The sequence below is a fragment of the Lamprobacter sp. genome, from assembly GCF_034860625.1.
Classification (GTDB): domain Bacteria; phylum Pseudomonadota; class Gammaproteobacteria; order Chromatiales; family Chromatiaceae; genus Lamprobacter.
The window spans coordinates 57672-98392 of sequence record NZ_JAYESN010000006.1; the positions used below are offsets into that span (position 1 = coordinate 57672).

The 40721-nt window shown below is 62.9% G+C and carries 44 protein-coding genes (1 of these 44 only partly in view); 12 read left to right on the forward strand and 32 right to left on the reverse strand.

Features of this window, described 5'->3' with window-relative positions; genetic code table 11:
* The 7 genes in view from VBE63_RS02870 to VBE63_RS02900 are tightly spaced (at most 16 nt apart) and all read right to left on the reverse strand, a layout consistent with a single transcriptional unit that may run on beyond the window.
* Positions 1-1117, reverse strand: the 5' portion of a protein-coding gene (locus tag VBE63_RS02870; RefSeq protein WP_323681486.1) for a complex I subunit 5 family protein. It extends 407 nt beyond the left edge of the window; only the first 1117 of its 1524 coding nucleotides appear in the window; its start codon is at positions 1115-1117; its stop codon lies off the left edge, out of view.
* Positions 1114-2589 carry a complex I subunit 5 family protein gene (locus VBE63_RS02875; RefSeq protein WP_323681487.1) on the reverse strand — a complete coding sequence of 492 codons (1476 nt, stop codon included), beginning with the start codon at positions 2587-2589 and terminating at the stop codon, positions 1114-1116. Before VBE63_RS02875 ends, VBE63_RS02870 begins: the two co-directional genes overlap by 4 nt.
* 4 nt (positions 2590-2593) lie before the next feature.
* Positions 2594-2902, reverse strand: coding sequence for an NADH-quinone oxidoreductase subunit K (locus tag VBE63_RS02880; RefSeq protein ID WP_323681488.1), 309 nt, complete (start codon positions 2900-2902; stop codon positions 2594-2596).
* Positions 2899-3906, reverse strand: a complete 1008-nt coding sequence (locus VBE63_RS02885) for a hydrogenase subunit MbhD domain-containing protein (protein WP_323681489.1) — start codon at positions 3904-3906, stop codon at positions 2899-2901. The genes VBE63_RS02880 and VBE63_RS02885 overlap by 4 nt, the downstream gene beginning before the upstream one ends.
* The gene (gene mnhG, locus VBE63_RS02890; protein WP_323681490.1) at positions 3894-4187 is read right to left on the reverse strand and encodes a monovalent cation/H(+) antiporter subunit G; all 294 of its coding nucleotides are present in this window, start codon (positions 4185-4187) and stop codon (positions 3894-3896) included. Before mnhG ends, VBE63_RS02885 begins: the two co-directional genes overlap by 13 nt.
* Positions 4177-4587 (reverse strand): monovalent cation/H+ antiporter complex subunit F, encoded by a 411-nt coding sequence (locus VBE63_RS02895; protein ID WP_323681491.1) that lies wholly within the window; start codon positions 4585-4587, stop codon positions 4177-4179. The genes mnhG and VBE63_RS02895 overlap by 11 nt, the downstream gene beginning before the upstream one ends.
* A 16-nt stretch (positions 4588-4603) precedes the next feature.
* The gene (locus VBE63_RS02900) at positions 4604-5113 is read right to left on the reverse strand and encodes a Na+/H+ antiporter subunit E (RefSeq protein ID WP_323681492.1); all 510 of its coding nucleotides are present in this window, start codon (positions 5111-5113) and stop codon (positions 4604-4606) included.
* A 189-nt stretch (positions 5114-5302) separates the two neighbouring features.
* Here VBE63_RS02900 and VBE63_RS02905 point away from each other — a divergent pair, with 189 nt between their 5' ends.
* From VBE63_RS02905 to VBE63_RS02920, 4 genes are all read left to right on the forward strand, one after another.
* Positions 5303-6568 (forward strand): hypothetical protein, encoded by a 1266-nt coding sequence (locus tag VBE63_RS02905; protein WP_323681493.1) that lies wholly within the window; start codon positions 5303-5305, stop codon positions 6566-6568.
* 48 nt (positions 6569-6616) lie between these two features.
* Complete coding sequence (locus VBE63_RS02910; protein ID WP_323681494.1) at positions 6617-7552, forward strand: GNAT family N-acetyltransferase; 936 nt, start codon at positions 6617-6619, stop codon at positions 7550-7552.
* 17 nt (positions 7553-7569) lie between these two features.
* A complete protein-coding gene (cls, locus tag VBE63_RS02915) occupies positions 7570-9090 on the forward strand; it encodes a cardiolipin synthase (protein WP_323681495.1) in 1521 nt (506 codons plus the stop codon).
* Between the two features lie 104 nt (positions 9091-9194).
* Positions 9195-9482: an HU family DNA-binding protein gene (locus VBE63_RS02920; RefSeq protein WP_323681496.1), complete on the forward strand. Its 288-nt coding sequence runs from the start codon at positions 9195-9197 to the stop codon at positions 9480-9482.
* A gap of 85 nt (positions 9483-9567) precedes the next feature.
* Here VBE63_RS02920 and VBE63_RS02925 read toward each other — a convergent pair whose 3' ends face one another.
* Positions 9568-10968: a hypothetical protein gene (locus VBE63_RS02925; protein WP_323681497.1), complete on the reverse strand. Its 1401-nt coding sequence runs from the start codon at positions 10966-10968 to the stop codon at positions 9568-9570.
* 256 nt (positions 10969-11224) lie between these two features.
* On the opposite strand from VBE63_RS02925, the gene VBE63_RS02930 reads away from it, so the two are divergent.
* Complete coding sequence (locus tag VBE63_RS02930; protein WP_323681498.1) at positions 11225-11869, forward strand: cell wall hydrolase; 645 nt, start codon at positions 11225-11227, stop codon at positions 11867-11869.
* Positions 11870-11998: 129 nt separating this feature from the next.
* Here the strand turns inward: VBE63_RS02930 and VBE63_RS02935 are convergent, their stop codons facing one another.
* Positions 11999-12430, reverse strand: a complete 432-nt coding sequence (locus VBE63_RS02935; RefSeq protein WP_323681499.1) for a PilZ domain-containing protein — start codon at positions 12428-12430, stop codon at positions 11999-12001.
* 189 nt (positions 12431-12619) lie between these two features.
* Complete coding sequence (locus tag VBE63_RS02940) at positions 12620-12973, reverse strand: HMA2 domain-containing protein (RefSeq protein WP_323681500.1); 354 nt, start codon at positions 12971-12973, stop codon at positions 12620-12622.
* A 166-nt stretch (positions 12974-13139) separates the two neighbouring features.
* On the opposite strand from VBE63_RS02940, the gene VBE63_RS02945 reads away from it, so the two are divergent.
* From VBE63_RS02945 to VBE63_RS02955, 3 genes are all read left to right on the forward strand, one after another.
* Positions 13140-13487 carry a cupin domain-containing protein gene (locus VBE63_RS02945; protein WP_323681501.1) on the forward strand — a complete coding sequence of 116 codons (348 nt, stop codon included), beginning with the start codon at positions 13140-13142 and terminating at the stop codon, positions 13485-13487.
* Positions 13487-14470, forward strand: a complete 984-nt coding sequence (gene dmeF, locus VBE63_RS02950; protein WP_323681502.1) for a CDF family Co(II)/Ni(II) efflux transporter DmeF — start codon at positions 13487-13489, stop codon at positions 14468-14470. The genes VBE63_RS02945 and dmeF overlap by 1 nt, the downstream gene beginning before the upstream one ends.
* Before the next feature lie 274 nt (positions 14471-14744).
* Complete coding sequence (locus tag VBE63_RS02955; protein WP_323681503.1) at positions 14745-16010, forward strand: LbtU family siderophore porin; 1266 nt, start codon at positions 14745-14747, stop codon at positions 16008-16010.
* A gap of 197 nt (positions 16011-16207) precedes the next feature.
* On the opposite strand, the gene VBE63_RS02960 is transcribed toward VBE63_RS02955, so the two are convergent.
* The 18 genes from VBE63_RS02960 to VBE63_RS03045 all read right to left on the reverse strand — a co-directional run bounded on the left by VBE63_RS02960 (position 16208) and on the right by VBE63_RS03045 (position 32326).
* Positions 16208-16441, reverse strand: a complete 234-nt coding sequence (locus VBE63_RS02960) for a Uma2 family endonuclease (protein ID WP_323681530.1) — start codon at positions 16439-16441, stop codon at positions 16208-16210.
* 9 nt (positions 16442-16450) lie between these two features.
* Complete coding sequence (locus VBE63_RS02965) at positions 16451-18616, reverse strand: heavy metal translocating P-type ATPase (protein WP_323681504.1); 2166 nt, start codon at positions 18614-18616, stop codon at positions 16451-16453.
* A gap of 102 nt (positions 18617-18718) precedes the next feature.
* A complete protein-coding gene (locus tag VBE63_RS02970) occupies positions 18719-19132 on the reverse strand; it encodes a hypothetical protein (RefSeq protein WP_323681505.1) in 414 nt (137 codons plus the stop codon).
* Between the two features lie 323 nt (positions 19133-19455).
* Positions 19456-19875, reverse strand: coding sequence for a hypothetical protein (locus tag VBE63_RS02975; protein WP_323681506.1), 420 nt, complete (start codon positions 19873-19875; stop codon positions 19456-19458).
* Positions 19859-20122 (reverse strand): hypothetical protein, encoded by a 264-nt coding sequence (locus VBE63_RS02980; RefSeq protein WP_323681507.1) that lies wholly within the window; start codon positions 20120-20122, stop codon positions 19859-19861. The genes VBE63_RS02975 and VBE63_RS02980 overlap by 17 nt, the downstream gene beginning before the upstream one ends.
* Positions 20119-20463: a hypothetical protein gene (locus VBE63_RS02985; protein ID WP_323681508.1), complete on the reverse strand. Its 345-nt coding sequence runs from the start codon at positions 20461-20463 to the stop codon at positions 20119-20121. Before VBE63_RS02985 ends, VBE63_RS02980 begins: the two co-directional genes overlap by 4 nt.
* Positions 20460-20780 carry a hypothetical protein gene (locus VBE63_RS02990; protein ID WP_323681509.1) on the reverse strand — a complete coding sequence of 107 codons (321 nt, stop codon included), beginning with the start codon at positions 20778-20780 and terminating at the stop codon, positions 20460-20462. Before VBE63_RS02990 ends, VBE63_RS02985 begins: the two co-directional genes overlap by 4 nt.
* A gap of 634 nt (positions 20781-21414) precedes the next feature.
* A complete protein-coding gene (locus tag VBE63_RS02995) occupies positions 21415-21549 on the reverse strand; it encodes a hypothetical protein (RefSeq protein ID WP_323681510.1) in 135 nt (44 codons plus the stop codon).
* 238 nt (positions 21550-21787) lie between these two features.
* The gene (locus tag VBE63_RS03000) at positions 21788-23248 is read right to left on the reverse strand and encodes a DUF2325 domain-containing protein (RefSeq protein ID WP_323681511.1); all 1461 of its coding nucleotides are present in this window, start codon (positions 23246-23248) and stop codon (positions 21788-21790) included.
* Between the two features lie 10 nt (positions 23249-23258).
* Positions 23259-24431: a hypothetical protein gene (locus tag VBE63_RS03005; RefSeq protein ID WP_323681512.1), complete on the reverse strand. Its 1173-nt coding sequence runs from the start codon at positions 24429-24431 to the stop codon at positions 23259-23261.
* The gene (locus VBE63_RS03010) at positions 24431-24742 is read right to left on the reverse strand and encodes an ATP dependent RNA helicase (protein ID WP_323681513.1); all 312 of its coding nucleotides are present in this window, start codon (positions 24740-24742) and stop codon (positions 24431-24433) included. Before VBE63_RS03010 ends, VBE63_RS03005 begins: the two co-directional genes overlap by 1 nt.
* Positions 24743-25371: 629 nt before the next feature.
* Complete coding sequence (locus tag VBE63_RS03015; protein ID WP_323681514.1) at positions 25372-26055, reverse strand: hypothetical protein; 684 nt, start codon at positions 26053-26055, stop codon at positions 25372-25374.
* Between the two features lie 18 nt (positions 26056-26073).
* Positions 26074-27405, reverse strand: coding sequence for a DUF4857 domain-containing protein (locus tag VBE63_RS03020; protein ID WP_323681515.1), 1332 nt, complete (start codon positions 27403-27405; stop codon positions 26074-26076).
* 17 nt (positions 27406-27422) lie between these two features.
* Positions 27423-28100, reverse strand: a complete 678-nt coding sequence (locus VBE63_RS03025; RefSeq protein WP_323681516.1) for a hypothetical protein — start codon at positions 28098-28100, stop codon at positions 27423-27425.
* A gap of 15 nt (positions 28101-28115) precedes the next feature.
* On the reverse strand, positions 28116-29000 hold the full coding sequence (locus VBE63_RS03030; RefSeq protein ID WP_323681517.1) for an ABC transporter ATP-binding protein: 885 nt from the start codon (positions 28998-29000) through the stop codon (positions 28116-28118).
* Complete coding sequence (locus VBE63_RS03035) at positions 28997-29245, reverse strand: FeoB-associated Cys-rich membrane protein (protein ID WP_323681518.1); 249 nt, start codon at positions 29243-29245, stop codon at positions 28997-28999. Before VBE63_RS03035 ends, VBE63_RS03030 begins: the two co-directional genes overlap by 4 nt.
* A gap of 274 nt (positions 29246-29519) precedes the next feature.
* Positions 29520-32039 (reverse strand): ferrous iron transport protein B, encoded by a 2520-nt coding sequence (gene feoB / locus VBE63_RS03040; RefSeq protein ID WP_323681519.1) that lies wholly within the window; start codon positions 32037-32039, stop codon positions 29520-29522.
* Positions 32036-32326 (reverse strand): FeoA family protein, encoded by a 291-nt coding sequence (locus tag VBE63_RS03045; RefSeq protein WP_323681520.1) that lies wholly within the window; start codon positions 32324-32326, stop codon positions 32036-32038. Before VBE63_RS03045 ends, feoB begins: the two co-directional genes overlap by 4 nt.
* A 205-nt stretch (positions 32327-32531) precedes the next feature.
* Between VBE63_RS03045 and VBE63_RS03050 the strand changes: the two genes are divergently transcribed.
* The 4 genes from VBE63_RS03050 to VBE63_RS03065 all read left to right on the forward strand — a co-directional run bounded on the left by VBE63_RS03050 (position 32532) and on the right by VBE63_RS03065 (position 36900).
* Positions 32532-32939 carry a hypothetical protein gene (locus VBE63_RS03050; protein ID WP_323681521.1) on the forward strand — a complete coding sequence of 136 codons (408 nt, stop codon included), beginning with the start codon at positions 32532-32534 and terminating at the stop codon, positions 32937-32939.
* Between the two features lie 90 nt (positions 32940-33029).
* Positions 33030-33833: a DUF4198 domain-containing protein gene (locus VBE63_RS03055; protein ID WP_323681522.1), complete on the forward strand. Its 804-nt coding sequence runs from the start codon at positions 33030-33032 to the stop codon at positions 33831-33833.
* Positions 33834-34089: 256 nt separating this feature from the next.
* The gene (locus VBE63_RS03060) at positions 34090-36348 is read left to right on the forward strand and encodes a TonB-dependent receptor (RefSeq protein WP_323681523.1); all 2259 of its coding nucleotides are present in this window, start codon (positions 34090-34092) and stop codon (positions 36346-36348) included.
* Positions 36349-36426: 78 nt separating this feature from the next.
* Positions 36427-36900, forward strand: a complete 474-nt coding sequence (locus VBE63_RS03065; RefSeq protein ID WP_323681524.1) for a hypothetical protein — start codon at positions 36427-36429, stop codon at positions 36898-36900.
* Between the two features lie 148 nt (positions 36901-37048).
* Here VBE63_RS03065 and VBE63_RS03070 read toward each other — a convergent pair whose 3' ends face one another.
* From VBE63_RS03070 to VBE63_RS03085, 4 genes are all read right to left on the reverse strand, one after another.
* Complete coding sequence (locus VBE63_RS03070; RefSeq protein WP_323681525.1) at positions 37049-37897, reverse strand: ABC transporter ATP-binding protein; 849 nt, start codon at positions 37895-37897, stop codon at positions 37049-37051.
* Positions 37897-39012, reverse strand: coding sequence for an iron ABC transporter permease (locus VBE63_RS03075; RefSeq protein ID WP_323681526.1), 1116 nt, complete (start codon positions 39010-39012; stop codon positions 37897-37899). Before VBE63_RS03075 ends, VBE63_RS03070 begins: the two co-directional genes overlap by 1 nt.
* Positions 39013-39067: 55 nt before the next feature.
* Entirely contained in the window at positions 39068-40222 is a 1155-nt protein-coding gene (locus VBE63_RS03080) for an ABC transporter substrate-binding protein (RefSeq protein WP_323681527.1), read from the reverse strand.
* An 88-nt stretch (positions 40223-40310) separates the two neighbouring features.
* Complete coding sequence (locus tag VBE63_RS03085) at positions 40311-40583, reverse strand: hypothetical protein (protein WP_323681528.1); 273 nt, start codon at positions 40581-40583, stop codon at positions 40311-40313.
* Positions 40584-40721: the final 138 nt, after the last annotated feature.

Genomic DNA, 40721 nt, shown 5'->3' on the forward strand with positions numbered 1-40721 from the left:
CGCTGACCTGATGGATGCCCAGGGTCTCAGCGAGGTTGCCGGCGCAGAAAAACAGTGTGATCTTCATCACCCCCTGATGCACCAGATGCACCAGACCACCGACCGTTGCCAAGGGGCCAACAATGGCAACCCCGAGCACGATATAGGAGACTTGACTAATGGTTGAGAAAGCCAACCGCCGTTTGAGGTTGTCCTGAAACAGCGCGCGTAGCGAGCCGTAGAGGATGGTGAACGCCGCCACCAGCGCCAGCGGCTTGGTCACGCCCAGTTCGGCCGCAACTTCGACGCCAAAGACATCGTAGACGATCAGCACGATGCCAAAGGCACCCGCCTTCACCACCGCCACCGCATGCAGGAGCGCGCTGACCGGCGCTGGCGCCACCATCGCCCGCGGCAGCCAGCTGTGCAAAGGCACCAGCGCTGCCTTGACGCCAACACCGATGATCAGCAGCACGAAGATGGCGATCAGCGACCAACGATGGCTCTCGACCAGATCGGCGACGAAGCCACGGGTGGTGAACGTCAGGGTGCCGGCGAGTGTGTACAGCCAGACGGTACCTGCCAGCAACAGCGCGCCAGCAATCAGAGTATGAGCGAGATAGATCTGCCCCGCGCGGCGCGCCTCCTCCGTGCCCCGATGCACCACCAGCGGATAGGTGGTCAGCGTCAGCAGCTCGAAAAAGAGCAGGAAGGTCAGCAGATTGCCGGCCATCGCCACGCCAACGGTCGCAGTAACGCAAAGGCTGAAGAAGCCAAAAAAACGGCTGCGATTCGGCGAGCCTTCCAGGTAGCCAATCGCATAGAGCGTCGTCAGCAGCCAGAGTCCAGCGGAAAGCGCCAAGAACAGCAGTGACAGCGGCCGCACCCGCAGCACCAGATCCAACCCCGGTAGCAAGGGTAGACTGGCCGCGTACTGTTGTTGATGAAACACCCCCCAGAGCATCGCGCTGACCAGCATCAGCTTGAGCAAGGAGCCGCTCAGATTGAGCAGCGTGCGGGTCCAATAGTGGCGCTCAGCAAGGAAGAAGATGATCAGCCCAGGGATCAGCGAGCTGGCCAGCACCAGCAGCGGTAGCCAGGCATTGGGCGGCAGGGCGGCGTCGAGGGTTGGCATCATTGCGCGCCAACCTCGAGCAAAGGCCAAACCCAGGGCGCGGCAAAGCCGAGCAGGATGGCGCCAAAGGCGAGCAGCAAGGCGCTCCATTGCATCGCTGCCGGTACTGACTCCCCTTCTTGAGCAATCTTGGTCGGGGTAAAGGCGTAGCCGACCACTTTGAATACATAACCAGCCGCCAGTACGCCGCCCAAGAGCACGACTAGCGCCAGTCCCCAGCGGCCTTGGCTGAAGGCGGCTTCGAGCAGCAGCCACTTGCCGATGAAGCCGCCGCTCGGCGGCAGCCCCATGATACTGATGCCGCCAAGCACGAAGGCGGTCAGGGTCAAGGGCAGCCGCTGCACCGCGCGATCAAGATCGGCGATGCGGTCATGACCAGCGAAGCGCAGCAGACTGCCGGTGCTGAGGAACATGGCGGCCTTGGCGAGGCCGTGCGCCAAGGCCAGGTACAGCGCGGCTTGCCAGGCGACTTTGGTCATGGCCGAGGTCCTGTCTATGGCGTCACCCGCGAGCGGAAAGGCCAGGAACAGATAGCCAATCTGTGCCACCGTCGAATAGGCAATCAGCCATTTCAACTGGCGCTGGCGCAATGCCTGCACCGAGCCCCAGAGCACGGCCGCGACGCCGAGCAGCCCCAGCAGCTCGGGCAACAACAGCGATACTGGCCCAGCGAGCCCACTGAACAGTTCAAGCCACAAGCGCAACAGCAAGTAGAACGACGCCTTGATCACCAAGGCCGAGAGCAAGGCACTCACCGGCGCCGGGGCGCTTCCATGTGCAGGTGGCAGCCAGAAGTGAAACGGAAACAATGCCGTTTTCAGCAACAAACCCGTTGCCATCGCCAAGGCTGCGCTGTAGACGAGCGTACCGGCTTCGATGCGCTCACCAAGTAAGGCGATGTCAAGGGTTCCCTCGCCGTGGTAGAGCAAAGTCACCCCGAGCAGATAGGCCGCGGAGCCGAGCAGGCTCACAAACAGATAACGCATGGCTGCATTGAGCGCTGTCGCGCTGCCGCTGAGCGCGGTCAGCGCCGCTGCCGACAGCCCCAGCACCTCGAGCATGACGTAGAGGTTGAATAGATCCGCCGACAGATAAAGTCCGTTCAACGCGGTCCACAGCAGCAGCCAGAGCGGCCAGAACCAGCGACGCTGCTCTGGATGCTCGGCAAAGTACGCCAAGGCATAGACGCTAACACCAAGCCCCACGAGCGCGGTCATCAACAGCAGCGCCGCGCTCAGCCCATCGGCCCAGAGATCGATGCCCAGTGGCGCCCCCCAGCCACCAATCGCCAGCCGTAGCGGCCCATCGCTGAGCAGACTCTGCACCAAGCCCAGGGTTGCAAGCAGGATCAAGGCTGCGGCCAAGCAGCCTAGCCAGTTTGCAGAACGGGGTAGGAGAAAGCTGACCAAGGCCGCCAGCAGCGGCACAAACACCAGTGCGGCGGCCCAATCGGCGCCGCTTAACAGCATCGGCATTGCGCTAGTCCTCGCCGCTATCGTCGAGTCGGGTACGGCCGGTTGCTGAGCGCAATGCCTGAATCATGGCCAACGCGAGCGCAGTCGCTGCCACCGCCACCACGATCCCGGTCAACACCATCGCCTGCGGCACCGGGTCCGGCTCGACACCTGGCGTACGTCGAGCCAGCCCAGCCAAGAGCAAGAAAATGCCACTACTGATGACGTTAAAGGCCAAAACCTTCCGCAGCAGATGCCGCTGGACCAAGAGCGCATAGAGTCCGAGCAGGATCAGCACAACCCCGGTTAGCGCAAACACCAGCACCGAGCTCATGGCCGCCCCCCGATGAACAAGGCCGCCAGAATCGCGCCGATAGAGAGGGTTGCCGCCAGCTCGATGCTGAGAATCGCGGTCTTCGCCCACTCTGGAGGATAGCCCAGCAGCGGTTGACCAACAGTCATCACAGCAAGTCCGATCAATGCAAACACCGCCACGCCGAGTACCAACACCAACCGCAATGGCCAGCCAGTCGCGCTTGTGGACACCCGCCAACCGCTCAGACGCAGCAGAACGCCAGCAGCTCCGAGAACGGAGCCAGCCTGAAAGGCCCCACCGGGCGCATGGGCGCCAACCCAGACCAGATAGGCGGCAACCAGGATCATCAGCGGTGCCAGGAGGCGACTGAGCGACGCGAGGGCCGGGTCTGAGTCATCCGCCCCTAAGTGCGGCGCGGTCGATAACGACCAGACCCCGATCAGCGCCAGCAGCAGGACCGCCAGCTCAAACAGGGTGTCGTAGCCGCGAAAGTTGAGCAGCACGGCAGTGACTGCATAGCTGACGCCAGATTCGTCAAGCCGGGCGTCAACCAGATCGGCAAGCCCAGGCGCCGGGACCCAGAGCTCCCAGACCAGGATACTGAGCCCGATCAAGGGCAGGAGCAGCAACAGTGCGAGCAGCAACCGCCAGGCGATCGGCGCCACATCGCGCGCTTCGTCGACTGTCGCACTCTGGGCACTCTGGCTATTCCCCCTGCCGCTCGGGTCCGAAGCACCCTGTCTCCTGAGCGTTTCGGCGGTCTCAGCATCGGTAGCCTGGAGCTTCGCCAAGGCGGCCAGCAGCAAGGCACCGGTCACCCCGGCGCCGAGGGCGATCTCGGCAAGCGCAATGTCAATCGCATCTAGCCGGACCCAAACCAGCCCCAGCACCAGCCCGAGGGCGATGAACAGCACCACGGCGCGAAACAGCTCTGGGCTGGTGAGGGAGCGCCAGGCCAGCCATAGCAGCGTCAGCGCCAGCACCAAATCGATGGCCAGTGGCAGCAGACTCAACCCCGCCATGGCTCAATCCCCTTGCCTTGCGCCCATCTTGCGACCAGTTGACTGGCGGTCGCCGAGGCCGCGAGCAACAACAGCCAGATAAACAGCAGCTTGCCGGCTGCAGCCAGGGATTCGGCTTGCAGCATGAGCCCCATCACCATCAGCCCTAGCCCCAGATTATCGGCCTTGGTCAAGGCATGCAGCCGCGTGTAGACATCCGGGAAGCGCAACAGGCCCAGGGTTCCGGCCAGGAAAAAAACCGCGCCGACCAGCAGGAAAAAGACCGACAGGCTATCCAGCATGCCCGTCTCCCGCAGGCTTCGCGCCCACCCTGGCATCGCGCTCCCCTGCCTCGACTTCAGCGACGGCGCATCCACCGGCCTCGCATCCACTGGTCGAAGCACCTTGCGCAAACCCATCTGAGGCTGTTTCGGTGGCGATCCGAGCGGCCACCATGCGCGAGCGACGCGTGAAGGCCGTTACCGTGATGGCCGCCAGCAGCGCCAATACCAAGGCCAAATCGCGCAGCGCTGGTTGTGCGGAGGCTTCGGACAGCAAGAGTAGGATCGCCGTTGCAGTGGTGCCGAACAGCTGTGCCGCGAGCATGCGATCTGCCGCGGTTGGCCCGCGACGGATACGCCATAGCCCCGCTACCAGCGTCAGCAGCAAGAACAGGATCAGTGCGTAATAGAGGGTCTGCATCAAGCGCTTGGTTGACTCAAAAACCGGGGATTCGGTAGAGCGCAGCAATGCGCTGCTCGAGCCGCTCGAGGTCCTGATGCCAATGGCCACAGCGGTCGAGCACATGCACTCGAAGGTGCCCCTGACAGATCACCGCGAGCGTGCCCGGCATCAGGCTGACCAGGCCGGACATCAGCACGGTTGCCGGTCCCGCGGGCAGGCGCAGCGGATAGTCGATCAGATCCGGCTGCAACGGCAAGGGGCGCCTGAAGGCCCGCACCGCGACATCGACCCCACCCAGTAGCGAATGCCAGAGGAAGAAGCCGATCAGCTGCAGCAGAGCCAGTGGCGCCACTGACTGCGCTACAGCGGTGCTCAGCGGTGCGCGAAACCGAGCCAGGGTGCTGAGGAGTGCAGCAATGATGACAAAGGGCACGCCAAACAGCAGGGCGGCCTGCTGCCCTGTAGTCAACAACCACCAGAGCAAGGCAAAAACGAGCAATCGCCACACGAGTGATGCGGCGAAAGCCGCCGCTGGGAAGGACATGACTTCTCCTGACGACAACAGCTACCAAGTCCGGCATCAAGCCAGACGATCGACCCCAAACAACAGGGTCTTTAAGGTTCTCACAGATGCGCCCGCGGCGGAACTAGAGGCGTCGATAACATGGACAACAGGACAGCGCAGGCATGACGGGTATAGCATTCATCACACCAAAAGCGATGACGAGACCCGATGAGCGAAACAGCGCTACTCCAGATCAAACGCCGCTTTAGCGACGCCTATCGCGCCCGCGACTATGCGGCGTGCATCCGTCAAGCGAGCGAAGGCCTCCAACTCGCCGAGGCCAGCCAGGACGTCGCCAGCCAGACCTTGATGCTGGTATGGCTGGGCGAGAGCCACTGGCAGCGCAAGGAGACCGAACCGGCCGTCACGGCACTGAGGCGAGCGGCGGCGGCTGAGCCACCGGCCGATCCAGGCGATGTCTTCAATGCCATCTCGACACTGCTGAGTATTGCCATCCTGGAGCGCCCGCTGGCCGAAGCCAAGGCGCTCATCGCGCAAGGGCTAGCGCATCTGGAGCGTTATGACCAGCAGCGCTCGCGTCACATGCTCGACCTCAGTGAAGGCGATCTTGCCGCTCGCCGCGGTGACTGGCAGGCGGCACTGACGCACTATCGCGAGGCCTACAAGCATCAACAAGGCGATACCGGCTCACCACGCTTCACCCTCGCCTCCTATCAGATCAAGTTGGCCGAAGCCAGCTTCATGCTCGGCGATGCTGAGGCGCTGAGCCGATGGTGCAGCGAGATCAATGCGGCACCCAAGCTGGTCGAAGGCGATCGTCTGCGCGCCGAGCAGGCACGATTGCTCTGCTATCGTGCCGGCATCGGCGAGCCGGCTGGTGCGCGCGGCGGCCCAGCGGCCACGGCCCGCCGCGTCCTCTGTTGGCTGGAGGAGATCGACGGCCATCAGGCCGACTATGCCCGCGACGCCATGCAGGTGCTGTTGCGCGAGGCTGACTGGCTCAGCGTAGAGACCTGGCTCGACTACCCTGGCATCGGCGACACTCCGCTACTGCATGGCGATCTGTATCTCGCCCGTGCGCGGTACGCGCTCGGCTTGCCGGTGCACGACCCGGCATGGGCAACAGCGACACCCAGCGCCGAAGTGGTCGCTCATCCAGCGGCCAGCCGCCAGGCGAGCGCGTCCGCCAGCCGCCAAGCGGGCACGGCCAGTGCGCCCAGTAACAGCCTGGTCGAGAAGACAGCGCCGAAAGCCTGCATCAAGCCATGGATGAAAATCGGCATGAAAACGCGCCCAAACAGGCCCAAGACCGTCAATCATGTCGCCAAGGCGCGAGATCACCTCGAGGCTGCCCGAGCCCATTATCTGGATCAGCAAAGCTGGGCTGTGCGTGAGGATCAGCGTCTGGAAACCGATCACCATCGGCGACTCCTTGATGCGCGGCTAGAACAGGTCGACGCGCTGCACGACTGACCGGATGCCGGGCAACCTTATCCCACAGCAAGAAGAGGAGATCTCGCCATGACCACCACTGAGCTGAACATCCGCCAGATGACCCACGCCGAAGTCAATGAGCTGGTCCATTGGGCCGAACACGAAGGCTGGAACCCAGGCTTGCACGATGCCGAACTGTTCTGGACCACCGATCCCGACGCCTTCATTGCCGCTGAGCTCGACGGCGAGCTGATCGGCGGCGGCGCGATGACCTCCTATGCCGGCGAATTCGGCTTCATGGGCTTCTTCATCGTCCGGCCTGAATGTCGTGGCCGCGGCCTCGGCGATCAGCTCTGGCACGCCCGTCGCGATCGCCTGCTTGCACGCTTGCAGCCCGGCGCGAGCATCGGGCTCGATGGCGTCTTCAACATGCAGGACTACTATGCCCGCGGCGGTTTCGTCTTCTCACATCGCCATATCCGTTTTCGTGGCGAATCGGGCCACTTGCTCGGCGACAGCATTGGCAACGAACACCAGAGTGGCCCCTTTGTGCCCAAAGCGGCGGGCGCTGGCCAGGCCGATTCCCACAGCAGCGTCTTGATGCCACTGACCGAACTGCCCTTCGACAGCCTCGTCGCCTACGATCGCCGCTGCTTCCCGGCACCGCGACCGGGCTTCCTGAAGGGCTGGATCACCCAGCAGCATGCCCTCGCCCTCGGCCTGCTCCGCGATGGAGCGCTGAGCGGCTATGGCGTTGTGCGCCGCTGCATCCAGGGCTACAAGATTGGCCCTTTGTTCGCCGACGACGCCGCGGCTGCGCAAACCCTGTTCACACCGCTGACCGCCTACGCTGGCGCTGAGCCTGTTTTCATCGATGCCCCCGAGAACAACCCTGCCGCGCTCGCGCTGGTGCAGCGCCAGGGCATGGTCGAGGTCTTCGGCTGCGCGCGCATGTACCTGGGGTCGGTCCCGAATATCGCGCATCAACAGGTCTTTGGTGTCACGAGCTTTGAACTCGGCTGAGGGCTGAGTACGCACTCATGAACCAATCGGCACTCCTCACCGCAGCCATCGTCGCGCTGCACACACTGATTCAGCTCGGGCTGATCGTGCGCGTGCTGCTCAAGCCACACCGAGATCCCAGTGCACGCCTGACCTGGATCGTTGTTGTCATCGCACTCCCCATGGGGGGCATCATCGCCTACCTGCTGCTTGGTGAGACCAACATCGGCCGCAAGCGTGCCGAGCGCATGCACTGCGTCCTCGAGCAGATGCCACCAGTCAGCGCCGCAGCCGGCATCGAGGCGCCCAGTCTCAAGCCATCGATTCCCGCGCGCCATGCCCATCTGTTCCAGGTCGGGCAGTCGATCAGTGGCTTCCAGCCGATCGGCGGCAACCGCGCCAGCATCCCGCCAGACTCCAATGCCGTTATCGAGGCCTTGGTTGCTGACATCGATGCCGCCCAGGATCACGTCCACGTCTTGTTCTACATCTGGCTACAGGACAACAACGGCCTCAAGGTGGCGCAGGCCCTGAGGCGCGCCGCCCAGCGCGGCGTCACTTGCCGCGCCATGGCGGACGACCTCGGCTCGCGCGGCATGATCCACTCCGAGCACTGGAAAGCCATGCAAACCGCTGGCGTCAAGCTCGCCCGCGCGCTGCCCATTGGCAACCCGATCCTGCGTGTGCTCGGCGGTCGCATCGACCTCCGCAATCATCGCAAGATCGTCGTCATCGACAACTGGATCACCTACTGCGGTAGCCAAAACTGCGCCGACCCCGAGTTCCGGATCAAGGCCAGTTTTGCCCCCTGGGTCGATCTGATGATCCGCTTTGAGGGTCCCATTGCCCGCCAAAACCAGCACCTTTTCGCCGCTGACTGGATGGCCCATGTCGATGATGAGATTGATCTGCTCCTGCAGCGCCCGATTCCCCAGGTCACCGGCACCCCATCCAGTTCCCGCTCCAGCCCCAATTCCCGCAACACTGGCAACCCATCTGGCACTGAAGCGGCGATCTGCGCCCAAGCGGTTGGCACCGGCCCTACCGTTCGCTACTCTGCAATGCCCGAACTCTTCGAGACCCTGATCTACAGTGCCCGCAAGACGCTCGTCATCACCACTCCCTATTACGTGCCCGACGAATCCATGCAGGCTGCGCTCTGCGCCAGTGCTCGCCGGGGTGTCGAGACTCTCATCGTCTTTCCACAGCGCAATGACAGTCACATCGTCGCTGCTGCCAGCCGCAGCTACTACGCTGAACTACTATCCGCCGGTGTTCGCATCTACGAATATGTTGGTGGCCTGCTACACACCAAATCCCTCACCCTTGATGGCGAGATCAGCCTCATTGGCTCCGCAAACATGGACCGCCGTAGTTTCGACTTGAACTACGAGAACAACATCCTCCTCTACGACCCGGACCTGACCCAGCAGATTCGCCAACGCCAGCAGCGCTACCTGGAGAGCGCACAGCTCGTTGACCTCGAGCAGGTTGCCCAATGGCCCCGACACCGCCGCTTGATCAACAACAGCGTTGCCATATTAGGCCCCGTGTTGTAAGGAGCTCATCAGGAAAAAATGTGAACGCGTTCAAGGATTTTCATCAGTATGATGCCTAACCTAGACATGCTTCGCTCATACACTATCGTCATCCTCTATCCCTTATGATCCTCTCCGAACTGACCGCATCCATCGCCCGCAAGCAGACCGACCTGAAAGCCCAGGACACAACGCTGGCTGTGAAAACCTTGATCACGCTGATGAGGGAAACCCTGGCGTCGGGAGAGCGCATTGAGGTGCGAGGGTTCGGCAGCTTCGAGCTGCGTCAGTACGAAGCACGAGTGGCGCGCAATCCAAGGACGGGCGAGGTCGTCGATCTGCCTGAACGCCATCGGGTGTATTTCAAACCGGGCAAGGAGCTACGCCAAAGGGTAAATGCCGGCATGCAATAGGATTGACGATGGCGGAGGTCTAATGCGGACGCCCATCCAGGACGTCCGCAAGGCTGATCAGCAGTTGTACCGCCTTATGCGGCCCTTATGCAGCTTCAGGCTGCGTCTCGCCTGACGCCTCGTTCTCCTCAGCCTTCGCTGCTTTCTTACCCTTTCTGGGCTTCTTTGCCTTGGCTGGCTTTGGTGCCGCCTCTAACCGAGGTGCAGTGATGAGGTATAGCGGGGTGAGGGCCATCACAAACAAGAGCGGCATCAACGGTGTTGCGTACTGCGGTTCAGCAACGCCGAAGACCTTGGCGAGCGTCGCATAGATCAGCACGAGACTGATACTGCGCAGACCGATACGCTGGCTAGGCGTTAACCGGCGCCCAGCAATCGGCAACCAGACCAGGATGAGGCCCAGCGCGCCAATCAGCACCATTGGTCCGTGCAGCAGTTTCATGAATTCATCGCTGGTCAGAAAGATCGGATTTTCATTGTAGGGCGATTCTGAGACCGGGTAGACCAGGCTCTGCTCAACCCCCGCGGGCTCGCCTAAGGACCAAAGCGCTTTAGGCTTTTCAACGAAGTACCACTTCAGAAACGCACGTGGATCATCGAGGAAGCGACCACCCAGCTGGCCGATCGCGGCACCGGTACTGGTCTCCCCCTCCGGCACAGCAGCAGCATCCGCTTGCGCAGGCGGCATCCCTTGCTGAATGCTGGCCGTGATCGGGGCCGTGTCGATCGGGGTATGGATGGCTTCCTGATTGCGCACTACGATGGGGCCAAAGACCAGCGTAAAGCCAAGGATCGCTGCGACGGGCGTGAAGAACTTTGAAGCGCCCTTGCTGGACAGTAACAACAGCAGCAGCCAGGGCAGGATGAGGAATTCGTAAGTTGGATCGACCCAGGTCACGATGCCGAGTAAAGCGGCGGCCATAAAGGTGCGGATCATGGCCCAGCGATCGCTGATCTTAGCCGCTGTCACCAGGTACAGGAGCAGCGTGACCAGCAGCAGCGTAGCGCTCACCAAGTAGAGACTGATATTGACGAGAAAGGGACTCAAGGCAGTCAGGAATGCAGCCGTGAGACCCCAGTGCGGGTCCATCAGCCGACTGGTGAGCATGAACACCAGCAGGATCGCTAAGGCGCTGAGCACCAGCTGCGCAATGATGGCGGCGTTGATGTTGCCTGGCTCTGTTTCCGGGGCCGCAAACAGCGACAGGAACAACGGATAGCCAAGGCTGCCAAAGGTTTGTGTTGAATCCACCTCAGAGCCAGCATCGACGGGCGTGGTGAGGACCTTATACGCACCTTGACTGCTCAGTGTTTGCGCCAAGGCATAGGCGTCGGCTGAGTCTTCTTGAAGGGGTTCGACGACTTCCGTGCCTAGATAGGCTTGTCCGCGCAGAAAAACGCCAACGGCAATGATGACCGCCAGCATGAACAGGACGGTCAGTGAGACGGACCGACCGTCTCGACGCTTCGATTTCACAGGGCTCACAACAAATCTCTCCTAGCTGTTACGCCAGACCGATGGCCAGCGCAGCTTTCAGGGTGGGTACAGCTTGACAAAAACTTCATTAGCATACCCTGAAATTCCACAGGGATGCGAGTGCTTGATCGAGGTGGCCAGTTCGTGACGCCGACAACAGCGGTTCGGGCGTGACGAAACATTAGGGATTTCCCTTATGCCAAAGATTCGAATATCATAAGGCCCTAATGTCGCCAGCCGATCAAGAATAATCAGGTAGAAGTCCATGCGAACCCTCTCTATCACTGCCTTTGTTGCCACCCTTTTTCCCTCCGTGCTCCTGTCTCCGGCATTTGAGCCGCGCGAGACGCTACGGTTGAACCCCACCGAAATTAAGCTCGAGCCGGTCTCCGAGACCGCTCCGCCCCATGTTGTCCTGGCTGCCAAATCAACGGCGCCGGTTGCATCAGCGATCCCGCCAAGGGCGCCGACTGCGCGAGCAATCGACCCGAACGACCATGTCGACGAGGAACTGCACTGCCTGGCGCTCAATATCTATCACGAGGCTCGCTCCGAGCCGCTGTCGGGTCAACTTGCGGTGGCGAAGGTCACCCTGAACCGGGTCAGGTCGACGTCTTTTCCTGAATCGATCTGCGGGGTTGTAAAGCAGGGCAGTCAAAAGCGCAACCGCTGCCAGTTCTCTTGGTGGTGCGACGGCAAGTCGGACGAGCCGACGGAGTTGAAGGCCTGGCAGAAGTCGCTCGAATTAGGTCGCCGCGTCTTGGCAGGCGAAGTCGCAGATCCCACTCAGGGCGCACTCTATTACCACGCGACCTACGTGTCCCCAAAATGGTCACGCTCATTCCAGCGCACGACTCAGATCGGCCGTCATCTGTTCTATCGGCCAACAGCAAGTACGAGCCAAAGTTGAGCGAAGACGTTGAGCGAATCGCTGCTGCTGAAGGCTAAGGAAGTATCCATCATTTGCTTCCCGAAGCTGCCGCAACCGGTCGCTCCGAAATCGGGGAGTAATTTCTGGACAGTCTCTAAGTGCAGAGGGCTAATGCCCGAGGTCTGCTCGGCGCCGTTGAGCCACCAGCTGTTGTAGCTGTGCCCGCGCTAAACCGCTTCGCTCCTCGAACTCAACGCCCAGCTGATAACGCTCCTGAATGTCTTCACGGGACACCCAGATGACCCGGCCAACCACAGCAATCGGCTCGCTTACCTCACAGACGCTGATCCAGATCAATAAGCGGGAGTGCACTGGAAACAGTTCTGGGGAGCTCAGCATCACCCCGGTTTCGCTGAGGTCTTGACCAATCATGGCCCAAAGCCCTGAAGCCTCAGCCGCGATTGGCCGCACCTGAACCGGATCAGAGTAGATGACGCGCTGATGCCGACGTTGGTCGCCCAAGCCGCCGGAGCTGTCGTCGGAGCCATAGCGGCCAACAGGCTCGGCGAGCGCATGAGATTGATCAAAGCTTAAACCCATCAACGGCAGCATCTCCGAAAAGGCGCGCACTGCACCGAGATGGCAGTCTGCGCGCGAATCACTGAAGCCCAAGCCCAAAGTCTAGAGTCCGAAGTCTAGCCCTTCAGAACGATCTGGACATGCGCTCTAAGCCTCCGTGCTAGGCATCGCTGCTGGAGATGATCCTCTATCTGGGCTCCAGATGCGCCTTTATACTAGCGCAACGACCAGGCTACGGGCCGATTGCTCGACCACCTTCTGCACCATCGCACCGACCAGCGCCTTACCGAAGGTCTCACCCAACTTGTTGGCATGGGTTGTATCGCGCCGCACAGCGGCCATGCAGCCTAAGTCTTCAAGGGCGGCGAAGAGCTCGCCACGGCTGAGCAGATCGGGCTCGTACTGAACCACAATACTCGATGCGCGTTGATTGATCTGGACCGAACGCACCCCCTTCATGGCCATCAGCTTGGCCTCAGCCTTGCTCGCACGCTCTCCATAGCAACGAAAGGCCTTTGAACGAACACGAATGCGACCCGGGACATGATGGATGTACTGGCTCATCTTGGCAGGGACTCCAACATCGGTAGAACGAGGTTGCAAGGAAAATTCGCAACGGGAACGGTTCGCATTGTATCCTAACAACGATGGCTGATGCAAATCATTCTCATCAGATTTAGACCCTATAAACTGAACCTGCACTCTTTGCAACACATCAGGAATCCAACCGATGAGCAATCCCAACTGGCTGGTCTTCCAGCTTCCTGAACTGATGGCCAACCTTGACGTGGGAGCAACGCGCTTTCAGGAGCTTCTGCGAACGCCCTCGCTGAGTTGCTCGCTGTACCACATCCCGGCTGGCTCCAAGGAGATGCAGAGCGCGCATGAAGAAGACGAGCTGTATCTGGTCCTTGAAGGGCGGGCTCGGCTACGCGTTGAGGATCAGGATCATCGGGTCGAGAAAGGCACCATGATGTATGTGCGCACCGCCTGCGATCATGCCTTCTTCGACATCGAGGAAGATCTTAGTGTCCTCGCCTTTTTTGGCGCGCCAGTGCGCCATCTGCCGGATTATTGATGATCCATCCGCACTGTCTCGAAGCCTGGCAACACCAGCACGATTTCAGCACCAGTGCCGAGGTCAAGGCCAAGCAGCGCACAGGTTGGGTGGTCTATCTGACGCTGGTGACCATGGTGGTCGAGCTGACCGCCGGTTGGCTCACCGGCTCCATGGCCCTGCTGGCCGATGGCTGGCATATGGGCAGCCATGCCGCGGCGCTTGGTTTGACTCTGTTTGCCTATGGCTTGGCGCGGCGCTGGGCGAACGACCCGCGCTTCACCTTCGGCACCGGCAAGATCCCTACCCTGGCCGGCTACAGCAGCGCACTGCTGCTTGGGCTAGGTGCAGTCTGGATGCTGGTCGAATCCATCAGTCGGCTGCTTCAGCCCATCGAGATCCGCTATGCCGATGCGATGCTCGTCGCCTGCCTCGGCCTGTTGGTGAATCTGGTCAGTGCTTGGATCTTGACGCAGGGGGGTGGCCACCACCACCACCATCATGAGCATGGACATCCTCACGGGCAGCCGCACGACCATGATTCTGGGGCGGAGCACAAGGACCACAATCTACGCGCTGCTTACTTCCATGTACTTGCCGACGCCATGACCTCCTTGTTAGCGATCGTCGCCCTTGGGGCCGGCATGCTGCTGGGCTGGCGCTTTCTCGATCCGGTGATGGGCCTGGTCGGTGCTGCCTTGATCGGCAGCTGGGCTTGGGGGCTGGCACGCGACAGCGCTCGTTCCCTGCTCGACGCCGAGGATCACAGCGAGATCGCCGCACGCATTCGCACCGAGATTGAAGCAGACCCGGATATCGCGATCGCAGATCTGCATCTCTGGCGCATTGGCGCGGCCAGCCGCGCTTGCATCCTCTCGCTCGTCACGCATGATCCGCGCTCGACCGATGCCTACAAGGAGCGCCTAAGGGCAATACCAGGTCTGGATCACTTGAGTGTCGAGGTCCATCAGTGTCGCGACGAACGCTGCCTGACCGCTGCCTAAACACCACCTGAACACTGTCCCGCCGCTATGCACGGCGGGACACTGAGGGTCAGGCATGCCGGGTAACCAACGTCTTCAGTTGGTTTATTGCTAATAAAAACACTTCTTGTTTGTAATATTGTTAGTTAAAATAGTCGCAGGTGATTTACCCTGGCGCTTTGTAATACTTTTTATATAAAAGTATGATCATGGCGCATGATCAACACCTCCCCGGCCCGCAGCTGCCGGTGAAAACCACGACCCCGTTGACCCCACAATCGGAGCGCGACAACGCATGAAAACCAGACGACTGAGTTGGGCCATTGCCATGGTCCTGGGTGCCGGCACCGCAGGCCATGCAGCGGCACAGACCCTAGAAGAGCGCGTCCGACGCCTCGAGCAAGAGCATCGTGAGCAGGCCACCGCGATCGATCAGCAGCAGCGCACCATCGCCGAGCAAAAACAGCAGCTCGAAGGGTCGCCGCAACGGGTCGAGCGCCTGGAACAGACCTTAGAGACGAAGCGCGACGCCAGCGCCGGCCTCGGTGGCTGGTTCGAGAACATCGAGATCGGCGGCCTGATCGAGGTCGAAGGCGTCTATGTCGACCCCTACGAGGGCTCAAGCGAATCGGATCTGGTGCTCGCGACCTTCGAGCTCGGCATCGCCGCTCAGGTCACGGATTGGGTCGAGGCCATGGCCTCCCTGCTCTATGAAGAGGACGACACCGATCTCGAGGTGGATCTGGCAATGATCACCATCGCCAACCCAGACGTGACGCCGGTGTTCTTCACCGCGGGTCAGTTCTACCTGCCCTTCGGCGCTTATCAGACCAACCTGGTCTCCGATCCGCTCACGCTCGAGATCGGCGAGAGCCGTGAGACCGCAGCCCAGCTCGGCTTTGTCTATCAAGGCTTCAGCGGCAGTGTCTACGCGTTCAATGGCGACAACAAGGTCAAGGGTGACAATCACATCGATAGTTGGGGCGCGAACCTGGCCTTCGCCCAGGAGCGCGAAGACCTGGTCTGGACAGTCGGCGTTGGCTATATCAACGATCTTGGTGACTCCGATACCTTGCAGGATAGCGTCGCCGATAACCGCGCCGCGCGTCAGCTCGAGATCGCGGAGCTGCGCCCCGACGAGGCGGAGCAATTCAGCCTGGACCCAACCGAGCGCACCGGCGGCTGGACCGCGAACCTCGCGATCGTCTATCGCGACTTCAACCTGATCGGCGAGTACCTCTCGGCCACTGAGCGTTTCGACCCGGACAGCCTGAGCTTCAAGGACAAGGGCGCCGAGCCCGCGGCCTGGAATATCGAGCTGGGCTACAGCTTTGAGGTCTTCGGCAAGGAGTCAGTCGCCGCCGTCGCCTATCAGGGCAGCAGCGAAGCGGTCAATCTCGAGCTACCAGAGACGCGCTGGGCGTTGGGTTGGTCGATCGGCATCTTCGATAACACGGCACTGTCCTTTGAATACGCGCATGACAAGGACTACAGCACTCGCGATGGCGGCACCGGCAACAATTCCAACGCCTTCGTTGCTCAGCTTGCGGTGGAGTTCTGAGCCAGTGTTTTTGAACCGCAGATGAGGCGTCTTGCTTGTCTGCGGTTTAACCTCATTTAATTTGCCCCATCTGCAGAGTGGCGATGCGCCATCCGCGTTAGACTGCATTGAACAGGATGCCCATCAGGGTCGATCCGTTGTGGAGCGGCGCGCTGGCGATCGGCGGCAGCTAGCCAGTCTCTCGGTCCGCTTCGGCGTTAGCTCCAGAGGTTGCCGAGGTCGAGGGTCAGCGCATCGAAGGGGGCAACCGCGATGGCCTCGTTCCCGGACGCCTCCGCGAGCAGCCGCCAATCACCATCTTCCAGCGCGTAGGCTTCGAGACTCCGGCGCTTGGGATCGACGAGCCAGGCGTAGGCCACGCCATAATGGGCGTAGATGGGCATCTTGATGTGACGGTCTTTGCTTTCGTCGGTGACCGGACGAGGCTCCAGTAGCTAGACTCAGTCGACCTTGTGCGTGAGTGCTAAGCGTCGCGGTTGCGTCGCATGTCGCCCTTGCGGCATCGCATCCTGTCCTTGCGACTCAGCCTCCAGCGAGACCCCCTTGAGCGCATTGACCAGGATGCCGATGGTCGAGCCATTGTGCAGCAGCGCGCTGGCCACCGGCGACAGCCAACCCATCACAGCGCCGCCGAGCACCGCCGTGTTGATGCCAACCGCGGCGGTGAAGTTGTGCTGGATCAGGCGCATGGTCTTGGCGGCGATCTCGCGGGCATCGGCCACCGCCTGCAGCCGATCGTCCATCAGCACCACATCGGCGGTGGCGCGCGCGATGTCGGCGCCGCGCGGCATGGCGATGCCGACATCGGCCACCGCTAGCGCCGGCCCATCGTTCACCCCATCGCCGACGAAGCCGACCTTGTGACCATCCCGTTGCAGGCCTTCGATCACGCTGGCTTTGTCTTCAGGCGCCATCTCGGCATACACCGCATCGAGCCCCAGCTCAGCGGCTAGCGCCTCGCCCTTCTCGCGCCGATCGCCGGTGATCATGATCAACTGTTTGATACCGAGCGCACGCAGCCGCGCCAGCGCCGCTGGGGCCTCCTCGCGCAAGGTGTCGCGCAGCGCGATCAGACCCACCGCGCCCTCGGCGTTGCCGACGAACAGCAGCGTCTTGCCCTCGGCTTGCAGCGCGTCGATCTGCTCCTGATGGGCTTGGAAGTCGATCGCCATGTGCGCTTGCAGATAATGCCGGCTGCCGACCACGATGCGCCCCCCATCAACCTCGGCCTGCAGGCCATGGGCGACCATGTAGTCGACCTCGCCGTGGGAGATATGCGCCAGATCGCGCTCGCGCGCGGCCTCGACCACGGCCTGGGCGATCGGATGGCTGGCATGCTCCTCGACCGAGGCTACCATCGCCAGCAACTCGGTCTCGGTGCAGGCGCAGCTGCCCGGCAGCACCACGACATCGGTGACCAGCAGATCGCTGTGGGTCAGGGTGCCGGTCTTATCGAACACCAGGGTATCGATCTCGGCCAGGGTCTCGATCGCCTCGCCGCCCTTCATCAGCACGCCATGCTCGGCCGCGCGCGACATCCCGGACTTGAACGCGACCGGTGTACCGAGCTTCAGCGCACAGGAATAATCGACTAGGAACACCGACTGCAGCCGCGCCAGATCGCGCGTTAGCGCATAGACGGCGGCACCGGTGCCGAGGGTCAGATAGACGCGCTTATCGGCGAGCTCATCGGCCAGGCGTTGGGTTGCCGCCTGCTCGGCCAAGGACGCTTGGATGAAGCGCGACACCCGCGCCGTGGTGGTGTCCTCGCCGACGCGAGTGGCTTCGAGCCGCAGCCGCCCTTCCACCAGCACCGAGCCGGCGATGACCCGCGCTGGGGCCTCCTTGCGCACCGGCACATCCTCGCCGGTGACCCCGGCCTGATTGACCAGCGCCAAGCCGTCGATGACATGGCCATCAACGGGCACCGTCTCGCCAACGCCGACCACCACCGTCTCGCCGGCGCGCACCTCATCGCCCGAGACCTGCACCAGCTCGCCGTCACGCTCGACCCAGGCCATCGCCGGATCGGGTCGCAACAGGCGGCGCAGCAGCCGATCGGACTGGCGCTGGGTGCGACGCTCGAGGAAGGAGCCCAGATCGAGCAGCAGATCGGTCAAGTTGGCGGTGAACAGCTTGCCGTTGGCCGCCGCCAGCCCCACCGCCAGGGCATCCAGCACCTCGACCTTGATGCCCTCATGGATCAGGGTGTCGGCGCCCTTGGCGAGGGTAGAGCCGACATTGGCGAAGGTGAGCACGACCCGCATCGGCGGGGTCAGGAACGGCAGCGCTGCCAGCGTGAACAGGGTCGTGATCATCGGGGCCACTTCGGCCTCGTGGACATCGCCCTCGCTATAGCCTGGGATCGGCTCGGTCGAGAAGCGCTCGAGCCGGCGCAGCAGTAATTGCCGCGCTTCGTCTCCACCGCAATAGTGGATGATCAGGGTACGAGCAGCGCGATTGGCGCGGACCTCCTCGGTCGGTGACGCCGCATCGATCCAATCCTCGAGCGCCCCGGCCTCGCAGCCGGGCTCGCCCATGGCCGGGATGCGCAGGCGCAGGCGGCCCGGCACCTCATGGATGATTCGGTAGTTGGTGAGCGCCACGGATGCAATCAGAGCATCTTTAAGTCGGTGTTCGGCTTTGGATCGGCTTGGAGGCCAGATGCGCAGTCAGCACTAGGTCAGCACTTAGGCTTGAGCACCGGCTCAGGCGTCCTTATGCGACTCCGAGGCCTGAATCTCGGCCTCGGCATCGTGGAACCGCTCTTTGATCTCCTCGACGCCACCCTGGAGACCACCCCAGAGCTTGACCACACCCTTGATCGCGGTGCGCTGGACACTCTCATTGGTGAGCAAATAAGCGGCCGCAGCACCAATCAACAAGCCCTTGAGGAAGCGGTCGTTGCCGAGGTTCAAGAACGAGGAGGATGCGCTCTGTGCTGAATAACCGCTGCCCGGCATGGCACCTGCCCCCGCCGGCGCGGCCATCGGGGCACCGGGAACAGCCATGGGCATCTGCTGATACGCCGGTTGATGGACGGCGTAATAGCCGCCGGCCGGCATCATGCCAGGCTGCTGGGGTGCATAGGCCTGATGCATCGCCTGTTGGCCTGCGCTCATCGGAGCGCCTTGCATGGGTGCGCCTAGCATCGATGGCTGGGAGCGATAAGGATGAGAGGGAGCTTGCGCTGACGGCTGACCGGGCGGAACAGGTCCTTGCGGATTGGCGTAATTGCTCATGATCTGATGCTCATATAGGAGATTAAAACAGCGTCTCGCGGATGGCGTTCGATTGCCGGAAAAGCGAGTACCGAATTGCGTAGAATTTTCGTTTGCCTTCAAGAAGCCTTGTCGAGAGCATAGCCGGGCTATGTGACCGACAAGGTGACGCAGAAGGCGAGCGAAAAGACAAGCAAGGCGGTATGAGATTTGACAGAAATCGCCTAAGTAGCCTCGGCATCGGTCTCATTGCCCGGCACATCAGGAGCCTGGTCAGGCTTCGACGGCGCCGGGGCATTCAGCGCATACATCGCCGCCGTGCCGGTGACCAAGGTGGCGGCGATCGCTAAGGTCGGGCTGCGAAACTGACTGGCCACTAGGGTTGCCGCCGCGGTTGCCAACCCAGAGGCAACGCCGGTGCGTAGCGTGTTGAGCGCCGCCTCGCTGGGGGCCAGCTCGCCCTGCTGGTAGCGATGCAGATTCATGGCGCCGGCACCGGTAAGCCCGATCAGAGTGCCGAGCTTGGCCATCTGGAACGCCGCGCTCGGACTGTAAGGCGTTGAATTGCAAGACACGGAGTAGGCTGGCGTCCCTTGGCCACTGGCCATGGGCGGATACCAGGATCGGTCATCGTACTGGCTCATTCGCGTCGCTCCCGGATGAGTGTGAGGCCTGGGGGTCGGTGGTTGCGGGCGCGGATCGATCGGCGCGCCCGGTCTTGGCATCGGCATCGGTGTGATCGGTGGTCAAGGCGTCCTTGCGGCGACGCTTGAGCCATTGGCTGGTCAGCACCACCAGCGCGGCGCCAACGATCAGGCCGCCGATGCCTTCGGCAAGGTTCTTGGCCACCCCATGGCGCTGGCGCTGCATGCCATGCTCAGCCCGGCTCATGGCTCGGCACCTTGCTCGAGGTAGCGCTGGATGCCATACATCACCGCCGTGCCACTGGCAAAGAGCACGCCGAGCCGCAATAGACCCTGCTGGCGCACGGCGCTCGCCGCAGCGCCGGCGACCGCGCTGGCAGCCGCGCTGGCCAAGGCCGCTCGACCAATGTCGGCCAAGGCGCCGGCGGCATCCGTCTCCTGCTGTTGCAGTCGACGAATATTGGCGCCGGCGGCGGCCGAGCCACCGATCAGGGCGCCGAGTAGCGCAAGCTGAGCGATCGCCGAGCAGCCATCGGTTGACGCCAGGGCCGTGCTCGGAAACCCGCGGTTGGTAAGGTCATCGCTCATGCATCACCCACTTTCTCGGATGCGGTCGACATGCGCTCTTTCACTTTGTCAGCGCCGCTCTTCACCGCACCCTTGGCCTTGGCGCCCGTCTTGAACAGCGCATCCTGGACCTGGTCGTTGGTCAGTAGCAGCACCGCGGCCGCACCGACCAAGGCCCCCTTCCAGAACTCGGTGTCGTCGAGACTGAGCATCCGCGTCAGGGTGTTGAGCCCATTGCCGCCCTCGGCCAGCTCCTCGAACAGTTGCTGCATGCCCGCTTGCGGGCCGGGACCTGGCCCCTGCCCTGCACCGGCCATCCCGGCTGCGTGCGCTCCCATGGGCGCCCCCTGGTGAGCGGGCGCTCCCTGGTGAGGCATCGCCGCACCCGCTGAATCGCTCTGATATCCCGCTGGCGGATACCCCGCGGCCTGATGGGCAGCATCAGCTCCTGCATAGGCCGGGGCGCCCATGGCTGGCCCTGGATACGGATAGCCATAGCCGCGTTGTGCATATGCCTGCTGGGGATGGTACTGAGGCTGATAGCCTGGTTGATGTCCAGGCGGATCATATTGAGGCTGAAACTGGGGCTGATCGTGAGGCTGCGGCTGGAACTGGGGCTGTGTCTGAGGCTGAAATGGGTGCTGGACATAGGCCTGATGCTGGGCCGCATAGCCAGGCGCCCCTTGCGCTTGGTAAGCTCTAAAGGAGTCGTCACTGGCAACAGTCCCCACCGGGCTTGGAGCCTGCTGCGCGGCCCCTCGTGCCGCTGATTGCGGTGAAGGCCCAGGGTTCGCCTGTTGCTCGGGCGAGCTCCCGGTCTCTGCTCCACCGCCCGTATGCCGGGACCCACCCGCGCCTGCTGACTCACGCTCCGCTTCGCTCATCATGTCGCTCCTGATCGGCGCTCTGAATACTGAAGCGTTATGATAACCGCTTGCATTCCGGCCTGACAATCCCTGACCCGCTTTCCGCTCAGCGATCCGCCGGCGAGCCCAGATGCGATGGCATTGTCAGCGACGGCAAGGTCGATCGAGCGCCGACCTCCTGTGATGGCAAGGCCCAGAGCATCAGACCAAGTGCCAGCCCGACGATCAGCACGGCTGGCATCAATCCGACGGCTCCAGGCTGGCCTGCACTCATCGCGCGAGCCACCTGGCAAGCCTTCCTCCATCCATGCCGGACGGATGTTCGGATTGATATCCGAACGGATGTCCGCAGGGTCGTCAACGGATCATTGCTTGGTGTCCGCATTGCGGTCTCCCTCCCTTTTTTGGGAATTTCAAGCATCTTGAATCAATTGTCTGAAGGAGATGCGCATCAAGCCGACCAGGTCAGGTCGCTCATCTCAGGCTGCCTGACGCGCGCGCAGCACCCGTTCATGGTCAAGGCTGAACGGACCCTGCGGCGCCTGCTGGTCGGGAGGATCGGCAAGCGCCGTCAGGGCCTGAGCAAAGGCACCCAGGCTGGAGCGCGGCACCAGCACACAGGGCTTGCCCATCTGCTTGCAGAAGCGTTTGGTGCGCGAGTAGGCGTTGTGGCTGACGGCATCGGCCGGACAGATCACCGCATCGGCACTGGCCAGCACCGCTTCCAAGCGCTGCTGGCTGTCCTCCAGGCCGCCATCGTGGCGGATCAGCTCGCCGTTGCAGCGCTGCACCAGATCGCGGTAGCGCGGCGCCAGATCGCTGCGTCCGCCGACACAGAGAATGCGACGCCCTGCCAGATCCAGGTCCAGGATGCGATCGTGACTCTCAGCGCAGGTCTCGCAGTCTTGGGCGCTGCAGCGGACACCCTCATTGTCAATCCCGACAAGGCGCTCGAGGGCCTCACAGGCGCTGACCTGCTCGCTCAATTGCGCCGTTAGATCGACGATCTCAGATTCAGCCGCCCCCAGCCCGGTCTCCAAGGCGTTTGCTCGCAGCTCGGCATCGGCCAATCGGCGGCCCTGACGCTCATGGTCCTGCTCCAGCGTCGCGACCTGTACTCTTAAGGCCCGCAGCTCACGACCGTCCTCAAGCTCGCGCAGTCGCTCTCGCGTCGCTTCATAGGCCTGCTCGATGCCTTTCAATTGCGCGACGCGCTCGCGCAATTGCACGATCTCGGTGATTTTGGCCTGCAGCCGCCGCGCCTGCCGCTTGGCCTCGCTCTCGCTGTCATGGCGCAACCGCGCGAGATCCCTGCGCGCCTTGGTCAGCGCAGCCAAGTCCGCGCGCAGACCGGCGCCGATCTGATGCGAGAGCATGTGCACGTCCTCGAACGCGCGCGTGCGGACCTCGACATCGGCAAGCCCATGCGTCATCACCGCCCAGAACGCGCCCTGCACCTCGCCTTCGGCCAGTGCCTGCTGCCACAGCTCGAGCAGCGCCGCACTGGATGTGGCCGCCGCAAAGCGTTTCAGGCTGCGCGCATAGCGTCGCTCCAACTCCTTCTGGACCGCAATCGAGAGCGGGTTCTTCTCATCCGCCGCGGCGACGAAGCTGACGTGCACCTCGAAGTCGCTCTGCGCATCCTTCAGCAGCCTGATACCGGCCTTCAACGCCAAGCGGCGCAGATCGTCGACCTCGAGACAGGTGCCAATGATCGGACAGTGATACTTATGCCAAATCTCCCACAGGCGACGGCGTCTCCGGATGCCGCCACGCGACTCGGCCAGCGGCTCCAAGGTCTGTTCGGATGCCTGTTCAGACGCCTGTTCGGGTATCGCCTGAGCGAGCGCCTCGACCGGCCCGAGGTCGGCGCTAGGCAGCGCTGTCCGCGAGATCGCTTGGCGCAGCTTAGAATTTAATCGTTGACACTGTTGACACATCAGGTGGCACTCAACTGGTCAAGGCGTTCATTAAGGTGGTCCAGAGTCTTGTCTCGTCTCGGCGGAATCGGGTACGCCCCTGAGACCACAACGGGGAATTCACTGCGGACCAAGGTTCGGCCCTGTTGGCCAACTCAGTGCTCCACGCGTCTGCGCAGTGGTCGCGGTCGGCAGCGGTCGCGGAGGCGATGATTGCCATGGCTCGGCCATCCTCGTCATAGAGCCGAAGCGAGCGCCGATCGATCTCGCCCGCGCGTTCTCCGACAACCCAAGCAGTGTCGATCGCGCGCACATCGAGCTCGAGTCGCGCATGGTCACCGCGCAGGGAGAGCTGACCATCGACATAGGCGTGGCCATAGAACTGCTGGATCGAACGGCTGACCCAACCGCTGCTTCCACTGCTCAGCGCCAGCGGATGTACCTGATCGACGAGCGTCTCGAGCGCACAGGGCACCAACGATGGATCAACCGCGATCGCAGGCTCATCACCGCGCGCTGCAGCCCGCCTCCAGGGCACCGGATTCAGACTCAGCCGCCCGCTCAGCTCGGCCAGATCGCGGAAGCCCAGCCCATGACGTTCCGGCTCTGGCTCTAAGGCCTGACAATCGCGCTGCAAGCGGTGGATGGCATGCTGCTCGAGTGCCGCCATCTGCCGCTCATCCTGCTGCGGTGGCACTGGCATCACGCGGCGCCCATTCGCCCCAAAACTGGATAAGAGCAGACGCAACGGCAACGGATGCGTTCCTGTCTCCAGTTGAACCCTCACCAGCGGCTGCTGAGTCGCGTCTTCGATCACCAAGCTCTGTTGATCGTCTTGGGAGGCCAGTGCATAGCACTGATCGAGCAGGACTCGTAGTTGATACTCAGTCCTGTCCAGATGACCCAGCATGCCCTGCACACGCAGTCCACCGAGCCGTTGACGCTGGGCGATGCGAAGACCGGGCTGCTCGGTCTCGATCCAAACGCGCCCGAGCAGCTCCAGATCCGCCAAAAGATCCGGCCAATGCCCGAGGTAGCAAACCTGCTCGGAAGGCTGCAGCGGCATGGGCATGGACCCTAGCACCTGCCCCGGGCCATGCGCCTGCTGCTGCCTGGATAGCGGCTTCTGCCCAGCAACCTGCTGCGGTTCGGCGTTTAAGTTAGCGAGCCCGGCGCTAAAATCGGTCAGGTATGGGCTTGCCATTAGTTGGCTCCTGCTGGAACGCGCCCAGCGCAGTGGCTCACAGAACGCTCGCCAATCGCGGCCAGTCCACGCCAATGGCGCGCACCACGGCAATAGGCAGCGCGCTGATCCAGATCGGCCGCGAGCTGCGGGTGCAGAGAGAGCGCCTGAAAATGGCGCACCACCGCTTCCGCTACGGCTGCGGCGCCCTGACTGACCGAGGCCCGGATCAGGCCCGCGAGACGCGCCTTGAGCTGTTCAGGCGGCAGATGCAGCGGGAGGGTATCAAGGGCGAGGATGGGGTCAGTGGTGCCATTAGAAAGCTGTTGCATGCCAGTGTCTCCGTCATGGGGCCTCAAGGCCCAAGTGGTCTTGAACAGATCCGGCTGGCCGTCGATCTCGACGTCGGGGCTGGCTGGAGGACCGCTCTAATTTGAGAACGATTCTCACTTAGGTTAGCACCTCTTAGCTGCGCGTCAACCCCAAACCTGACGAAATAACCATCGATTCTCTAATTTTAATGCGAGTAATTTGTATTTTTTATCCGCTGTGATAGGTTTGTTCATCGGGCAACAGGAGAGACTAAGGCGATGCCGAACAGAAACCCTCGCAACCCCATCATGGCTGAAGGGATTGATGCACTCGCACCGCAGGCTGCGGATGCGACAACCTGGATTCGGAGGCCGGAGCCTGCTCAGCGTTCATCCACTAGACAAACAAGGGATAGACAAACAAGGCTGCGCGGCTGGCTGCGCGATGCCTTTTTATCCTGTCCGACCTCACGGCGCTGCCGGCGCTGGGAGGTATTGCGGGCGCTGCGTCGCGAACTGGATGAGTGAGCGCACAACCTTAGAAACTGTCCATCAACTGCTTCCCGATTTGAGCACCACTGGAGGGCGATCATCGGGAAGTAGAATTGAGACAGCGACTTAGATTGCGCCCAACTTGAGTGGTCTGAGACTCAGCCCGGGTCCATCGTTCGCTGCACCGACAGCGCACAGTCACTGACGGCCTCGATCACGGCCGCAGCCAAGCGCACCTCGGCTAGGGTTCCACGGGAGGATGATGCACAGGAGGACGAGGCCAGATAGACCTCGACGCCAACATAGATTGGGCGCCGACGGTTCCAAATCGCCTCTGGCAACACAGGACTGACCCAGGGCCAAGATGCGGCCTGCGCGCGTTCTCCAGGACTGGGCACGGCATCGCGATCGGACGCCACCAGCCGCACCGCGCGCATGCCACCGCCGCCTGCTGCACCGGGCTCCGTCGCCTTGTGCTCGATACAGCGCAGCAGCGCCGGTTCGCCACAGAGCACGTCGGCTGAGCACAGGCGCTCATCGAAGCCAGTGTGCAGATCGATCAGAACCCGCTGCTCTGGCTGAACATGCTCCAGGATCTGCCGATAGAGCTCGGCATGGCGCTGGCGATACCCCTCAAGCGCGTCCGGACCGGGCCGCTGCCCCGAGATCCCGACCGGGATGCGCAGCAGGTCGAGGCGCTGGCGATCGAGCTGGGCGGCAACGGCCTCGCCAAAGCTCAGCTCTTCGCGGTGGGCGCCGATCACCAGCAGCACCGGCGGACGCCCTGGGGCGCGCGCCTCGGCTCGGCGAAACGGCAGCAGATGATTGAGCAGCGCTGACATCTGCAAGCACGCAATCGCTCAGGTGGCGCCTGGCAGTTTTTGCTCCATCGCCGTCCGCCCGAGATCAGCGACGCCGGCGACGGCTCGGTCCGAAGGCTCGGGCTGGATCAGCCCGACCGCAATCAGTCCATAGACGCCGGTGACGGCCACCAGCAGCAAGCTCGGCGTCATGGCAACAAAGCGCAAGCCTCGTCGCCACAGCAGCAGCCAGGCGAGCAGGAGCGCGATGGCACTGGCCGGCAGCGCCGCGAGGCCGTGGACATCCAGGCTGAGCCGGAGATAGCGCCCGTTGGGGTCGCGCAGATCCAGGCTGAACGGCACCAAGGCCTCCCAGACCCGATCGACCAGGCGCGGCTCGGCCATCGCCATGAGGCGCTCATAGTGCGCAATCGGCTCGAAGGCGTGATTCATCGCGACGGCCTTGATCTGGCGTTGGTCGGAGTAGATCGCGGTGCGATACAGGGGATTGAACAGGATCTTCAGCGCCATGGTCTCCGGATCGTAGCCGGGAAGCGCGAGTGGGGTCAGCCCGGCCGCGGTCCGACGGCCACCATCCTGACCGAGCAGGAAGAGTTGACCGTCCTTGCCCAGGATCAGACCAAGAGAGTCGCCGCGCTTGTTCTCGGCCACCTTGACATGACGGACCTCAAGCCCGTCGGGCAACGGCACCGGCGTGATCTCGGGTAGGCCATTGACGCGACGTAGCTGGAACAGATCACCTGCACGATCGAGCAGGAAGAAACCGGCATCGAACGCCTTGAGGATCGAGACCCGGCCGAAGGTCGCCTGCACCGGCCAGACGAAGCTAGCCTCGCTCAATGCCTCAGTAAAGCGCGCGCTCAGCTCGGGGTCGATCCGGTTGTGATCACTGTTGATGAAGGTCAGCCGCTCGCCGGGACGCAGGATGTCTTCCGGAAAGCGCAGCCGGGCGCGGCCGGGATTGGCCTCGAGCAGCGGAAACAGCTGGATGCGCGGGGCATGCCCCGGCAGCTCGCCCGGTTTCAGCTCCAGTACCTGGCGCGCGGCCTGGATCTGGGCCTTATCGAAGCTCTGGCCAGCGAGCTGCAACGGCAGCTTTCCCCACAGCTCCATGTTCTTGTAGTAGATGAACGGGATCAGGGTCTCGAAGGTCTGGCGATCATAGTCGTTACCGTCCTGGTCGCGATAGATGAACTGATGGCCCTCGCCGAGCAGCTCCTTGTAGACGAAGCGCTCGAGCACCGGGCTGTAGAAAAGATCGGTCTTGCCGTAGCGGTACTCGAACAGCAGGTCCTTGAGCAGCGGCCACCAGAGCGCGAGCAGGACGATGGTCAGCAGCAACAAGGACCAGCGGGCAATCCTGGCAGTCATGATGCGTCAGCTCCGGGTCAGCGCTGGTGACGATAGCGATGGGCGGGCAGGATCACCGCCGGGATGAGCAGCAGCGCGAGCGCGATCAGCACCGGCAGCACCTGGTCGTATTCCTGATAGCCGCGATGTTGATAGAGCAAGGCCAGGAAGGCCGCGCTCAGCCCCAGATAGATCAGGCGACGCGGCGCGGCTGGCTCCAACAGCGCCAGGGTTGCGCCGAAATAGCCGATCCAACCGCCCAGCAGCCAGGGCAAGGCCGTGCGCAAGGCGCTGACGGCCGCCTCATGGGGAAACCAGCTGGCGATGATCCAATACAGGGCGGCGGCATCCAACAACGCCAGCAAGGCCCCCATCAGCGCGCCGAAGCCGACCCAGCTCCAGACCAGCAGGTCAGCACGCAGCGGCAGGTGGAGGGACAAACGAAAGCGCCCGCCGAGCATCTCCGGGCCAAACTGCGCGATGGCGATCAGCACCCCGGTGAGCAGCGGCAGGTATTGGATCGGCTCATACAACAGCCGACGCAGCTCGAAGGCCCAGTACCAGATCATCTCAGAGTGCTCGACCCGGAACTGATGGCGGATGCCGAGGAGAAGGTACACCAACATGCCAACATGCAACACCAGCAGCCCGAGCCAGACCCAGCGGACCTTGAGCCACTCCTTCAGAAAGATGGCCGACAGCATGGTCGCTCGCATGGCCGATCACTCCTCTCAATACTTCCCGGTCAGGCCGATGAAGGCATCCTCGAGCGACAGCGGCTGTTCGTCGCCAAGTCGGACCTGCGGCCAATGCGTCGCCAGGTGGGCCTCGAGTGGCTCGCGGTCGGCGAAGGTGAAGAGCACAGGCTCGCGGCCGTGCAGGTCGACGTTCTCGATCAGGCCGTCCGGCTGTGGTGCCGAGCCGCCCTCGACCCGGAAACCGAAGCACTGGAAATCGCGCCGGAAATCGGCCAAGGGCAGCTGTCGCAGTGCCCCAGCCCGCTGCAGGAAGATCACCTCATCGACCAGCGACTCCATATCCTGGACCACGTGCGAGGTGACGAACACGGTCTTGCCGCCCTCGTCGAGGAAGCGCAGCAGATAATCCAGGAACAGCCGCCGATAGCCCGCATCGAGCCCCATCGAATAGTCGTCGAGGATCATCAGGTCCGGGTCCTGGGCGAAGATCAGCCCCAGCACCACCTGCGAGCGTTGGCCGCAGGACATGTTGCCGATACGATGGTCATGGGGCAGGCCGAGGCGATCGACCAGATCGAAGTACAGCTCGCGCCGCCAGCGCGGATAGAACGGCCGATAGAAGCGCTCGATCTGCGCGATGGTCATGAAGTCATAAGTCAGATGGCCCTCGAGCAAGAGCCCGATGCGCGCCCGCGTCGCCGGCGAGAGCGCATGCGAGGGCTCGCCGAGGACCTGACAGCAGCCCGCGCTCGGGCGCAGAAAGCCCATCAGCAGCCGAATCAAGGTGGTCTTGCCGACCCCATTCTTGCCGAGCAAGGCCACGACCTTGCCTTGCGGGATGCTGAAGCTCAGATCCGAGTAGATGAGGCGCCGCCCATAGCGGTGCGCGAGCTGCTCGACCTGGATTGCGGCCGTCATTTGGATCGCTTGCGCTCGGCATCGACCGAGACAGGATGCACCTGGGGCGAGCGCGGCGATGGCGCCGATGTCGACGCGTTGGCAACCATGCGCGCGACCGCGCAACCGCCACCTGTACCCTTGGCGCAGCCACCGCAAGCGCCGCGCTTGCGCCAGAACTGCCGGTAGAGATACCAAAGCGCCACACCCAGGATCAGCGCGATGATTCCAGCATCGACCAGCGTTAATGGCGGCGAGGTCTGCACCAGACTGTCATCCTTCCGCGCACTTTCAGTCTGAGTCTCAATCTCAGTCTCAGTCTCAATCTGAGCCAACAGACGGTCTGGCGACGCTGTGTGTGCTTGCGATCCTGGGTCAGGCTCGACCATCTCTCATTCCCTCTGCGTTCAACTCAAGACGGCTTGGCGCACTCGCGGTCAGGCGCTTGCTTGTGGTCAGGCGCTTGCTTGTGGTCAAGGCCAGTTTCCTAACGCTCATGGCGCCGCGTACCCCCGGCAGATGAATTGCGTGAGATTCAGGTTAACCTTCCGAGAACCGCTGCCGCAGCAGCCGACTCGCCTTGCGGTCACTGAATAGACCAACGATCAGCAACAGCAGGAAGGCGCCCCAATAGACCGCCGACATGGCTTCGATGCCGGTCGCGCCCACTGCGGTACCGATGCTGTAGACCGCGCTCGCGACGGCCAAGCCGAGAATGGTCGGGAAGATGATCGAGAACGCCATCCACTTGTAGGAGCCGGTCTGTACCTTGACCATCATGGTGGTGGCCAGGCAGGGCGGATACAGGGCGAAGAACAGGATCATCGACACCGCCAGCAACGCGGTGGCGCCACCCTCTCGGGTCTCCTGGCCCATGCGCTCCTCGAGCGTCTGGTTCTCGTCGTCGCCCTGCTGGAACAGCACACCCAGGGTCGCGACACTGCTCTCACGCGCGGCAAAGGACGCCAGCAGCGCGACATTGATCTTCCAATCGAAACCAGCGAACTGGGTGACGGGCTCCATACCGCGGCCGATGGTGCCGAGGATCGAGTAGGTAATGCGCTCCTCGCGCATCTGCAGACGCAACTTCTGGCGATCGCGTGCCAGCGTGCGCAGCGCGCCACTCGCCTGTTTCGCATCGCGATCGCCGCCGCGTATCACGAGCGGATAGAAGTCGGCATTGCGCGCCTGGAAGCGCTCGGTGACCCGCTGCGAGGCCTCGGCGCCGGAGGCATTCAACTTCGCACGTCGATAGTCGCTGTGATAGTTGATCAGCGGCACCAGGTTGGGGCCGGTGGCGATCTCGCGATAGGGATTGTCCGCCAGCGCCTGCTCGAAGCGCTCGATGGCGGCCTCCGCCTCTTGTGCAAAATGCGCCTTACGCTCCTCTGGCAGGCCCGGCAGGTGCAGCAGCACGAACACCACCACCGCGACTGCTAGCACCACGGTGCCAACCTTCTTGATGTACTGCCAGGTGCGCTCGAGCGCCCGTCGCGCGACGCCATTGAAGGTGGGCAGATGATAGTGCGGCAGCTCCATCACGAACGGCGAGGTCTCCTGGCCGCTGAGCACGGTCTTGGTCAGCAGCTTGGCCACGAGCAGCGCGAAGATGATGGTCATGGTCGAGATGTAGAACATCATCAGCGACTTGTGCTCGACGAAGAAGATCCCGAGCAGCAGCGTGTAGAGCGGCACCTTGGCTAGGCAATTCATGAACGGCACGGTGAAGATGGTCGCCATGCGCGCGCGATTGTCGGGGATGCCCTTGGTCGCCATGACGCCGGGCACCGCGCAGCCACCGGCGAACACGCCACCGAGGATCAGCGGCAGCGTGCTCTGGCCATGCAGCCCAAAGCGGTGCAGGATCTTGTCGAGAATGAAGGCGATACGCGCCATGTAGCCAGAATCCTCGACGATGGCGATGCAGGCGAAGAGGATGATGAAGATCGGCACATAGTTGAGCAATGTGTTGGCCGAATCGACCAGCCAGAGCCCGAGCGAGCGCACATAGGGATCGACCAGGAAGTGCGCGCTCGGTAGCAGCCCAGCGATCAGCTCGCGTCCCTTCGCCAGAAAAGGCCAGGTGACGTAGGTTAGCTCATAGCCCCAGACGATCGAGACCTGGTAGATCGCGAACACGGTCAGCAGCAGGAAGCCCGGCGCCAGCCAGCGATTCAACACCACCCGATCGACCCGATCGGTCAAGGTCGTGCGACTGCGCTCGGCGCCGCTGACGACGCCATCGAGCAGCCGCTCAACGGCCCGATCCCGGCAGCCGACGACATAATCGCTGATCTCCATGCCCTGGCGCTGCTCAAACTCGGCAATCAAGGCGCCAACGGCTTCGCGCAGCGGTCGTGCTGCCGGCTCCCCGAGCCGCTCGACCAAGATGTTGACCGCTTGGCTATCACCTTCGAGCAGCTCAAGTGCAAGCCAACGCTGGGGCAGATCGGCCACTGTCTTGAACAGCGCTAGACGTTGCTGAACCCGGACGATGACTGGCTCGAGCGCGCCATAGTCGACCAGCACCGGCGGTGGCGTCGGCGTCTCGATCTGCCGTAGCGCCTCGGCCCGTACGGCCTCACGCAGCGACTCGCGGCCTTGGCCTTTGCGCCCGACGGTCGCCACCACCGGCAGCTGCAGTCGCTCGGACAGCAGGCGCTGATCGATCTGGATGCCTCGTCCCTCGGCCACGTCCATCATGTTCAGCGCCAACACCGAGGGCAGCTCCATCTCCAGGATCTGCAGCGTCAGATGCAGGGAGCGGCGCAGATTGGAGGCATCGACCACGTTGACTGTCACATCCGGCCGATCACCGAGCAGGAACTCGCGCGCCACCCGCTCCTCGAGCGAGAACGAGGTCAGGCTGTAGGTGCCCGGTAGATCCACGGTGTAGACGCTACCGACCTCGTCGCGGTACTGACCGTACTTCTTGTCGACGGTCACGCCGGGATAGTTGGCCACATGCTGTCGAGCGCCGGTCAAGACGTTGAACAGGGTCGATTTACCGGCGTTCTGCTGGCCCGCTAGGGCGACTAGGACCCCATCGCGCTTGCTCATGGCTTGATCTCCTCTGGGGTCTCCTCGGGGGTCTCCTCGGGGGTCACCTCAATGGTGATGGCTTCGCGGCGTCGCAGGGTGATGCTCGAGGCCTCGAGCTTGAGCTCGATCGGGTCGTTCAAGGGCGCGCTGCGCACCACCGTCACCACCACGTTCGGCATCAGACCCAGATCCAGCAGGCGTTGGCGGACCGCAGCCTCGGCATGGTGCCGGTGGATGCGCACGCGCCCGCCGGGGCGAATGTCGTTCAGGGTTCGCGCGCCGCCGCGCTCGGGCATCTTGGACATAGCTGACGATCTCAGGGTCGTCCATCGATGGGCGACGTATCGGTGTTTGGACTGATGGGACGCCCCATCAAGCTCAGGGTCATCCAGTGGAGTGATGATAGTAATCCAGTCAGCAATCGAAACGCAAATGCGATCGTTTGTTATTTACATCTCGGAAAAACAACGCTAGGATTGTGGCGAAACGTTCAGACACGGAGATGACCCGATGCCGCAATCGATCGCTTGCTCACTGACTCGCTCACTGACTCGCTCACTGACTCGCTCCCTGACCCTCCCTCTATTCCCCACTCTCAACCGCAAGCGCTTACTGCTCATGGCCTCAGCACTTGCACTGACCCTTGGAACGGCGACTGCGCTTGCCCACACCCCACTCTGCTCTTGCTACGACAACGGCGACGGCACCGTGCTGTGCGAAGGCGGATTCTCCGATGGCTCCTCTGCCGCGGGTGTCGGTATTCGCATCTTGGACGCGAATGACAACGTCGTGATCGAGGGCGAGATGAGTGAGTACAGCGAGTTTGAGTTCGACAAGCCCAACGGCGACTACAAGGTCGTTTTCGACGCCGGTCCTGGCCACGCTATCGAGATCGCTGGCAGCGACATCGTTGAGTAGACCAAGACCTCACTCAGGCTGATCGATTTGATTCGGCGCTGGAAGCCTGTTGAACACCCTCCCCCCCTGCTCCTTAGGAGACTTAAGACGATGAAACGCCCCGTTCTGCTCAGTGCCGCCACCGGCATGACCCTTGCCATGACCCTCGCCGGCAACGCCCAGGCGCATTTCCAGCTGCTCTACACCCCCGAGGTGATGTTGGAGAAGCCCGCCGAGATCGATCTCGCCCTGGTCTTCGGCCATCCGATGGAGAACAGCCACAGCATGGACATGGGCCAACCAGAGGACTTCTTCGTCGTCTTCAAGGGCGAGAAGATAGACCTGACCGATCGCCTCAAGGCCGTCGAATGGCAGGGGCCTGGGGACGAGCCGGCGGACGCCTACAAGGCCACCTATAAAATCCAGCGCAACGGCGATTACCTATTCGGCTTGGTGCCGGCGCCTTACATGGAAGGCGCCGAGGATGTCTACATCCAGCAGATCACCAAGACCATCGTCAACAAGGGCGCCATGCCCACCGGCTGGAACGAGCCGCTCGGCCTGCCGACCGAGATCATGCCGATGAACAAGCCGTATCAGGTCTTTGCTGGTAGCACCTTCACCGGTCAGCTGCTTTCCGAGGGCAAACCGGCCGCAGGGGTCGAGTGCGAGATCGAGTACATCAACAGTGACATCGACATGGAGGCCAACAGCTTCAGCAAGGAGACCTTGGGCCCGGTGCCAAGCACGGCCGTCGTCGCCATCACCGACGACAACGGGCTGTTCACCTTCGGCATCCCGCGCCCCGGCGTCTGGGGCTTCGCCTGCCTCGGCTCCGGTCCAGACAAGGAATACGAGGGTAAGGAGCTATCGCAGGATGCGGTGCTCTGGATCAATGCCACTGCACTCGAGTAAGCATCGCCGACGCCGAGCCACGGCGACATCCAGAAGCTGGTGAACCTGCACGAACTGAGCAGCGAGCCCAAATTGCCGCCGGCACCGAGCTAAGTCTCGATCCCCTCGCGGCAATGCGCGGCTCGCCCTCCACCTCAGGCGAGTCGCGCCCCTTTCTTGAAGTCGTCCAGCCACCGGGTGCCCTCAGTGCATCGGCAGCCACGACGGGATCCACCCACTCGTCATCGCTGTACTTGACCGACTGAGGAGCTTGAACATGCCTGCATCCATACGGCCTCTCCACCATCAGTGCTGGACGCCGCTGCTCACCCTGCTCGTCATGACGAGCGCCTGCATCAGTGCCGCGCGCGCCGATGATCCCTACGCCGAGGGCTCCGTCGAGCTTGAGTCCGACATCAGTGCCGAGATCGTGCTGCCGCCGGTCTACGTCACCACGGCCACCCGCACCCGTGAGGACATCACGACCGCTCCGGCGCCGATCCAGCTGATCGACGAGGCCGAGGTGGAGGCGGCGCAGGCCACCACCCTGCGTGACATCCTTGATCTCGCGCCCAACCTCTATGTGAGCCCGAACGGTCGCACGCTGCAGATCCGCGGGCTCGGGCAATCCGACACGCTCTATCTTCTCGATGGCCGGCGCATCACCGGCGAGTTCAGCAATAGTTTCGAGCTCGAGCGCCTATCGGCGGCGATGATCGAGCGTATCGAGATCATTCGCGGCCCAGCCAGCGTGCTCTATGGCTCGGACGCCCTCGGCGGCGTGGTCAACATCATCACCAAGCAGCCGATTGATGGCTTCGAGGCCGATCTGGATGTGCAATACGGTGCCAATGACCATGGCCAGGCCGAACGGGCCAAGATCGCCGGCAGTCTGCGCGGCGGTGATCAGACCTTCGGTTACAGCCTCTACGCCAACCATATCCAGCGCCAGCCGTATCGCGAACAGGAGACCGCTGTCGTTGGGGTGCCTAAGGCTGGTGTCCTGATGCCCCCGTCCAGGTCTCCGAACCCCCAGATTCGGCGCTCGTTGCCGGATAGCTACCAAACCAGCGTCGATTACCGCGATCAGGCGCGTGTCGATACCCTTGGCGGCAGTCTGGACTGGCAGCTCAACGACCAGATCGCGCTCCGTCTGGATGTGAACTATGTGCAGGAGGCGCGCGAGAACGAGTTCATCAGCACGCGCTATCGGAGCAACTTCCGGCAGCAAGGCTCAGGCTCAGGCCAAGGTTCAGGTTCAGGTTCAGGTTCAGGTTCAGGTTCAGGTTCAGGCCAAGGTTCAGGCCAAGGCAAAGGCCAGCAGCAAACTGGACCCATCATGGTCGCGAATGTGCCGGCGCGACAGAAGAACGACAACCACCGCATCGATGTGGCCGGCACCCTGGACTGGTCGCCGACCGAGCGCCTCGAATTCAGCTATCAGCTGCACTACGGCCATTACGACAAGGATCGCGAGATTCGCGCCATCCCCTATGCCGACCTCGGCTATGCGACCCGCGCCGACTCGGCCAGCTCGATCAACAAGACCACCATGACGCAGTGGGTCAACGACCTACTCGCGGTCTGGCGACCGACGGATGAGCAGACCCTGACGGCCGGGCTCGAGCACCGCGACAACGCAGTCGACTCAACTGCCTACGACGCCGATAATCGCCGCTTCAGCTCGGCCTTCCTCCAGCATCAGTGGCAGATCTCACCACGGTTGAACCTGGTCTATGGTGGCCGTTACGACGATGACTCGGTCGGCGGATCGAACCTCTCAGTGCAGGCCGGCGGCATCTATCGGATCGCACCGCTCGCGCGTCTTCGCGCCAACTATGCGCAGGGCTTCAAGGCACCAGACGATCGCGATCTCTATGTCGACCAGGTCAATCCGCAAGGCTTCCCGATGCTCGGAGCCTTGGTGATCGCGCCTGAGTTCGGCAAGACCAGCGCAGAGAATCTCGATCCCGAGAAGAGCGAGACGATCGAGCTCGGCCTCGCTGGCGATAACTCAACACTGGGCTATCAAGTCACGCTCTTCCACACGCGAGTCGAAGACCGCATCCAGATGGTCCGCGAGGGGCAAGGCCTGCAGAGCTACAACAGCTTCCGCAATGTTGGAGAGACGCGAATCCAGGGCGTGGAGGCCGAAGGATCGCTGCAGCTGACCGACAATCTCGGGGTGCGTGCCTCGGCCACGCATTTTTCGACCGAGAACAAAGACAGCGATGATCCGTTGCTCCTGACGCCGGAGACACTCGCCAACCTGACCCTCGACTTCAGTCCGACCCCCGGCTGGCTGCTGCAGCTCATCACCACCTACACCGGTGAGCAGCAGTTCGCCAGCACCGAGGGCATCGAGACTGCGGCCGGCTACACCCTGGTCAACCTCAAGGCGAGCTACCAACCGCAAGCGATCACTGGTCTCGAACTCTACGCCGGCATCGACAACCTGCTCGACGAATCGGTCGACACCGGCATCGGCTCCAACCCCGGCCCCTTTGGGTATCTCGGTGTGCGCTACCGGTATTGAGCGTGATTCCAAACCGCGACGGCCAACCCGCGCCGTCGGTCCTTCCCTGCAACCTCTCGATTGGAGGCATCTCGCACCATGCGTCTTCGTCTAACACCGCTCCTCGCACTCCCGCTGCTCCTGACCATCGGCACGACTCAGGCCGAGCCCATGCCCAACCCCGGACCCGCGTCCAAGCGACCGGGCTTCCTGGTCAGTGAGCTGGTGACGCTGCCACACCCGATGCGGCTGATCCGCCAGGACCCGCAGCGCTTCGGGGTCAGTTCCGAGCAGATGGAAAGCCTGCGCAGCGAGATCATGGAGGTCTATCCACCCCAGCTGCACCAACGCGTCCAGGCGGCTTGGTCGCTGGAGCGGTCGATTCGGCGCGCGGTGCTCGAAGAGGGCAAGGACAGCGCCGCGGTTGCGGACCAGATCGACGAGTTGGTGCAACTGAAGCGCGAGGCCACTGACATTCGCATTGCAGCCCTAAATCGATTTCGCGCCCTCCTCGAGCCCGAGCAATATCAAGCGGTGATGACGGCGAGCGCCGAGGCGGCAGGAGCGCGATGATGCCCTGAGAATTCCATCTCTGGTACGGCTTCCCGCTGCTGCGATTAGGGCAGCAGCGGGGCCTTGCGCACCGTACCCTTGCACCCGAACGGCACGCTAAAACTGAGCTAGATCTCTCGCCCTGGGCCCTCCACCAGGCTCCCCACTATCAAGCGGCGGATATCACAGGCACCATCACCGGCAGTCCCCCAACCTCACCTCGGATCACCTTGATCCCATAGGCCACGCCAACAGCCTCGGATGCGAGCGCATCCATGCGACCGGTCGTGACGGCTGCACGCGGTCCCAACAGCAGGAAGCGATCGGCAAAGCGCAGGGCAAGATTCAGATCGTGCAAGACGACCAAGGTGATGAGCGCGTGCGCGCGCGTCAGCGCCTGGATGCTGTGCAACACCGCGATCTGGTTACGCAGATCGAGATGATTCACCGGCTCATCGAGCAGCATTAGTCGCGGCTCCTGAACCAGCGCACGCGCGATCACCACCTTTTGCAGCTCGCCGCCGCTGAGTCGACCCACGCGCCGGCTGCTCAGCGGCGCCAGGCCGAGATCGCAGATGATGGTGTCAACCATCGCAAGATCGTGCTCGCTCGGCTGCAGCCCGAGATGCGGCAGACGGCCGAGCAGCACCGCCTCGAACACCGTCACCTGCGCGGTCTCGGTGATCTGTGGTAGATAAGCGATACGCCGAGCCCGCTCGCGCCGGCTCAGCGCGCTCAAATCAGTGGTATCGACGCAAATCCGGCCTTGCTTGCACGGCAAGAGCCCTGCGATGAGCTTGAGCAGGGTCGATTTACCGATCCCGTTCGGACCTAGCACCGCCAGTAGCTCACCCGACGCGACCGAAAGACTGAGCTGGTCCAGCAGCAACGCACCGCCGTTGTCCGCGGCGCTGTTGGCAGCGGCGTCAGAGGACGAACCAGGACCGGCATGACAACCGACCGCTTTGCTGGAACCACCCCGCGCGTAGTCAAACGACAGTCGGTCGATCTCAAGCATCAGCGTCGTTGGCGCAGCAGCAGCACCAGCAACAGCGGTGCACCGAGCAGGGCCGTCACCGCCCCGACCGGCAGCATCACCGGCGCGATCAGCACCCGCGCCAAGGTGTCGGCACCGAGCAGGATCAGCGCCCCGGCAAGCGCCGAGAACGGCAACAGAAAGCGCTGATCACCGCCGATCAGCAGGCGGATCAGATGCGGCGCGATCAGCCCGATGAAACCGATCACGCCGAGGAAGGCGGTGGTGATCGCCGCCAGCGCCGCGGCCGCGGCGGTGCCGATCAACCGCTGTCGGGCGACCGAGACACCGAGTCCACGGGCAAGATCATCACCCCAGGCGAGCGCGTTATAGTGCCAGGCCGCCCGCAGCGGCCAGCCCCCAATCACGACCAGCGCCGCCGCGAGCCAGGCGACCTCGGACCAGCCAGCGCGGCCGAGATCGCCAAAGGTCCAGAACAGGGTCGCCGCGGCCTGGGTGTCGGAGGCGAAGTATTGAACGATCATGGTCGCCGCGCTGGCAAAGGCGCCGAGCGCGATGCCGGCTAAGACCACCGCCTCGGGCGTCAGACCTCGCAGCGTTCCGATCAGCAGGATCAGTGCCGCTGCGCCGAGGCCACCGGTCAGCGCCAAGCCGACCACGCTCATCGGCGCCTGCAGGGTCATGGCTTCGGTACCCACCGCGTGCAACGCACCCGCATCGAAGAGGACAATGGCGCAGGTCGCCCCGAGCGCCGCCCCTTGTGAGATCCCCAGCGTGAATGGCGACGCCAGCGGATTGCGCAGTAGCCCTTGCAGCACAGCACCGGCCAGGCCGAGCGAGGCGCCCGCAGCCAGCGCCGCGCAGACACGGGGAAGCCGCAGCCCCCAAATCACCTGGGCTGCGACCAGCTGCTCGCGGTCGGTCGGTGATGAGCCAGACATCAGCGCGGCTGCAACCGCGCTCGGTCCAAGCTGGTAAGAGCCGCTACCAAGCGCAATGAGCAGCAGCACCGCAAGCGCAAGGAGCATGGCCAGGCCGAGCAGCAGACGCTGACGGAGCAAGCGCTGGTAAACTCGGCGCGGCGACGGCCGCTCTGCATCGGCTGCAAGATCGGGCTGCTTGGCATTCGACCCCATCAGGCTACCCCGCCCCAGGCGACCGACCACTGAGGCCTAAACGCCAGGCCGAACATCAGCCACCATCGACGGGCAGCGGATAAACCTCGCCTGTGATCAGATCAACGCGCGCAAACCCCGGCTGGCTCCCCTCCCCTTCGGCTCGCAGGCGTGCATACATGGGCTCGCCATAGAAGTCGCGGTAGATCACATCGGCCTTGGCGACCGGATCAAACCCTGGGAACCGGTCGGGGTAGAGCCTCGACGCGATGAACCAGGCGTTGATCAACGCGTGCTCGACATTGGTGTTGTAGGAGTTGAACGGCAAGGTCGCGAAGACCTGCCCGCGCTGCACCGCATCCAGTGAAGCGAACAGCCCCGGATTGATCGCAACCTCCTTCAGCACAGCAGGCAGACCACCGCCGTCGATGAAGAGCACCGGCGGGTTCCAGGCCAATAGCTGCTCCAGATCGATAAACCGATGCCCAGTCTCGGCGATCTGGTCAGCGAGGTTGTCGGCACCCGCCCAACGCATCGGCAGATGACCCGCCTGGGTGCTCGCCAGCCCTTGCTGACCCTTGAGGCTAATGCCACCGATGTAAGTGGGTGCCGGCTCAACGTCGACCACCCGCATCGCCAGCTCGGCGAGCGAGACATCGATGGCGCTAAGCAGCGCCTCGGCCCGCGCTTGGCGCCCAAGCGGTTCCGCTAAGCGCCGCAGCGAGTCGGCAAACACCGGCAGCTGCAGCTCGCCGATGTCGCCGTAGCTGAGCAGCAGCACAGGGATACCGGCGCGCTGCTTGAGCATCCGCACCTGCTGCTCATCGAGCGTGACCGAAACCGCGAGATCCGGCTCGACCATCAACAGACGCTCGAGATCCGGAAGACGTCCAACACCACCTGGGCCGATCACCGGCAGCTGCTCGCTGAGATCACCCAGCATGAAGGTATAGGGCCGGCCACTCGGGCCGCGCTGCTCCATCGCCTCGATCGCGCAAAGGCCGTCGGTCGCATGCAGATAGACCAGCAGCCGCAACGCACCGGGACCCAGCGCGACCCATTGCGACGGCGACCGATTCACCGAGGATTCCGGTGCCGCGCTTGGATCGGCTGCATTGGCCGCGCTCGCGGTTAGCGGCAGCACGAGCGACAAGGACAGCAGCGCAACCGCGCCGAGAAGGGCACGCCGGCACCGATCGCAGCCTACTGCTTGCTTTCCGACTCCCCTCATGATGGTCTCCGGTCCAGCTCCGCGCCCCAACACCAGCGAACGATATTACAAAATTGGCATACGTATGACTAGCCACCTGGCGTCGCGCTCAATGATGCCAGTCATCCCTCGCCCGCACCGACGATGCCGCGCGCCAGATACAGCCCTGGACGATCGCTGATCGCGAGATTCGAGATCCCAGCAGATCGAGGACGCCGGTCCCGGCACCGAGGTCGAGTAGGGTCGAGACCTCGGCCAGCGCGAGTCTGTCTGCCAGCCCATCCACCAGCTCGGACAGCCGCGCGCGGGTCTCGGGCGGATAACAGCGCTGCTCCCAACCGACGGCGCGCTCCTCAAAGAAGGCACGTTGCGGATCACTCACCAGACACCACTCACCGTAATGCCAGATTCACGCCAAGCATCGCCGTGTTGGGTAGTGCTCCAGATCTGTTATCGAATGATATTCGATCATTATAAATCAGCAGCTTGCTGGCTAACCCAACAGATTTGGAGCACTACC

Excerpts from the sequence above, each read along its gene's own strand:
- VBE63_RS02875 (WP_323681487.1), bottom strand. The coding sequence starts at position 2,589 with ATGCCGATGCTGTTAAGCGGCGCCGATTGGGCCGCCGCACTGGTGTTT.
- VBE63_RS02880 (WP_323681488.1), bottom strand. The coding sequence starts at position 2,902 with ATGAGCTCGGTGCTGGTGTTTGCGCTAACCGGGGTTGTGCTGATCCTG.
- VBE63_RS02885 (WP_323681489.1), bottom strand. The coding sequence starts at position 3,906 with ATGGCGGGGTTGAGTCTGCTGCCACTGGCCATCGATTTGGTGCTGGCG.
- mnhG (WP_323681490.1), bottom strand. The coding sequence starts at position 4,187 with ATGCTGGATAGCCTGTCGGTCTTTTTCCTGCTGGTCGGCGCGGTTTTT.
- VBE63_RS02895 (WP_323681491.1), bottom strand. The coding sequence starts at position 4,587 with ATGCAGACCCTCTATTACGCACTGATCCTGTTCTTGCTGCTGACGCTG.
- VBE63_RS02900 (WP_323681492.1), bottom strand. The coding sequence starts at position 5,113 with ATGTCCTTCCCAGCGGCGGCTTTCGCCGCATCACTCGTGTGGCGATTG.
- VBE63_RS02905 (WP_323681493.1), top strand. The coding sequence starts at position 5,303 with ATGAGCGAAACAGCGCTACTCCAGATCAAACGCCGCTTTAGCGACGCC.
- VBE63_RS02910 (WP_323681494.1), top strand. The coding sequence starts at position 6,617 with ATGACCACCACTGAGCTGAACATCCGCCAGATGACCCACGCCGAAGTC.
- cls (WP_323681495.1), top strand. The coding sequence starts at position 7,570 with ATGAACCAATCGGCACTCCTCACCGCAGCCATCGTCGCGCTGCACACA.
- VBE63_RS02920 (WP_323681496.1), top strand. The coding sequence starts at position 9,195 with ATGATCCTCTCCGAACTGACCGCATCCATCGCCCGCAAGCAGACCGAC.
- VBE63_RS02930 (WP_323681498.1), top strand. The coding sequence starts at position 11,225 with ATGCGAACCCTCTCTATCACTGCCTTTGTTGCCACCCTTTTTCCCTCC.
- VBE63_RS02935 (WP_323681499.1), bottom strand. The coding sequence starts at position 12,430 with ATGGGTTTAAGCTTTGATCAATCTCATGCGCTCGCCGAGCCTGTTGGC.
- VBE63_RS02940 (WP_323681500.1), bottom strand. The coding sequence starts at position 12,973 with ATGAGCCAGTACATCCATCATGTCCCGGGTCGCATTCGTGTTCGTTCA.
- VBE63_RS02945 (WP_323681501.1), top strand. The coding sequence starts at position 13,140 with ATGAGCAATCCCAACTGGCTGGTCTTCCAGCTTCCTGAACTGATGGCC.
- dmeF (WP_323681502.1), top strand. The coding sequence starts at position 13,487 with ATGATCCATCCGCACTGTCTCGAAGCCTGGCAACACCAGCACGATTTC.
- VBE63_RS02955 (WP_323681503.1), top strand. The coding sequence starts at position 14,745 with ATGAAAACCAGACGACTGAGTTGGGCCATTGCCATGGTCCTGGGTGCC.
- VBE63_RS02970 (WP_323681505.1), bottom strand. The coding sequence starts at position 19,132 with ATGAGCGCAGGCCAACAGGCGATGCATCAGGCCTATGCACCCCAGCAG.
- VBE63_RS02975 (WP_323681506.1), bottom strand. The coding sequence starts at position 19,875 with ATGAGCCAGTACGATGACCGATCCTGGTATCCGCCCATGGCCAGTGGC.
- VBE63_RS02980 (WP_323681507.1), bottom strand. The coding sequence starts at position 20,122 with ATGAGCCGGGCTGAGCATGGCATGCAGCGCCAGCGCCATGGGGTGGCC.
- VBE63_RS02985 (WP_323681508.1), bottom strand. The coding sequence starts at position 20,463 with ATGAGCGATGACCTTACCAACCGCGGGTTTCCGAGCACGGCCCTGGCG.
- VBE63_RS02990 (WP_323681509.1), bottom strand. The coding sequence starts at position 20,780 with ATGGGAGCGCACGCAGCCGGGATGGCCGGTGCAGGGCAGGGGCCAGGT.
- VBE63_RS02995 (WP_323681510.1), bottom strand. The coding sequence starts at position 21,549 with ATGCCAGCCGTGCTGATCGTCGGGCTGGCACTTGGTCTGATGCTCTGG.
- VBE63_RS03000 (WP_323681511.1), bottom strand. The coding sequence starts at position 23,248 with ATGTGTCAACAGTGTCAACGATTAAATTCTAAGCTGCGCCAAGCGATC.
- VBE63_RS03005 (WP_323681512.1), bottom strand. The coding sequence starts at position 24,431 with ATGGCAAGCCCATACCTGACCGATTTTAGCGCCGGGCTCGCTAACTTA.
- VBE63_RS03010 (WP_323681513.1), bottom strand. The coding sequence starts at position 24,742 with ATGCAACAGCTTTCTAATGGCACCACTGACCCCATCCTCGCCCTTGAT.
- VBE63_RS03015 (WP_323681514.1), bottom strand. The coding sequence starts at position 26,055 with ATGTCAGCGCTGCTCAATCATCTGCTGCCGTTTCGCCGAGCCGAGGCG.
- VBE63_RS03020 (WP_323681515.1), bottom strand. The coding sequence starts at position 27,405 with ATGACTGCCAGGATTGCCCGCTGGTCCTTGTTGCTGCTGACCATCGTC.
- VBE63_RS03025 (WP_323681516.1), bottom strand. The coding sequence starts at position 28,100 with ATGCGAGCGACCATGCTGTCGGCCATCTTTCTGAAGGAGTGGCTCAAG.
- VBE63_RS03030 (WP_323681517.1), bottom strand. The coding sequence starts at position 29,000 with ATGACGGCCGCAATCCAGGTCGAGCAGCTCGCGCACCGCTATGGGCGG.
- feoB (WP_323681519.1), bottom strand. The coding sequence starts at position 32,039 with ATGAGCAAGCGCGATGGGGTCCTAGTCGCCCTAGCGGGCCAGCAGAAC.
- VBE63_RS03045 (WP_323681520.1), bottom strand. The coding sequence starts at position 32,326 with ATGTCCAAGATGCCCGAGCGCGGCGGCGCGCGAACCCTGAACGACATT.
- VBE63_RS03050 (WP_323681521.1), top strand. The coding sequence starts at position 32,532 with ATGCCGCAATCGATCGCTTGCTCACTGACTCGCTCACTGACTCGCTCA.
- VBE63_RS03055 (WP_323681522.1), top strand. The coding sequence starts at position 33,030 with ATGAAACGCCCCGTTCTGCTCAGTGCCGCCACCGGCATGACCCTTGCC.
- VBE63_RS03060 (WP_323681523.1), top strand. The coding sequence starts at position 34,090 with ATGCCTGCATCCATACGGCCTCTCCACCATCAGTGCTGGACGCCGCTG.
- VBE63_RS03065 (WP_323681524.1), top strand. The coding sequence starts at position 36,427 with ATGCGTCTTCGTCTAACACCGCTCCTCGCACTCCCGCTGCTCCTGACC.
- VBE63_RS03070 (WP_323681525.1), bottom strand. The coding sequence starts at position 37,897 with ATGCTTGAGATCGACCGACTGTCGTTTGACTACGCGCGGGGTGGTTCC.
- VBE63_RS03075 (WP_323681526.1), bottom strand. The coding sequence starts at position 39,012 with ATGGGGTCGAATGCCAAGCAGCCCGATCTTGCAGCCGATGCAGAGCGG.
- VBE63_RS03080 (WP_323681527.1), bottom strand. The coding sequence starts at position 40,222 with ATGAGGGGAGTCGGAAAGCAAGCAGTAGGCTGCGATCGGTGCCGGCGT.